54 protein-coding genes are annotated in these 55,992 nt (G+C 59.8%); 30 read left to right on the top strand and 24 right to left on the bottom strand.

The window, feature by feature from the left end:
- Positions 1–38 precede the first annotated feature (38 nt).
- The gene (locus ACQRBV_RS00780) at positions 39–794 is read left to right on the top strand and encodes a spermidine synthase (RefSeq protein WP_411984541.1); all 756 of its coding nucleotides are present in this window, start codon (positions 39–41) and stop codon (positions 792–794) included.
- Positions 795–893: 99 nt separating this feature from the next.
- Here ACQRBV_RS00780 and ACQRBV_RS00775 read toward each other — a convergent pair whose 3' ends face one another.
- The gene (locus ACQRBV_RS00775; RefSeq protein ID WP_411984542.1) at positions 894–1,685 is read right to left on the bottom strand and encodes a crotonase/enoyl-CoA hydratase family protein; all 792 of its coding nucleotides are present in this window, start codon (positions 1,683–1,685) and stop codon (positions 894–896) included.
- A 422-nt stretch (positions 1,686–2,107) separates the two neighbouring features.
- Here ACQRBV_RS00775 and ACQRBV_RS00770 point away from each other — a divergent pair, with 422 nt between their 5' ends.
- Positions 2,108–3,781: a DEAD/DEAH box helicase gene (locus ACQRBV_RS00770; protein WP_016972326.1), complete on the top strand. Its 1,674-nt coding sequence runs from the start codon at positions 2,108–2,110 to the stop codon at positions 3,779–3,781.
- A gap of 70 nt (positions 3,782–3,851) precedes the next feature.
- Here ACQRBV_RS00770 and ACQRBV_RS00765 read toward each other — a convergent pair whose 3' ends face one another.
- Positions 3,852–4,619, bottom strand: coding sequence for a DODA-type extradiol aromatic ring-opening family dioxygenase (locus ACQRBV_RS00765; RefSeq protein ID WP_060753269.1), 768 nt, complete (start codon positions 4,617–4,619; stop codon positions 3,852–3,854).
- Between the two features lie 102 nt (positions 4,620–4,721).
- Between ACQRBV_RS00765 and ACQRBV_RS00760 the strand changes: the two genes are divergently transcribed.
- Entirely contained in the window at positions 4,722–5,378 is a 657-nt protein-coding gene (locus tag ACQRBV_RS00760) for a thiopurine S-methyltransferase (protein ID WP_161548836.1), read from the top strand.
- Between the two features lie 53 nt (positions 5,379–5,431).
- On the opposite strand, the gene htpX is transcribed toward ACQRBV_RS00760, so the two are convergent.
- Together htpX and ACQRBV_RS00750 are read right to left on the bottom strand one after the other, a co-directional pair.
- Complete coding sequence (htpX, locus tag ACQRBV_RS00755) at positions 5,432–6,319, bottom strand: protease HtpX (protein WP_060753271.1); 888 nt, start codon at positions 6,317–6,319, stop codon at positions 5,432–5,434.
- Between the two features lie 304 nt (positions 6,320–6,623).
- Positions 6,624–7,835: a pyridoxal phosphate-dependent aminotransferase gene (locus ACQRBV_RS00750; RefSeq protein ID WP_025857865.1), complete on the bottom strand. Its 1,212-nt coding sequence runs from the start codon at positions 7,833–7,835 to the stop codon at positions 6,624–6,626.
- 187 nt (positions 7,836–8,022) lie between these two features.
- Between ACQRBV_RS00750 and msrB the strand changes: the two genes are divergently transcribed.
- The 3 genes from msrB (at position 8,023) to ACQRBV_RS00735 (ending at position 9,578) form a co-directional block, all read left to right on the top strand.
- A complete protein-coding gene (gene msrB / locus ACQRBV_RS00745) occupies positions 8,023–8,415 on the top strand; it encodes a peptide-methionine (R)-S-oxide reductase MsrB (RefSeq protein WP_060753272.1) in 393 nt (130 codons plus the stop codon).
- 216 nt (positions 8,416–8,631) lie between these two features.
- Complete coding sequence (locus ACQRBV_RS00740) at positions 8,632–9,117, top strand: glutathione peroxidase (protein ID WP_090366011.1); 486 nt, start codon at positions 8,632–8,634, stop codon at positions 9,115–9,117.
- Positions 9,114–9,578, top strand: coding sequence for a MarR family winged helix-turn-helix transcriptional regulator (locus ACQRBV_RS00735; RefSeq protein WP_060753274.1), 465 nt, complete (start codon positions 9,114–9,116; stop codon positions 9,576–9,578). The genes ACQRBV_RS00740 and ACQRBV_RS00735 overlap by 4 nt, the downstream gene beginning before the upstream one ends.
- On the opposite strand, the gene ACQRBV_RS00730 is transcribed toward ACQRBV_RS00735, so the two are convergent.
- On the bottom strand, positions 9,559–11,868 hold the full coding sequence (locus ACQRBV_RS00730; protein ID WP_060753275.1) for a response regulator: 2,310 nt from the start codon (positions 11,866–11,868) through the stop codon (positions 9,559–9,561). The genes ACQRBV_RS00735 and ACQRBV_RS00730 overlap by 20 nt on opposite strands.
- Positions 11,869–12,031: 163 nt before the next feature.
- Between ACQRBV_RS00730 and ACQRBV_RS00725 the strand changes: the two genes are divergently transcribed.
- Together ACQRBV_RS00725 and ACQRBV_RS00720 are read left to right on the top strand one after the other, a co-directional pair.
- Positions 12,032–12,922, top strand: coding sequence for an ATP-binding protein (locus ACQRBV_RS00725; protein ID WP_411984543.1), 891 nt, complete (start codon positions 12,032–12,034; stop codon positions 12,920–12,922).
- Complete coding sequence (locus ACQRBV_RS00720) at positions 12,919–13,401, top strand: GAF domain-containing protein (protein WP_090366007.1); 483 nt, start codon at positions 12,919–12,921, stop codon at positions 13,399–13,401. Before ACQRBV_RS00725 ends, ACQRBV_RS00720 begins: the two co-directional genes overlap by 4 nt.
- A 145-nt stretch (positions 13,402–13,546) precedes the next feature.
- Here ACQRBV_RS00720 and ACQRBV_RS00715 read toward each other — a convergent pair whose 3' ends face one another.
- The 7 genes from ACQRBV_RS00715 to ACQRBV_RS00685 all read right to left on the bottom strand — a co-directional run bounded on the left by ACQRBV_RS00715 (position 13,547) and on the right by ACQRBV_RS00685 (position 21,159).
- Positions 13,547–17,182, bottom strand: coding sequence for a transporter substrate-binding domain-containing protein (locus tag ACQRBV_RS00715; RefSeq protein WP_411984544.1), 3,636 nt, complete (start codon positions 17,180–17,182; stop codon positions 13,547–13,549).
- 8 nt (positions 17,183–17,190) lie between these two features.
- Positions 17,191–17,817, bottom strand: coding sequence for a response regulator transcription factor (locus tag ACQRBV_RS00710; RefSeq protein WP_060753279.1), 627 nt, complete (start codon positions 17,815–17,817; stop codon positions 17,191–17,193).
- A 255-nt stretch (positions 17,818–18,072) separates the two neighbouring features.
- Entirely contained in the window at positions 18,073–18,462 is a 390-nt protein-coding gene (locus tag ACQRBV_RS00705; protein WP_060753280.1) for a response regulator, read from the bottom strand.
- Positions 18,463–18,628: 166 nt separating this feature from the next.
- Complete coding sequence (locus tag ACQRBV_RS00700) at positions 18,629–19,960, bottom strand: deoxyguanosinetriphosphate triphosphohydrolase (protein ID WP_060753281.1); 1,332 nt, start codon at positions 19,958–19,960, stop codon at positions 18,629–18,631.
- A gap of 160 nt (positions 19,961–20,120) precedes the next feature.
- Positions 20,121–20,459 carry a hypothetical protein gene (locus tag ACQRBV_RS00695; protein ID WP_060753282.1) on the bottom strand — a complete coding sequence of 113 codons (339 nt, stop codon included), beginning with the start codon at positions 20,457–20,459 and terminating at the stop codon, positions 20,121–20,123.
- On the bottom strand, positions 20,456–20,842 hold the full coding sequence (locus ACQRBV_RS00690) for a phage holin family protein (RefSeq protein WP_411984545.1): 387 nt from the start codon (positions 20,840–20,842) through the stop codon (positions 20,456–20,458). The genes ACQRBV_RS00695 and ACQRBV_RS00690 overlap by 4 nt, the downstream gene beginning before the upstream one ends.
- A 2-nt stretch (positions 20,843–20,844) precedes the next feature.
- Positions 20,845–21,159 carry a DUF883 family protein gene (locus tag ACQRBV_RS00685; protein ID WP_161548841.1) on the bottom strand — a complete coding sequence of 105 codons (315 nt, stop codon included), beginning with the start codon at positions 21,157–21,159 and terminating at the stop codon, positions 20,845–20,847.
- A gap of 347 nt (positions 21,160–21,506) precedes the next feature.
- Between ACQRBV_RS00685 and ACQRBV_RS00680 the strand changes: the two genes are divergently transcribed.
- Complete coding sequence (locus tag ACQRBV_RS00680) at positions 21,507–22,715, top strand: ammonium transporter (RefSeq protein ID WP_411984546.1); 1,209 nt, start codon at positions 21,507–21,509, stop codon at positions 22,713–22,715.
- Here ACQRBV_RS00680 and ACQRBV_RS00675 read toward each other — a convergent pair.
- The gene (locus tag ACQRBV_RS00675; RefSeq protein ID WP_411984547.1) at positions 22,702–24,420 is read right to left on the bottom strand and encodes a cation:proton antiporter; all 1,719 of its coding nucleotides are present in this window, start codon (positions 24,418–24,420) and stop codon (positions 22,702–22,704) included. The genes ACQRBV_RS00680 and ACQRBV_RS00675 overlap by 14 nt on opposite strands.
- Before the next feature lie 156 nt (positions 24,421–24,576).
- Between ACQRBV_RS00675 and ACQRBV_RS00670 the strand changes: the two genes are divergently transcribed.
- The 3 genes from ACQRBV_RS00670 to ACQRBV_RS00660 all read left to right on the top strand — a co-directional run bounded on the left by ACQRBV_RS00670 (position 24,577) and on the right by ACQRBV_RS00660 (position 26,185).
- Positions 24,577–24,813, top strand: coding sequence for a glutaredoxin family protein (locus ACQRBV_RS00670; protein ID WP_060753287.1), 237 nt, complete (start codon positions 24,577–24,579; stop codon positions 24,811–24,813).
- A 73-nt stretch (positions 24,814–24,886) separates the two neighbouring features.
- Positions 24,887–25,222 (top strand): hypothetical protein, encoded by a 336-nt coding sequence (locus ACQRBV_RS00665; protein WP_060753288.1) that lies wholly within the window; start codon positions 24,887–24,889, stop codon positions 25,220–25,222.
- Positions 25,223–25,294: 72 nt separating this feature from the next.
- Positions 25,295–26,185, top strand: a complete 891-nt coding sequence (locus ACQRBV_RS00660) for a pseudouridine synthase (protein WP_411984548.1) — start codon at positions 25,295–25,297, stop codon at positions 26,183–26,185.
- A gap of 56 nt (positions 26,186–26,241) precedes the next feature.
- Here the strand turns inward: ACQRBV_RS00660 and ACQRBV_RS00655 are convergent, their stop codons facing one another.
- A complete protein-coding gene (locus ACQRBV_RS00655; RefSeq protein ID WP_060753290.1) occupies positions 26,242–26,463 on the bottom strand; it encodes a YgdI/YgdR family lipoprotein in 222 nt (73 codons plus the stop codon).
- Positions 26,464–26,542: 79 nt separating this feature from the next.
- Entirely contained in the window at positions 26,543–27,145 is a 603-nt protein-coding gene (mobA, locus tag ACQRBV_RS00650; protein WP_411984596.1) for a molybdenum cofactor guanylyltransferase MobA, read from the bottom strand.
- Between the two features lie 76 nt (positions 27,146–27,221).
- On the opposite strand from mobA, the gene moaB reads away from it, so the two are divergent.
- Both moaB and ACQRBV_RS00640 read left to right on the top strand, forming a co-directional pair.
- Entirely contained in the window at positions 27,222–27,761 is a 540-nt protein-coding gene (gene moaB / locus ACQRBV_RS00645) for a molybdenum cofactor biosynthesis protein B (protein WP_010211803.1), read from the top strand.
- Positions 27,745–28,971, top strand: a complete 1,227-nt coding sequence (locus tag ACQRBV_RS00640) for a molybdopterin molybdotransferase MoeA (protein ID WP_161548845.1) — start codon at positions 27,745–27,747, stop codon at positions 28,969–28,971. Before moaB ends, ACQRBV_RS00640 begins: the two co-directional genes overlap by 17 nt.
- 341 nt (positions 28,972–29,312) lie before the next feature.
- On the opposite strand, the gene ACQRBV_RS00635 is transcribed toward ACQRBV_RS00640, so the two are convergent.
- Both ACQRBV_RS00635 and ACQRBV_RS00630 read right to left on the bottom strand, forming a co-directional pair.
- A complete protein-coding gene (locus ACQRBV_RS00635) occupies positions 29,313–29,642 on the bottom strand; it encodes an EscU/YscU/HrcU family type III secretion system export apparatus switch protein (protein ID WP_060753292.1) in 330 nt (109 codons plus the stop codon).
- The gene (locus ACQRBV_RS00630) at positions 29,639–31,219 is read right to left on the bottom strand and encodes a flagellar hook-length control protein FliK (protein ID WP_411984549.1); all 1,581 of its coding nucleotides are present in this window, start codon (positions 31,217–31,219) and stop codon (positions 29,639–29,641) included. Before ACQRBV_RS00630 ends, ACQRBV_RS00635 begins: the two co-directional genes overlap by 4 nt.
- A 200-nt stretch (positions 31,220–31,419) precedes the next feature.
- On the opposite strand from ACQRBV_RS00630, the gene ccmA reads away from it, so the two are divergent.
- The 10 genes from ccmA (at position 31,420) to ACQRBV_RS00580 (ending at position 38,783) form a co-directional block, all read left to right on the top strand.
- On the top strand, positions 31,420–32,055 hold the full coding sequence (ccmA, locus tag ACQRBV_RS00625) for a cytochrome c biogenesis heme-transporting ATPase CcmA (protein WP_411984550.1): 636 nt from the start codon (positions 31,420–31,422) through the stop codon (positions 32,053–32,055).
- Complete coding sequence (gene ccmB, locus ACQRBV_RS00620) at positions 32,052–32,720, top strand: heme exporter protein CcmB (protein WP_014717701.1); 669 nt, start codon at positions 32,052–32,054, stop codon at positions 32,718–32,720. Before ccmA ends, ccmB begins: the two co-directional genes overlap by 4 nt.
- An 88-nt stretch (positions 32,721–32,808) precedes the next feature.
- A complete protein-coding gene (ccmC, locus tag ACQRBV_RS00615) occupies positions 32,809–33,564 on the top strand; it encodes a heme ABC transporter permease (RefSeq protein ID WP_060753295.1) in 756 nt (251 codons plus the stop codon).
- Entirely contained in the window at positions 33,561–33,737 is a 177-nt protein-coding gene (gene ccmD / locus ACQRBV_RS00610; protein WP_060753296.1) for a heme exporter protein CcmD, read from the top strand. Before ccmC ends, ccmD begins: the two co-directional genes overlap by 4 nt.
- On the top strand, positions 33,734–34,201 hold the full coding sequence (gene ccmE, locus ACQRBV_RS00605; protein ID WP_090365989.1) for a cytochrome c maturation protein CcmE: 468 nt from the start codon (positions 33,734–33,736) through the stop codon (positions 34,199–34,201). The genes ccmD and ccmE overlap by 4 nt, the downstream gene beginning before the upstream one ends.
- A 3-nt stretch (positions 34,202–34,204) precedes the next feature.
- Positions 34,205–36,193: a heme lyase CcmF/NrfE family subunit gene (locus ACQRBV_RS00600; protein ID WP_090365987.1), complete on the top strand. Its 1,989-nt coding sequence runs from the start codon at positions 34,205–34,207 to the stop codon at positions 36,191–36,193.
- On the top strand, positions 36,190–36,726 hold the full coding sequence (locus tag ACQRBV_RS00595) for a DsbE family thiol:disulfide interchange protein (protein ID WP_008434782.1): 537 nt from the start codon (positions 36,190–36,192) through the stop codon (positions 36,724–36,726). The genes ACQRBV_RS00600 and ACQRBV_RS00595 overlap by 4 nt, the downstream gene beginning before the upstream one ends.
- Positions 36,723–37,196 (top strand): cytochrome c-type biogenesis protein, encoded by a 474-nt coding sequence (locus tag ACQRBV_RS00590; RefSeq protein WP_244698041.1) that lies wholly within the window; start codon positions 36,723–36,725, stop codon positions 37,194–37,196. Before ACQRBV_RS00595 ends, ACQRBV_RS00590 begins: the two co-directional genes overlap by 4 nt.
- Positions 37,189–38,373: a c-type cytochrome biogenesis protein CcmI gene (ccmI, locus tag ACQRBV_RS00585; RefSeq protein ID WP_411984551.1), complete on the top strand. Its 1,185-nt coding sequence runs from the start codon at positions 37,189–37,191 to the stop codon at positions 38,371–38,373. The genes ACQRBV_RS00590 and ccmI overlap by 8 nt, the downstream gene beginning before the upstream one ends.
- A 14-nt stretch (positions 38,374–38,387) precedes the next feature.
- Complete coding sequence (locus ACQRBV_RS00580) at positions 38,388–38,783, top strand: hypothetical protein (RefSeq protein WP_060753302.1); 396 nt, start codon at positions 38,388–38,390, stop codon at positions 38,781–38,783.
- Positions 38,784–39,038: 255 nt separating this feature from the next.
- On the opposite strand, the gene ACQRBV_RS00575 is transcribed toward ACQRBV_RS00580, so the two are convergent.
- Complete coding sequence (locus ACQRBV_RS00575) at positions 39,039–39,317, bottom strand: DUF6124 family protein (protein WP_104995918.1); 279 nt, start codon at positions 39,315–39,317, stop codon at positions 39,039–39,041.
- A 493-nt stretch (positions 39,318–39,810) separates the two neighbouring features.
- Here ACQRBV_RS00575 and phnN point away from each other — a divergent pair, with 493 nt between their 5' ends.
- The 5 genes from phnN (at position 39,811) to ACQRBV_RS00550 (ending at position 47,940) form a co-directional block, all read left to right on the top strand.
- A complete protein-coding gene (phnN, locus tag ACQRBV_RS00570; protein WP_198761528.1) occupies positions 39,811–40,383 on the top strand; it encodes a phosphonate metabolism protein/1,5-bisphosphokinase (PRPP-forming) PhnN in 573 nt (190 codons plus the stop codon).
- 350 nt (positions 40,384–40,733) lie between these two features.
- On the top strand, positions 40,734–42,254 hold the full coding sequence (locus ACQRBV_RS00565; RefSeq protein WP_411984552.1) for a M10 family metallopeptidase C-terminal domain-containing protein: 1,521 nt from the start codon (positions 40,734–40,736) through the stop codon (positions 42,252–42,254).
- Between the two features lie 623 nt (positions 42,255–42,877).
- On the top strand, positions 42,878–43,690 hold the full coding sequence (locus ACQRBV_RS00560; RefSeq protein ID WP_244383972.1) for a M10 family metallopeptidase C-terminal domain-containing protein: 813 nt from the start codon (positions 42,878–42,880) through the stop codon (positions 43,688–43,690).
- A gap of 907 nt (positions 43,691–44,597) precedes the next feature.
- Entirely contained in the window at positions 44,598–46,220 is a 1,623-nt protein-coding gene (locus ACQRBV_RS00555; protein WP_411984553.1) for a M10 family metallopeptidase C-terminal domain-containing protein, read from the top strand.
- Positions 46,221–46,455: 235 nt separating this feature from the next.
- Positions 46,456–47,940, top strand: coding sequence for a M10 family metallopeptidase C-terminal domain-containing protein (locus ACQRBV_RS00550; protein WP_411984554.1), 1,485 nt, complete (start codon positions 46,456–46,458; stop codon positions 47,938–47,940).
- 126 nt (positions 47,941–48,066) lie between these two features.
- Here the strand turns inward: ACQRBV_RS00550 and ACQRBV_RS00545 are convergent, their stop codons facing one another.
- Positions 48,067–49,263 carry an MFS transporter gene (locus ACQRBV_RS00545; RefSeq protein ID WP_411984555.1) on the bottom strand — a complete coding sequence of 399 codons (1,197 nt, stop codon included), beginning with the start codon at positions 49,261–49,263 and terminating at the stop codon, positions 48,067–48,069.
- Between the two features lie 175 nt (positions 49,264–49,438).
- Here ACQRBV_RS00545 and ACQRBV_RS00540 point away from each other — a divergent pair, with 175 nt between their 5' ends.
- Complete coding sequence (locus tag ACQRBV_RS00540) at positions 49,439–50,053, top strand: DUF5666 domain-containing protein (protein WP_060754539.1); 615 nt, start codon at positions 49,439–49,441, stop codon at positions 50,051–50,053.
- Between the two features lie 151 nt (positions 50,054–50,204).
- Here the strand turns inward: ACQRBV_RS00540 and ACQRBV_RS00535 are convergent, their stop codons facing one another.
- From ACQRBV_RS00535 to ACQRBV_RS00515, 5 genes are all read right to left on the bottom strand, one after another.
- Entirely contained in the window at positions 50,205–51,209 is a 1,005-nt protein-coding gene (locus tag ACQRBV_RS00535; protein ID WP_104995921.1) for a sulfate ABC transporter substrate-binding protein, read from the bottom strand.
- Between the two features lie 97 nt (positions 51,210–51,306).
- Positions 51,307–52,128: an ion transporter gene (locus ACQRBV_RS00530; RefSeq protein WP_060754537.1), complete on the bottom strand. Its 822-nt coding sequence runs from the start codon at positions 52,126–52,128 to the stop codon at positions 51,307–51,309.
- Positions 52,129–52,159: 31 nt separating this feature from the next.
- Entirely contained in the window at positions 52,160–53,035 is an 876-nt protein-coding gene (locus tag ACQRBV_RS00525) for an urea transporter (RefSeq protein ID WP_411984556.1), read from the bottom strand.
- A 138-nt stretch (positions 53,036–53,173) separates the two neighbouring features.
- Complete coding sequence (pyk, locus tag ACQRBV_RS00520; RefSeq protein ID WP_104995923.1) at positions 53,174–54,589, bottom strand: pyruvate kinase; 1,416 nt, start codon at positions 54,587–54,589, stop codon at positions 53,174–53,176.
- Positions 54,579–55,859, bottom strand: a complete 1,281-nt coding sequence (locus tag ACQRBV_RS00515) for a glycerate kinase type-2 family protein (RefSeq protein ID WP_104995924.1) — start codon at positions 55,857–55,859, stop codon at positions 54,579–54,581. The genes pyk and ACQRBV_RS00515 overlap by 11 nt, the downstream gene beginning before the upstream one ends.
- Positions 55,860–55,992: the final 133 nt, after the last annotated feature.

The following is a 55,992-nucleotide window of genomic DNA, read 5'->3' as shown; positions in this document are numbered from 1 at the left end:
CGCGCCTTTGCCGAGCGGCAAACCCATTAGGAGTCGTGATGAGCGAGGAGCGTGTCGAGCACCTGTTGGCCGAAGTCCATGATGATTTCGGCATAATCCGCGTGCTCGAAGTGGCCGATTACCGGTTTCTCGAATTTGGTGATGCCATCGAGCAAAGCTGCGTATTCACCGCCGACCCGAGCTGGCTGGAGTACGACTATACCCGTGCCATGCTCATTGGTGCGTTGTGCCATGAACAGCCGGAGAGTGCGCTGTTTCTCGGCCTGGGCGCCGGTACGCTGACCCAGGCGTGCCTCAAGTTCCTGCCGCTGGAAGACGTCGAAGCCATTGAGCTGCGCCCGGATGTGCCGCGCCTGGCGATTGAATACCTGGGGTTGGACGATGACCCGCGGTTGTACATCCGCATTGGCGACGCCCTGCAATTGCTTGGCAGTGCCGAGTCGGCCGACCTGATTTTCGTCGACCTGTACACCGATGTCGGCCCGGGTGTCGGGCACCTGGCCTGGACGTTCCTGGAAGACTGCCAGAAGAAACTCAACCCTGGCGGTTGGCTGGTGATCAACCAATGGGCCACGGACGATGGCAAGCCACTGGGCGCGGCGTTGCTGCGTGGGTTGTACCACCGGCATTACTGGGAGCTGCCGGTAAAGGAGGGCAATGTGATTTTGCTGGTGCCTTCCGAACTGGATCAGGAACTGGACCTGGATGCACTCTCGGCTCGCGCCGAAGCATTGGCGCCGCGCCTGGGTTATTCGTTGCAGTCGCTGATCAAGGTGATTCGGCCGGCGACTTAGTTGGCTGTGCCGGCGCCATCGGGGGCAAGCCCCCTCCCACACTTGGAACTCATTGCAAATGGGGGAGGGGGCTTGCTCCCGATGGCGGGCCCAGCCAATTCAAATACCCTTGAACACACCCGGACGCTTCTCGATCGTCGCCCGGACTCCTTCCTTGGCATCTTCACTGTTGAGCAACTTCTCCACCATGGGTGGCAGCGCGGCGGCCGCGACGGTCTCGCCCTCATTGCGCGCCATGCGTGCCGACATCAACGTGGCCTGCACGCCGAGCGGCGCCTGGCGCGCAATCCGGTTGGCGAGTTCGATGGCGCGCGGTAGCAGGTCTTCGCTGGCCATCACCTCCTGCACCAGCCCCAGGCGCAGGGCTTCATGGGCGTCGAACTCGTCGCCGGTGAGCAGCCAGCGCATCGCATTGCCCCAGCCGGCGACTTGATGAAAGCGTAGTGTCGCGCCGCCAAATGGAAAGATCCCGCGTTGGACCTCCATCTGCGCAAAACGCGTGTTGCTCGCGCACAGATTGATATCCGCCGCGAGCATCAATTCGATCCCGAGGGTCAGGCAGTAGCCCTGGGCCGCGACGATCACCGGTTTGTTCACGCGGGGGCCGGCGAACACTCCCCAGGGATCGCACCCCCCGAGCGGCGGCTGCCAACCGCCGGCCATCACGGCGCTGACATTGGCCAGGTCCAGCCCGGCGGTGAAGTGGTCGCCATGGGCAAATACCACCGCCACCCGTGCGTCATCATTTCGATCAAATTCGCCATACGCCAGGCTCAGCGCATTGAGCAGATCGAGGTCAAAGGCATTGCGTTTGGCCACCCGGTCCAGGCCCAGTAGCAGGACATGGCCCTGGAGTGCACGGCTGACGCGGCTGCTGCTGGCTTGATTCATCGGGGTGCCCTCGGGCGTAGGGAAGGGTTTCAGACCAAAGGGTCTCAATCGGCAGGTGAACCGTTTAAGTGTTTTGACCAACAGGGCCGGGCCTTTGAAAAATAGACCTTGCCGTTCTTCTCTGCAAAGGCTGTGATACAGCACGGTTTATCAGTGCTTTGCGATAAAAAAAGCTCCCTTTTTCAGCTATTTCCGGTATAGTGCGCGCCGGCCTTTAACCGGGCCGCGTTTAGGTAGCGCAATTCCCCGAAGTCAGCTTCGGCTGCACGTCCGCACAGCGGACTCTTCCTTGACGAATCTTTTTCATTCATTCGTTTTCGCAAATCCCCGCCGACAAAGCAGCCAGGGCGACTCTTGAGTCTCAACACGGCATGCGCAGCTTTGGAGCATGGGTCTTTGCGGATGCACTTAGAGGCAGACCCATGACCCAGGAAACCGGCGGCTTCGCCGCTTTTAATCTTAACCCGAATATTCTTGCAGCCGTCGCAGCGACCGGCTACGAAGAGCCTTCGGCGATTCAGCAGCAATCGATCCCGATCATCATGGCCGGCAAAGACATGATTGGCCAGGCGCAAACCGGTACCGGTAAAACCGCTGCCTTCGCCCTGCCTATCCTGCAATGCATCGATCCTGCCAAGCGCGAACCGCAAGCCCTGATCCTGGCGCCAACCCGTGAGTTGGCGCTGCAAGTAGCAACCGCCTTTGAAACCTACGCCAAGCAAATGCCGGGCGTAACCGTTGTGGCCGTTTACGGCGGCGCGCCCATGGGCCCACAACTCAAGGCAATCCGTAATGGCGCACAGATCGTTGTCGCCACTCCGGGCCGTCTGTGCGACCACCTGCGTCGTGACGAAAAAGTCCTGTCGACCGTGAACCACCTGGTTCTCGACGAAGCTGACGAAATGCTGAAGCTGGGCTTCATGGATGACCTGGAAGTCATCTTCAAGGCTCTGCCACCGACCCGTCAGACCGTACTGTTCTCGGCCACCCTGCCACAGTCGATCCGTGCCATTGCCGAACGCCACCTGCGCGACCCTGAGCACGTCAAGATCCAGACCAAGACTCAGACCGTTACCGCGATCGAACAGGCTCACCTGTTGGTTCACGCTGACCAGAAGACCTCGGCTGTATTGAGCCTGCTGGAAGTCGAAGACTTCGATGCCCTGATCATGTTCGTGCGCACCAAGCAAGCGACCCTGGACCTGGCCAGTGCCCTGGAAGCCAAAGGCTACAAGGCCGCTGCGCTGAACGGTGACATCGCCCAGAACCAACGTGAGCGCGTCATCGACTCCCTCAAGGATGGTCGCCTGGACATCGTTGTCGCCACCGACGTGGCGGCTCGTGGTCTCGACGTTCCACGCATCACTCACGTGTTCAACGTTGACATGCCGTACGATCCGGAGTCCTACGTTCACCGTATCGGCCGTACCGGCCGTGCGGGTCGCGAAGGCCGTGCACTGCTGCTGGTGACTCCACGTGAGCGCCGCATGCTGCAAGTCATCGAGCGCGTAACCGGTCAGAAAGTTGCCGAAGTCCGCCTGCCGGATGCCCAGGCAGTTCTGGATGCTCGCATCAAGAAGCTGACCAACAGCCTGTCGCCGCTGGTGGCTGACGCTGAATCGACCCATGGCGACCTGCTGGACCGCCTGACCGCCGATATCGGTTGCACCCCGCGCGCCCTGGCAGCAGCCCTGCTGCGTAAAGCCACCAACGGTCAGGCCCTGACCCTGGCAGCCATCGAGAAAGAACGCCCACTGGTGCCGAACAGCGCGCCACGTGGCGATCGTCCAGAGCGTTCCGGTGACCGTCCAGACCGCGGTGATCGTGAGCGTCGTGCTCCGGTGCCATTGGCTGAAGGCCGTGCTCGTTGCCGTACCGCGCTGGGTGCGCGTGACGGTATCGCTGCCAAGAACCTGCTGGGCGCTATCCTCAACGAGGGTGGCCTGGCACGTGAAGCCATCGGTCGTATCCAGGTGCGTGACAGCTTCTCTCTGGTGGAGCTGCCGGAAGACGGCCTGGAAAAACTGCTGGCCAAGCTGAAAGACACACGCGTTGCCGGCAAGCAGCTCAAACTGCGTCGCTACCGCGAAGATTGATCCGCCCTTGGGCTGATTGATCGCACCTAAAAAATCCCCGACTGGTTCGGGGATTTTTTTTGCCCGGCGGTTAACCGAAGCGATAGATGTCCATGCCCAGTGCTCCCATAGTGAAGCCCTGGTGTGCCACGCTGAATGTCCCTCCGGCGCCGCGCGCAAAGTACAGCGGCAGCAGGTGTTCATCACTGGGATGGCTGCGTACCGCATTGGGTGCCTGGCGACGGTAATCATGCAAGGCCGCTTCATCGTCGGCGGCAAGCTTGTCCACCACCCAGTCACGGAAGTCCCGCGCCCATGGTTCGATGCTCTGCGGCCCCGCATGCCAGTCCAGTTCACCCAGGTTATGGGTGATGCTGCCGGAGCCGATCAGCAAGATGCCCTGTTCACGCAGCTCGGCGAGGGCATGTCCGACCCGGGTTTGCAGGGCAGGGCCCATGCGGCTGGGCAGGGACACCTGGACCACCGGGATATCCGCCGCCGGGTACATCAGCGACAAAGGCACCCAAGTCCCGTGGTCAAAGGGGCGGCGCTCATCAATGCGCGCATCCAGGCCATCGGCATGCAGCAGTTCGACGATCCGGCCAGCCAATTGCGGGTTGCCGGGCGCAGGATACTGCACGGCAAACAGCTCACGTGGGAAACCGCCGAAGTCATGCCAGGTTTGCGGGGCAGCGCTGCCGCTGACCAGCAACTGGTCGCTTTCCCAATGCGCCGACACCACTACAATCGCCTTCGGCCGTGGCAGTTCGGCGGCAAGGCGTTGGAGTGCCGGGCCGCTGGCGCCGGGTTGCAGGGCAAGCATGGGAGATCCATGAGAAATAAACAGGCTAGGGAGCATAAGTCGGGTCCTGAGCGTTAACATGGCTCATCTTCAATCAGATCATTGATCTAAATCTAATATAAGTTTTAACCCCTTTTGATCGAATTTTCAGGGTGATTCATGGAACCCAAATTTTGGCGGGAACGCTGGGCGCGCAATCAGATCGGCTTTCACCTGCCGCAGGTCAACGCTTATCTGCAACGACACTGGCCGCTATTGGCCGTCGCTGAAGGCTCCAAGGTGCTGGTGCCGCTGTGTGGCAAGAGCCTGGACTTGATGTGGCTGGCCAGCCAAGGGTTGCGGGTGTTGGGTGTGGAGCTGTCGGAGCAGGCGGTCGAAGCGTTTTTCAGCGAGCAGAACCTGACCCCGCGAATCAGCGAGCGGGGGGTGTTCAAGGTATATCAGGCGGGTCTGATCGAAATCTGGTGTGGTGATTTTTTTGCCTTGGGCGCTGAGCCGTTGGCTGATTGCACTGCGCTCTATGACCGCGCCGCCTTGATCGCGTTGCCGCCGTTGATGCGTGTGCAGTACGCCGAGCATCTGAACACGCTGCTGCGGCCAGGTTGCCAGGGGCTGTTGATCACTCTGGATTACGAGCAGATGCAAAAAGCCGGGCCGCCGTTTGCGGTGACTGACGAGGAAGTGCACAAGCTATTGGGTGAGCGGTGGACGCTGGAGGTGTTGCAGGAGCAGGACATCCTGGGTGAAAGCTGGAAGTTTGTGCAGGATGGCGTCACTCGCCTTGAAGAGCGCGCTTATCGGTTAACCAGGGTATAAACCACGGTCAAAAAAAAGGGGCGATATAATCGCCCCTTTTGCGTTACCGGGAATCAGCCGCGACGGCGCAATGCGTCGATCCGCTCTTCCAGCGGCGGGTGGCTCATGAACAGGCGAGCCATGCCCTGTTTGATGCCGCCGTTGATACCGAATGCGGTCAGGCTGTCCGGCATGTGTACCGGCAGGCCCTGTTCGGAGCGCAGGTGTTGCAGCGCTGCGATCATTGCCCCGGTGCCGGCCAGGCGGGCACCGGCTTCGTCTGCACGGAATTCCCGTTTGCGCGAGAACCACATGGTGATTGCGCTGGCCAGGAAGCCCAGTACCAGTTCGGCAAAGATGGTCGCCACGTAATAGGCGATACCGCGGCCTTCTTCGTTCTTGAAGATCACCTTGTCGACAAAGTTGCCGATGATTCGCGCAAAGAACATGACGAAGGTGTTCACTACCCCTTGTACCAATGCCAGGGTGACCATGTCACCGTTGGCCACGTGGCCGATCTCGTGGGCCAGCACCGCTTTCACTTCGTCGTACGAGAAGCGTTCCAGCATGCCCTGGCTCACCGCGACGAGCGCGTCGTTCTTGTTCCAGCCGGTGGCGAATGCGTTGGCCTCATAAGCCGGGAAAATGCCTACCTCGGGCATCTTGATGCCGGCGTCACGGGACAGCTGCTCAACGGTCTGCAACAACCATTGCTCATGTCGGGTGCGTGGCTGGGTGATGACCTGGGTGCTGGTGCTCATCTTCGCCATCCACTTGGAGATGAACAGCGAGAACAGCGAGCCGGCGAAACCAAAGACCGCACAGAAAACCAGCAGCTGATTGAGGTTCAGGTCAACCCCGTTGGCCGCCATGAACCCGTTGAAGCCGAACAGGCTCAGGGTGATGCTGGCAATCAGCACGACCGCCAGGTTAGTGGCCAAAAACAGCAGGATGCGCATCATGGTTGTAGAGTTCTCCTCAGGCTTAATATGTCGCGTACTGCGGGGTATATAAGGTGCGGGATGGGGTGATTCAACCGAGCGACTATTTCAAACTGTGTCCTACAGCCTGAACGTAGAGCCTTGAAAGGATTTTCTGACCCACCAAGCTTGCCTCCATCACCCCATTTTTACCCTGCCGTCCCGTAATTATAGGGGGCTTGCCGATTAGTGGGGGCAACCACAGGGAGGACGGAGAAGCAGGGCAGAGAAGTGTTGCCAGATGCTCGCTGTACGACCGAATGAGGGCCGTACAGTGATAGATCCATTACTGGCGATAGGACTTGAGGAAGTTGCCGATGCGACCAATGGCCATGTCCAGGTCATCCACGCGCGGCAGGGTCACTACCCGGAAGTGATCCGGCCATGGCCAGTTGAACGCGGTGCCCTGGACCACCAGCAGCTTTTCCGACAGCAGCAGGTCGAGCACGAACTTCTCGTCGTTGAGGATCGGGCACACTTTCGGGTCGATCCTCGGGAAGGCATACAACGCTCCCATGGGTTTCACGCAACTGACGCCAGGAATCGCGTTGAGCAGCTCCCAGGTACGGTTGCGTTGCTCCAGCAGGCGGCCCTGGGGCAGCACGAGGTCATTGATGCTCTGATACCCGCCAAGGGCGGTCTGGATCGCGTGCTGGCTCGGCACGTTGGCACACAGGCGCATGTTGGCCAGCATGTCGATGCCTTCGATGTAGCTCTGGGCGTTGTGCTTGGGGCCCGAGATGGCGATCCAGCCGGAGCGGAAACCGGCGACGCGGTAGGACTTGGACAAACCGTTGAAAGTCAGGCACAACAGGTCCGGTGCCAGGGAGGCGGTGCACACGTGCACGGCGTCGTCGTAGAGGATCTTGTCGTAGATCTCGTCGGAGAACACCACCAGGTTGTGTTGGCGCGCCAGTTCAAGCATGCCCAGCAGCACTTCCCTGGAATACACGGCACCGGTGGGGTTGTTCGGGTTGATGATCACCAGAGCCTTGGTGTTCGGGGTGATCTTGGCCTTGATGTCGGCCAGGTCCGGGAACCAGTCGGCGCCTTCGTCACACAGATAGTGCACCGGGTGGCCGCCGGCGAGGGTCACGGCGGCGGTCCACAGCGGATAATCCGGGGCCGGCACCAGGACTTCGTCGCCATTGTTGAGCAGGGCCTGCATGGACATCACGATCAGCTCGGACACCCCATTGCCCAGGTAGATGTCTTCGATGCCGACACCTTCGACCTGCTTCTGCTGGTAGTACTGCATCACGGCTTTACGTGCGCTGAACAGGCCCTTGGAGTCACTGTAGCCCTGGGCGGTCGGCAGGTTGCGGATCACATCCTGGAGAATTTCGTCCGGCGCTTCGAAACCAAAGGGCGCCGGGTTGCCGATGTTCAGCTTGAGGATGCGATGGCCTTCCTCTTCCAGGCGCTTGGCGTGCTTGAGCACCGGGCCGCGAATGTCGTAGCAGACGTTGGCGAGCTTGTTCGATTTGCTGACCTGCATGGCGATGTGATCCTGAAAATGAACGATCCAGACGGTGTGGACACTACCGTACTGTGAATCCGATAAATACGTTTGAATGCCGGTAGCGTGGGTGCCAGACTGGCGTTTTGAAGAGGCGCAATCATACGTGCCGCCTGATCCATGGAAAAGACACAGATCAGGGTTTTTCAGTTGCCGAGGTGTACCGATGGAAAAGTTGCAGAAAACCGTTGATGAATGGAAGGCGATGCTCGATCCAGAGCAGTACAACGTGTGCCGTCTCAAGGGCACCGAGCGACCTTTCAGCGGCAAATACAATGGCACCAAGACCGACGGCGTGTACCACTGCGTCTGCTGCAATGAGCCGCTGTTCGACTCCACCACGAAATTTGATTCGGGATGCGGCTGGCCGAGTTTCTACGCGCCGATTGCCGACAGCGCGATGATCGAGATCCGCGATGTCAGCCACGGCATGATCCGTACCGAAGTCACCTGCGCCAAGTGTGATGCCCATCTGGGTCATGTATTCCCGGACGGTCCACCGCCGACCGGCCTGCGTTACTGCATCAATTCGGTGTGCCTGGACCTGGTACCGCGTTAGACCGGCAACGACCTTCAATTGTGTGCGGGCTTGCTCGTGAATAGGGCGTGTCAGTCAGTAGATATGTCAGCTGATAGACCGCTTTCGCGAGCAAGCTCGCTCCCACATTTGGCCTGAGTCGAGGCTGATAACGCGCCATCAATCCCGGTAATTAAATTGCACACAATTGAATTACCCACTATCTTTTTGCTTCTTCCCCTTATCCGAGGCACTGTCATGAGCGACAACTTGCTGAGTATCCCTTGCACCACCATCAAGGGTGAGCAAAAGACCTTGGCCGATTTCGCCGGCAAAGCCATCCTGGTGGTCAATACCGCCAGCAAATGCGGTTTCACGCCGCAGTACAAAGGGTTGGAGCAACTCTGGCAGCAGTACAAGGATCAGGGTCTGGTGGTGCTGGGTTTTCCCTGCAACCAGTTCGGCAAGCAGGAACCTGGCAATGAAGGGGCAATCTCCGAGTTTTGCGAGCTGAACTTCGGCGTCAGTTTCCCGCTGTTCAAGAAGATCGACGTCAATGGCAGCGATGCTCACCCTTTGTTTGTTCAGTTGAAAAAACAGGCACCGGGGCTGCTGGGTTCCAAGGGCATCAAGTGGAACTTCACCAAGTTCCTCGTCGGTCGCAACGGTCAGGTGGTCAAGCGTTTTGCCCCGACCACCAAGCCTGAGGACCTGACCCAAGAGATCGAAGCGCTGCTCAAATGACCGATCTGCCTGGCGTATCCCTCGCCCTGGACAACCAGTTGTGTTTCAAGCTCTACGCCGCCTCACGCGCGGTCACCCGGGCCTATAAGCCGATGCTGGATCAGTTGGGCCTGACCTATCCGCAATACGTGGTGATGCTGGTGTTGTGGGAATGGCACGACGCTGCACCGGCGCAACCCACGGTCAAGGCGTTAGGGGAACGGCTGATGCTGGATTCGGGCACGTTGACGCCGTTGCTCAAGCGGCTTGAGCAGCTTGCACTGGTGAGGCGTCAGCGCAGCGCCAAGGATGAGCGCGAAGTGCACCTGAGCCTGAGCGAGGCCGGCGTGCAATTGCGCGACCGGACTCAGAGTTTGAAGACCCGGTTACTGTGCGACAGTGGCATCGACCTGAATCAGGCTGACGCCCTGCGCAATGGCCTGGACCAGTTGCTGGCGCAGGTCAAAGGGTTGTCGTCTTAGGCACCCAGAGGTCCAGCAACGCATTGAGTTCTTCACGGCGAAATGGCTTGGCCAGATAATCATTCATCCCCGCCGCCCGGCAACGCTCGCGTTCTTCAGACATCGCATTGGCCGTCAACGCGACGATGGGCAGGTCCGGCCAACGCCCGCTGCGACGAATTTGCCGACTCGCCTCGTAGCCGTCCATCACCGGCATGTTGCAGTCCATCAGCACCATGTCGAAGCGCTGGTCTTCAAGCAGCTTGAGCGCTTCGCCACCATGGGCGGCGACGATGACCTTGCACCCCAATTTGTTGAGCATGCCCTTGGCTACCAGTTGATTGACCGGATTGTCCTCCACCAGCAGGATGTACGCGCGGTGGGCAAGGGGGGCGGCTTCTATCTGCACCGGGTCGAGGATCAACGGCGAGTCGCTGTGCAGGTTACGTTGCAAGATCTGGTACAACGCGTTGCGGCTCAACGGGCGTGCCTGTTGCTGCAATGGCGCAAGGGCCGCCACTTCTTCACTGGGCATGAAGTTGCCATAGGCGGTCACCACCAGAATCGGTGCGCTGATCGCCGGGCGCAGGCGGAACAGGCACTCGGGGCAATCCGTGATCAGCAGGTCCGGCGTTTGCCCCCTCAAGTCATCGTCCTGGGAATAGCAGCGCGGTGTCAGCCCCCAATGGGGGAGCAGGGTGGTGAGCAGTTCCGTCAGGCCGCTGCCCGCGTTGGTTATGGCAATGACTTCGCCCGTCAGCGGTGCCACCGGGGCGGCCGGCAAATGCGTAGGCAAAGGCAGATCGGCGCAGAACTGGCTGCCAAACCCGACCTCCGAACTGATCGTCAGCCGGCCCTTCATCGCTTCGCACAAGTTGTAGGTCAGCGCCAGGCCCAGGCCAGTGCCGCCGAACTGACGGGTGATACCGGCACCGGCCTGAGTGAACGGCTGGAAGATCTTCGCCTGCGCTTCCTGGGCGATGCCGATGCCCGTGTCGCACACTTCGATGCTGACCCGGTCGGCTTGAGCGCGCAGGCGTACATCGACCCGGCCGAAGCGGGTGAACTTCAACGCGTTGGAGAGCAGGTTGCTGACGATTTGGCGTACACGGGTCGGGTCGCCAATGACCTGGGCGGGAAACTGTGGGTCGATCAGGCACGTCAGTTCGACACTGGGAGCTGCGTTCTGCGACAGCAGGTTTGCGGTGTCTTCCACCAGTGAACCGAGGTCGAACGGGATGTGCTCAAGCTCCAGCTGACCGGCGTCGAACTTGGACAGGTCGAGGATATCGTTGAGCAATTCCACCAGCACTTTGCCCGAGTCATGGGCGATGGACAGTTGCTGGCGCTGTTCGGCGTTCAATGGGCTGTCCAGTGACAGTGCGATCATCCCCAGCAGGCCGTTCAGCGGCGTGCGGATTTCGTGGCTCATGTTGGCCAGGAATGCCGCCCTTGCCTGGGCCATGCCCAGGGCGGTCATTTTTGCCGCTTCCAGTTCATCATTGGATTGAATCAGGCGCTGGTTACTGGCTTTGAGTTCGAGGGTGCGCGCCGAGACAATATCTTCCAGCTGTCCGAGGTATTCAGTCAGCCGGTCTTCAGCGTGGCGGCGCTGCTGGATTTCGGTCTGCATGTTTTCGAACTGCTGGTTGGCGACGTTGACCAGCACGCCGATTTCGTCGTTTTCGTGCCCCGGCGGGCAGTCCAGATGGGTCTGCTTACTGGTGCTCAAGGCACGGATAATGCGCACCAGCGGCTGGGTCAACATGACGTAGAACAACGCCAGCAGTATTCCGGTCAGCAACAGGCTGCGGGCAAATCCGTTGAGCAGGGTGATTTCGGCACGATGCAGGAAACGGCTGCCGAAGGCGTAGGTGTCTACGTCCAGCCGCAGCACCCCAAGCGAATCATTGGGCATATGGCTGAGGAACAAGCGGTCTTCAAACTGACGGTTGGCGCCGAACAGAAAATCACTGAGGGGCCGGTAGCTGCTTTCCTTGGGCGCACGCACCACGTCTGCCAGGACCACGCCATTGTTGTCGATCAATTGCGCATGAGTGATGGCAGGGGACTGCAGCAGGCCCAGGGTCAACTCCTGGGCGAGTTCAGCATCAATGTTGTAGGCAATACGTGACGCGGGGTTATGGCTGATTTCAATCAGCGAACGTATTTCACGGTTGATGGATGCGTCTTCGCTGGCATAATCAATACCGATTTGGATCAGACTGAGCAGGGTTCCCAAGACGAAACCGACCAGCACAGTCAATCTGGCTTGTTTATAAGACAAGCGGTGGGCGAACTTGATATCCATCGAGTGTTGAACCACTTCACGTTTCCCTTCGCCCGGCAAGCATAGCTGAACATCCACAGGCTCTGGCTTACCCGGCATAAATCGTTTTTTACGCAGCCTCGTGCGGTCTGCCGCAGGGTTGCCAATACGCCATCTTTTGCAGGAACTTTCCAGAGGAATAATCGTGGATTCTCGATTGAGTGCCTTTCTAGAGCGGGCCGATGCGGTGCTCGCACGCCTGGAACCCTTGTTGCCCGCCCCACGCCAAGCTATTGACTGGAACCAGTGCCTGGCGGCCCGCTGGCAGCGCGAAGGCCGCAGCGGCTTCCTGTTGCCGCTGGACGTCAGCCTGGATATGCGCCTGTCCGACCTGATCGGCGTTGACCGGCAGCGTGAGCAACTGGCCCGCAACACCCAGCAATTTATCGAGGGCCTGCCCGCCAACCATGCGTTGCTCTGGGGTTCGCGTGGCACCGGCAAATCGTCCATGGTGCGCGCGCTGCTGGCCCAGCATGCCAAGGCGGGTTTGCGCCTGATCGAAATCGAGCGCGATCACCTGGCCGACCTGCCACGTGTGGTCGAGCAGCTGCTCAAGCTGCCGCAACGCTTCATTCTGTTCTGCGATGACCTGTCGTTCGAAGCCGGTGAAAGTGATTACCGTGTGCTCAAAAGCGTACTTGACGGTTCGCTGGAGCAGGCACCGGACAATGTGTTGCTGTATGCCACGTCGAACCGCCGCCATCTGGTGCCGGAAAACCAGAGTGATAACGACAACTGGAAACGCGTGGACGGTGAGTTGCACCCCAGCGAGGCCGTCGAGGACAAGATTGCCTTGTCTGACCGTTTTGGCTTGTGGCTGTCGTTTTACCCCTTCACCCAAGAGCACTTTCTGGATGTGGTGGAGCACTGGATCGGCGAGCTGGCCAATAGAGCCGGTTTGCAGTGGCAACGCGATGAGGCCCTCGATATCCTCGCCGTGCGCTGGGCTACCGGTCGCGGCAACCGCAACGGCCGGTGTGCCTATCAATTCGCCCGTTATTGGGTGGGTCTCAAATTGCTGGAACGTCAACCATGATCGATTTACAACAGGCCGGTACCGGCCTTGATGGCTACGCCATGCTTTGCGCGCAGTTGGAGTCGCTGTTGGCGGATGAGCGTGATTTCATCGCCAACAGTGCGCAGTTTTCCGCGTTCCTGTTCAACCAGCTGGATGATCTGAACTGGGCGGGTTTCTACCTCAACCGTAACGAAGAGCTGGTGCTCGGACCATTTCAGGGGCAGATCGCCTGTGTGCGGATTCCGTTCGGCCGTGGCGTGTGTGGTGCGGCTGCGGCTTCGCGGCAAACCCAGCGGGTGGAGGATGTGCATGCGTTCCCTGGGCACATTGCGTGCGATAGCGCTTCCAACAGCGAGTTGGTGGTGCCGTTGGTCAAGGACAACCGGTTGATTGGTGTCCTCGACCTCGACAGCCCCTCGCTGGCGCGCTTTACGCCCGAGGACCAGGTCGGGATTGAACAGCTGGCGGCGATTTTCCTACGTTTGACGGATTGCTGAACAAAGATGCCAGGGTAAGGCTTTGTGTAGGAGCGAGCTTGCTCGCGAAAAACTCACAGGCGCCGCGTTGATCCAGGAAAAACGCGTTATCGTTGACGTTTTTCGCGAGCAAGCTCGCTCCTACCGCTTGACTCAACCCTGCCTCTTATTGGCGATCCAGGTCATGCAGTTGCGTTTGCAGCATTCTTTCCAATTCCAGCATCAGCTTTTCCAGGGCTTTGATGCCGGCGTCGATCACGGGACGATCTTCGCTGCGAGAGCAGGCTTGTTCCAGTGTTTCGCATTGCCCCGCCAATGAGTGGGCTTGGACGATGCGGGCGGCTCCTTTGATTTTGTGGGCTTGCTCGATGATGTCCTGGTGCGGGGCTTGTCGAGCCAGCATGCCCATGAGTTCCTGGCGGTCGTGCCGGCTGCTATTTAGCAGTTCCTCCAGCAAGCGCCGACTCAATTGCGTATCGCCGCCGGTCAGGGCCTCCAGGCACGCCAGGTCCAGGCACGGGCTCGCCGGTTGTGGGGCGATGTGTGCCAGTTGTCGCTCCAACACCGTGAGGCTGATGGGTTTGAACAGGCAGTCGTTCATACCGGCCTGCACGCACCGTTGCCGTTCCTCGGGTTGTGCATTGGCGGTAAAGCCCAATACCACGCAGGGCGGCCGTTGTTCGCGTTGCTCGTATTCACGGATCGAGCGGCTCAACTCGTAGCCGTTCATGATGGGCATGTTGCAGTCGGCGATCACCAGGTCGAAATGCTCCTGGCGCCACGCCTGGAAACCGGCCGCACCGTGCTCGGCCGCGGTGAACTGGTGGCCCAGGTAGCCCAGCTGCTGACACATCAGCAAGCGATTGGCCGGGTGGTCGTCCACCACCAGCACATTGAGCACCGGGGTCGGGGCGGCCGCCACCGGTACCAGTTCACCGACCTGGTTCTGCGTGTGCAGACGCGGCATCTTCAGGTTGACGTGCACTTGGGTGCCGACCATGGGCACGCTGCTCAGGCTTAGCTGGCCGCCCATCATCGCGCACAAGCTGCGACAGATCACCAGCCCCAGCCCTGCGCCGCTCCTGGCCAGGTGTCCGGAGTTGTCCGCTTGGGCGAAGGGTTCGAACAAACGCAACTGGTCGTCCCTGCTGATCCCGATGCCGGTGTCTTCCACCACCAGTTTGAGCTCGATTTGTTCCAGTGCTTGAGTCGGCAACACCTCAACTTTGATCTTCACCTGCCCACGCTCGGTAAACTTGATCGCATTGCTCACCAGGTTGGACAGCACTTGCTTGAAGCGCAGTGGGTCAATCTGAACCTCGATATCGTTCAGGTCGGGTTTGAACTCCAGCAACAGGCTGAGGGTTTTCTGGCGCGCAAGCCCATCGAATACGCGTACGACGGACTCGATCACTTCCCGCAGGTTGACGCGTTCCGGGGCGAGGCTGAGGCGCCCGGATTCAATACGTGCGATGTCCAGAATATCGCCGATCAGTTCCAGCAGGTCCTTGGCCGAGTTGTAGGCCACTTCAATGGCCGGTCGATCAAGATGCCCTTGATCGGCGCGCTTGAGTGTCAGTTCGAGCATACCGATCACGGCATTCATCGGTGTGCGGATCTCATGGCTCATGGTGGCAAGGAACGTGCTTTTGGCACGGTTGGCTTCGTCGGCGCGCTCCTTGGCAGCGCGCAACTCATCAAACAGTTGGCGCCTTTCACTGATGTCGATCCAGCCACCGATGATGCCTTGGACTTCGCCGGTGGAATCGCGGTACGGCAGGATCCAGTGGTAGATGGTCAGTTTCTTGTCGTGGATGTGCAGGGTGCGGTCCAGGATCAGCGGGTTACCTTCGGCCACGACGCGTTGATAATCGGCGTGATACTGCGCCGCCTCCGACTCAAGGGCCATGCTCATCTGGACCGCGCTTTTGCCGATGACGTCTTCGCGTTTGACGTCGAACACCTGCAGGTAACTGTCGTTGCAGGTCTGCAACAAACCGTTGCGATCACGTACGTAGATCGGGTGTGGGGTTTCATTGACCAGCGCACGCATGAACTCGAACTGGTCATTGAGGGCGCGCTCGGCCATTTGCCGATGCTTGATCTGGCGACGCATATAGGCGTTCCAGGTCAAGGAGATCAACAGCAGCAGCCCGGTGCCGATAACGATCCGGGCAATCAATTGATGGTAGTTGCGCCAATAGCTGTCGGACGCGGCGGTATAGCCACGCCAGCGGCTGTTGATCACGCCCATTTCATCCGGGGCGATACTGAGCAGTGCCTTGTCGAGGATCGAACTCAGTTCGGTCGCATGGCGTGATGTGGCCAGGGCAAACGTGGCGGGGACCGTCCCGATAGTGCTGCTGATCTGCAGTTTGTCCTGGAAGACCTGCGAGGAGAGGAAGTAGTTGGCGATGACCAGCGAGTTCACGGCGCCGTCCACATGGCCTTGTGCAAGCAGTTCCGAAGCCTTGAACGTGTCGCTGGTCTCCACCAGGTGAATCTGTGGGAAGTCCTTGCCCAAGGTACCGGCCAGTGGGTTGCCCTGGGTGATGGCCAGGCGTTTTCCGGCCATCTGCTCCAGGCTCAGCGGAGCACCGGGCTCCTTGCGTGTCAGCAGTACGTAGGAGTTTTCCAGGTAGGGCCGACTGAAGTTGAGCTGCGCTTCCCTTTCGTTGCTCGGAACGATGGCGCCGATCATATCCACTTTGCCGGTGGCGACCTGCTCGATCATGTCGTTGACGTCGCGGCCGTTCTGGATCACGAAACGCAGGCCGGTGCGCAGGCGAATCAACTCCAGGAGGTCGGCAGTGATGCCGCGGAAGTTGCCGTCTGCATCGAAGAACGTGAGCGGTGCAAAGGTTTCGTTCACGATGACCTTTACCACGGGGTGCTGTTTCAGCCAGCGCTCTTCACGTTGGGTCAGTTGCAGTTTTTTGTCGGTCAGCAGGATGTCGCTACCGGCACTCCAGCGCTTGGCTATGTTGTCCCGTTCGTTGGTAGGCACGGCGGCCAGTACCGAGTCGATAATGCTCAACAGGATGTGTTGGTCCTGGCGCAGTGCAAAGCTGAAACCAAAGGCCTCATGTTTGCCGAAGTTAGCCATGTGGATATTTTTCAGATAGCCCTTGTTGATCATGTAATGGGTGGAAATGGTGTCGCCCAGAAACACATCCGCCTGGTCGAAGGCCACCGCATTCAAGGCATTTTGATAAGAGGGATAGGCGCGAATGATCGCGTTGGGGTACAGCTTTTCCACTTCACTCAGGGGCAGGTAATGATAGACAAGGCTCAGGCGAAGCCCCGCCAAGCCATCGTTGAGGCTGCGGGTTTCACCCTCACGGGTGACCAGCACCGGCTGGTCCACGGCGTAGGGTGCGGACAGGATCAGCTTTGGGTTCGCGGCTTCAAAGCCGTTGGAGGAGCCCAGTAGATCAATGTCACCCGCCTCCAGGGCTTGAATGGATGCCTTGCGGGAAGGGTAGCGCACGACCCTGACCGGCAAGGCGAGTGCCTTGGCCAGCAGCCCCGCATAATCGGCGGTGAGGCCTTCATAGTCATGGCCGCTGGAAGTGAGGTCGAAGGGCGGGTAGTCGGGTGCGGAAGTGCCCAGTACCAGCTCGCGTTTGTTCTGTAGCCACTGGCGTTGTGCTCTGTCCAATTGAATGTCCAGTTGAACGCTTCCTGCACGACTTAATAAGGTGAAATGTTCCGGGTCGGGTTGATATTGTGCGAGCGCAACGGTGCTGAAGCACAAGCCGGCACATAATACAATCAGATAGTCCTTTATACGGCTGGGCATCCGCTTTCTCACACTAGCGCGTTTCGTTTTGCCATCTCGATGAGTTCTACCAAGGATTTGGCTTTGAGCTTCTGCATGAGTCGCTTTTTATAAGTACTGACGGTTTTATTGCTCAGGAACATGCCTTTGGCTATTTCTTTATTGGTGCGTCCTTGTGCAAAAAGTTGTAATACCATCAACTCCCGGTCGTTGACTGTTTTGAATAATTCCAACTCCTCCACCTCAACGCCTTCGCTGCCGTTGCCATTCAGTGCCTGGCTGGGGAAATAGTTGTAACCGGAGAGTACTGCACGGATCGCGCTCAGCAGCTCGCTGAGGTCACCTTCCTTGCACACATAGCCTTCAGCGCCCGAGCGCATGCAGCGTGTTGCAAACAAGGTAGGGCACTGGGCCGTGAGCACCAGGGTTTTCATCGAAGTATTCATGGCGTTGAATCGGCAGAGTACTTCGAGGCCATCAAGTTTGGGGATGCTGATATCGAGAATTACCAGATCCGGGAGGCATTCGCGGACCATTTGGATGGCATCGCAGCCATTGTCTGTTTCGCCAACGACTTTGTAACCTTCATGTTCAAGTAACATTCTAATGGCCAATCGTATAACCGGATGGTCGTCGATAATAAAAACTGTATTCATGGTCACGCTCCGCGCCGATGCAAATAAAGCGGGCACATTAGCTCAGAAGATGAGTGAGGAGGATCGACGCCGACGGCCTAGACATAAAACAAGAAAAGTCCTACATAAAAAAAGGCATATGCCTACCAGCTACAGGGTAGTTGTGAAATGAAACGGACAGAGTTTTGGGCGCGAAAGCGGTGACGGGAAGTGGCCGGGAATTTACGATGCGCTTAGAGTCGCTTTTCATCAGTCGAGATGTTTAATGTCCTACATTTATCGATTGGATGTTATTAGCTTTTCAAGTTCTTCTTTATTTAACGGCTTGGGTAAATATCCCCACAGTGGCAGGCTTCGCTGCGCAGCTTGTAGAGCGAGGTTGATCAATTCGGTGGCAGGTAACCCGCTGAGCAGAATCGCAGCACTGATAAAACGGCCGCGGCTGGCTATTTCTATCAATTCGAGGCCGGGTAAGTCAGGCAGGCATTGGTCACACAGCATCAGGTCGAAAGGTCGTTCGGACTGGGTCATTGTGCGGATGGCCTGTTCGGCGTTTTCTACGGGTGTGAGTTGATCGAAACCGAAGCTTCTGAGCAGGCATTGGGTGGCCAGGAGTTGAAAGGGATGATCTTCCACCACAAGAATACGAAGAGAGTGTCTGGGCATAGAGAGCACACAGTGGGTCAAGCGTCGGTGGGATGTAGGAATTGTTTGCGACGCCCGCGAGGAGCGTGCGTGATTATTCTTCGGGTGCCTGTACGAATTCGATCAGGCCGCTCTGTTCCCTTTGTAGGTTAATTCTGTTCAGGGAACAGGCTGCGGGATCCGAGGGTTATTGGGGGCTGGAGCGGCCGGTCATCTCTCGTGCCATTTCGGTGGCGTAGCTGTCAGTCATGCCGGCGATAAAGTCGATCATGCGCAGGAACGAGGCATGCAACGGCCAGGCGGGGTCCGGTGCGCTATTGCCCAGCAAGTCGAGAATGCGTCGGTTCTTGAACGATGGTGTGCGCCCGCCATGTTGTTCCAAGGCTGCACCGCAAAACGCATTCAACAGGATTTCCAGGGTGGTGTAGGCGCCGATTTCATGCAGGGTCTTGCGCTTGTCCTGGAAAATTTTCTTGCGCGCCATGTCTTTGGCATCCAGTACACAACGCTTGGCAGGCCCATGCATATGCTCCACCAGGTCGCCGGGCAGGGTGCCGGCCAGCAAGGCGTCCTGCTGTTCGACAAATGCCTGTGCCGCCGCGTTGGTCAGGTGCTCGATCGCCTTGCCGCGCAAGATGGCCAATTTGCGCCGGCGCGAGTCCAGCGGGCCCAATTGGCGATACGTCTGCGGCAGGTCATCGCCGACCAGGTTGAGCAGCAGCGATTCGACCTCGGCGTATTCCAGCAGCTCCATCTCCAGCCCGTCTTCCAGGTCGATCAGCGCGTAGCAGATGTCGTCCGCGGCTTCCATCAGGTAAACCAACGGATGACGCGCCCAGCGTTGTTCTTCCAGTTGGGGCAGCCCGAGTTTGTGGGCGATCTGCTCCAGAATCGGCAGTTCGCTCTGGTAACAGCCGAACTTGTGTTTCTTGTAGCCCAGGGAGTCGGCGTGACGCGCGGTCCAGGGATATTTCAGGTAGGTGCCCAAGGTGGCGTATGTCAGCCGCGTGCCACCGTCGAACTGGTGGTACTCCAGTTGGGTCAGCACTCGAAAACCCTGGGCGTTGCCTTCGAAATTGAGGAAGTCATTACGTTCGGCAGGGCTCATGCCATCCAGCCAGCCACGGCCCGCAGCCTGCTGAAACCAATGGCGAATGGCATCTTCACCGGAATGCCCGAAGGGCGGGTTACCGATGTCATGGGCCAGGCAAGCCGATTGCACCACCATGCCCAGGTCGCTCGGGTCGCACCAGTCGGGCAGGGCGCTGCGCAGGGTCTCGCCGACGCGCATGCCGAGGGAGCGGCCAACGCAACTGACTTCCAGGGAATGCGTCAGGCGCGTATGGATATGGTCGTTGCTCGACACCGGATGCACTTGGGTCTTGCGGCCCAGGCGCCGGAAAGCACCCGAGAAGATAATGCGGTCGTGATCTTTGTGAAATGGGCTACGGCCCAGTTCTTCCGGGCTGTGCAGGGGTTTTCCGAGGCGTTCGCGAGTCAGCAGGGTAGGCCAATCCAAGGCGGGTACTCTCCGTTGGTGAAGGATGCGCCCAGCTTCCCGGTTCGGCGTGGCCTGGGCAAGCGAAAATCTACCGGCAGATGCGCGGGCGAAAAAAGGCCCGGCCCTGTTCTGATAAGGGCCAGGCCGGTTCTGTCGAGGCAACAGGCAGCGTATGGGTTCAGCCTTTGCGCGCGCCTTGCATGGCCAGCTTGATCAGTGGGATCAAGCCGGCGCCCAAGCGCACCAGGCGCGTCACACTGCTGATACTGCCGCCCTTGGCCCCTTTGCCGGTAAAAAAGCCCAGCAACGTAACCGCCGCAACTCCCCATAGCGGCGCATGCTTGATTCCTAGGCTGTCTTGCCAGTTATGGCGCATGTCGCGCATTTTGTGCAGGGGCGCCATGAGTTGTTGCGACTCGTGGCGGATCTCCTGGCGGTGCATCTCCATGCGCAGGCGAATCAACGCCTTGCGCATTTCCCTGCGTGAGGTGGATGGCGGGATTTCAGTCAGGCTCATGGCAGCAGGCGCTCCCGGTCATTGGCCAGCTCTTCCAGGGTCGCGTGGAAGGGCGTGGACTCGTCGAATATCGCCGCTTTCAAGCGCAACCCGCAGAATGCCGCGGCCAGGATGTAAAACCCGCAGAGGCTGATGATCCCGGTGATACGGTAGGTGTCCCATACCAGAATCATCACCAGTGCCGACAACCCCACCAATAACAGCAAGGCAAACACCAGCGAGAGCCCGGCAAACAGCAATAGGCTGACGGTGCGCGACTTCTGTTCCTGCAGTTCGATGCCAAACAGCTCGACGTGGCTGTGCAGCAAGCCCAGAACGGCCGCGCCCAGGCGTCGAGAGGTTGAGCTTGCGCCCTTGCACGACTCGGTTTCGCCGATAGACATGATTAGCGCCTTGTGGCCAGCAGGCCGATCAGAAAGCCCACGCCAGCGGCGATGCCGACTGACTGCCAAGGGTTGGCCTGTACGTAATCCTCGGTGGCGGCAACCGCTGCCTGGCCACGCTCACGCAGGGAGTCTTCGGTCAGTTGCAGGGTTTCGCGAGCCTTGAGCAGGCTCTCATGGATCTTGGTACGCAGCTCGTCGGCCTGGTCACCGGCCAGCACGGCGGTGTCGTCCAGCAACTTTTCGGTGTCACTGACCAGGGTTTGAAAATCCGCCATCAGTATTTCTTGAGCAGTCTTTGCAGTACGTCTGGCCATGGGTATCTCCGTGATTGGCTGATCGGTGTGTGTGGTTTCGAGTCACCGCGTTCGGTGAAGGTTCAGTGCAATTGTGTGGTACAGCTTTTGCTTTGCCTTGGTGCGCATGCCCAACGGGCTGCGCTGAATCCGGGCGGTCGGGCCTAAAGCCTTGAAAAACCTTACCCTAAATAACTGAAACTCGCGGAAAAACCCTGTCGGTTACGGCCTGTTGTGTTGATCACTGCGCTAAAGCGGTTCACGCCTCCAATAGAGGGGTGGGACCGGTGGTGCCAATTTAGTGCGTGAAACCCTGGCCTGAACCGGTTTGGTGCTTTTTTGCCTTTGATGCAGGCCTGCCAACGTCCATGGAAAATGTGCAAAGCGCAGTAGACACCTTAGTCCACAGCTCCAACACCCTGTTTATCCTGATCGGTGCAGTCATGGTCCTGGCCATGCACGCCGGCTTCGCGTTCCTTGAAGTCGGGACGGTGCGCCAGAAAAACCAGGTCAATGCCCTGTCGAAGATCCTCAGCGACTTCGCCATTTCCACCCTGGCCTATTTCTTTATAGGCTATTGGATCTCCTACGGCGTGAGCTTCCTGCAACCGGCAGTGGTGATCAGCGCCGATCACGGCTACGGCCTGGTGAAGTTCTTCTTTCTGCTGACGTTTGCCGCAGCGATCCCGGCGATCATTTCCGGCGGTATTGCCGAGCGGGCGAAGTTCGCACCTCAGCTGTGTGCCACCGCCTTGATCGTGGCGTTTATCTATCCGTTTTTCGAAGGCATGGTGTGGAACGGCAATTTCGGCGTGCAGGCCTGGCTGCTGGCAACCTTTGGGGCCAGCTTCCATGATTTCGCCGGGTCCGTGGTGGTACACGCCATGGGAGGGTGGTTGGCGCTGGCGGCAGTTTTGCTGCTGGGGCCACGTAATGGGCGATACAGGGAGGGAAGGCTGGTCGCCTTTGCGCCGTCGAGCATTCCGTTTCTGGCGTTGGGCTCGTGGATTCTGATTGTCGGCTGGTTCGGCTTCAACGTGATGAGTGCGCAAACCCTCAACGGCGTCAGCGGCCTTGTCGCCGTCAACTCGCTGATGGCAATGGTCGGTGGCACGGTCGCGGCCCTGATCATTGGTCGCAATGACCCAGGCTTCCTGCATAACGGCCCGCTGGCTGGGCTGGTGGCGGTGTGCGCGGGTTCCGACCTGATGCACCCGGTGGGCGCGCTGGTCACCGGTGCGGTCGCCGGCGGGTTGTTTGTGTGGTTCTTCATTGCGGCCCAGGATCGCTGGAAGATCGACGACGTGCTGGGCGTGTGGCCGCTGCATGGCCTGTGCGGCGTCTGGGGCGGTATCGCCTGCGGTATCTTCGGGCAGACGGCCCTCGGCGGCCTGGGCGGTGTCAGCCTGATCAGCCAACTGATCGGTACGGCCCTGGGTGTCGCGGTGGCGTTGGTCGGCGGCCTGTTGGTGTATGGCCTGATCAAGCGCGTGCATGGGCTGCGGCTGAGCCAGGAAGAGGAGTATTACGGCGCCGACCTGTCGATCCACAAAATCGGCGCGGTCAGTCAGGACTGATCGGCGGTTCTGCCTGCGGGTAGAAGCCGTGCAGCAGGCGATAACGGTTATGTCGCACTTCATCCACCCGCGCCTGCACCTGTTGGTCCGGCAGGCCCAACAGGATCAAGGCGTGGGAGGCGAGCATCAGGCTGGACTCCAGCAGTTCGGGCACCACTTCGCTGGCGCCCGCAGCTTTCAGTTCGGCCAGTTGGCTGTCATCGCGGGTACGCACCAGGATCGGCACTTCAGGGTTGATCCGCCGAGCTTCCTTGAGCACCACCAGTGCGACGTCCGTGTCGTCCACCGCGATCACCACCAATCGCGCCCGTTCCAACCCAACCGCACTCAGCAAGGCGCCACGGCGACAGTCACCGTAGTGCACGCTGCTGTCTTCAGTGGCGGCTTCCTGCACCCGTTCCGGGTCGTCATCCAGTGCGATAAACGCCTGCTGTTCGCGGCGCAGAAAACGACCGATGGATTGCCCGACCCGGCCATATCCGCAAATCACCGCATGGCCGCGTAACTGGGCGTTGAGCGCAGTGATTTGCTCCAATTGCACTTGCAGGTTGGGCTTGCGGTGCAGGCGCTGGGCGATCGACGGCGCGGCGCGCAGCAGCAGTGGGGTGAACAGCATCGAGCAGAACGTGGCAGCGAGGAGCAGGCCATTGAACTCATCGGGAATCAGCCGGCTTTGTTGCATCTGCGCCATCAGCGCAAAACAGAATTCGCCACCCTGGGCCAAGGCCAGTCCGCTGCGCCAGGCGGTTTCACTGTCGCTGCCACGCCACTTGACCAGCCCCGCCACCACACAACCTTTGACCAGCATCAGGGTGAGGGTCAGGCCAAGGATCAGCAGGCTATGGCTGACGAATAGTTGCAGGTCGATGAGCATGCCGATGCTGACGAAAAACAAGCCCAGCAAAATGTCGCGAAACGGGCGGATATCCGCTTCGATCTGATGCCGGTAATGGCTTTCCCCCAGCAGCATGCCGGCCAGGAATGCACCGAGGGCCGGCGAGAGTCCGAGCAGGTGCGTCAGCCAGGCGGTCAACAGGACGATCACCAGCGCCAGCAACACAAACAGCTCCGCCGAATGGGACGCAGCGACTTCATGGAACAACCGCGGTAATAGCCAGCGACTGGCCCCTAGCAAGCCGATGAACAGCACCACGGTTTTGCCCAGTGTCAGTGGCAGCGCCCAGTACCAGGCTTGGGTGCTGCTGCCGGCAAACACCGGCACCAGCGTCAGCAGCAACACGGCGACCACATCCTGAAACAGCAGCACGCCAATCGCATTCTGGCCATGGCTGCTGAAGATTTCCCCGAGGCTGCCCAGCTCCCTGCTGACGATAGCGGTGGAGGACAATGCCAGCCCAGCGCCCAATAGCAGCGCCACACCGGGCGACAGGCCCAAGCCCATCAACAAACCACCCAGCAGCACGCCGCACCCCAGCACCTGCAGGCTGCCCAGGCCAAACACCACCCGCCGCAGGGCGAGCATTTTGCTCAGGGAAAACTCCAGGCCCAGGGAGAACAAGAGGAATACCACGCCGAGCTCGGCGAGGTCCGGCAGTTCTTCGCTGTCATTCACCCAATCCAGCGCAGTGGGGCCTACGGCCAGGCCGACGCACAGATAGCCCAGCACCGGAGGCAATTGCAGGCGGCGAAAAAGCGCAATCACCACCAGGGATGAGGCCAGAATGATCAACAGGTTGGCAAACACGGACAGCTTCCTTGCAGGTTGGGCGGGCAAAAAGCCGCGAGAATCGCTGAATCATTTATACGCCATGCTGATCTGGGTCAGGTTTTTTGTGGTGGTGGGCTTCATGCAGTCACCGGGCTTAGAATAGGTGACTGTTTTCTGATCGGGCCATTCATCATGCCTCCTGAATGCCAGTTGTTCGGCACCCTGGGTTGCCATCTTTGTGAAGTTGCCGAAGCCGAAATCATGCCGCTCGTCGAACGTGGCTTGCTGGTGGAACTGGTCGATATCACCGACCCCGACGACCTGACCGAAGCCTACGGCCTGCGGATTCCGGTGCTTCGCCGGGTAGACACCGGAGCTGAGCTGGATTGGCCGTTCGATACGGAACAGGTCGTGACGTTCTTGCTCTAGCTTTATGCGATGGCAGGTTTCCAAATATTAAGTTACTGTATGTTTGTACAGCGATTGAATAGAGGGAACGCCCGTGGTGAATGTTGAACAATTGAAAAGCAGCGTCAATCGCATGTCCGTCGATGTCGTGCGTGATGCGGTGAACGAGCTGCGCCTCGACGGCCTGGTCACGGAAGGCAAGACGCCGTTTAACAAAGTGCATTTCAACACTTGCTTTGCCGAGATCGAGGCGTTGTTCCAGCGCGCCGGTTATCACAAGCAATTGGATGTGGTGGGTTACCAGGGTTTGTTGTACGCGCTGTACGATCCCGGCCGGTGGGATGCGGTCGATGTGCTGCGCTGGCTCAAGGAGTTCACCGAGGCCGCGAGTGCTTCGCCCATCCTGCGAACCCAATTGGCCAAAGCTTGAGATCGACCCTAGGCCCAATCCCGCTCCTTGCGGGATAATACCGCTGTGTTTTTCCAGGTTTCGAGCCTCTTCATGTCCACTTCCGGTTTTTCCGCGTCCCAGTATCAAGCCAGCACTCTGTATCTGCCTCCGGGGCCTTGGGCGACGGTGCTCGATTGCCTGTGCGAACACTTCCCGGCCATCAGTCGCGAGCATTGGCTGGACCGTATTGCGCGGGGGCGAGTGCTGGATCTCAATGGCCAGCCGATCAGCCAGGGCCTGGCTTACAAGGAGGGCCTGTGCATCTACTACTTCCGGGAAGTGCCCAATGAGAAGGTCATCGCGGTGCAGGAAACCATCCTGTATGCCGACGAGCACCTGGTGGTGGCTGACAAACCGCATTTCCTGCCGGTGACGCCAGCCGGCGAATACGTCGAACAGACCTTGCTGCGGCGCCTGATCCGCCGCCTGGACAACCCCTCGCTGGTGCCCCTGCATCGTATCGACCGCCACACGGCGGGGCTGGTGTTGTTCTCGGCCAACCCACAAAGCCGTTCGGCCTATCAACAACTGTTTCCCACGCGGCGTATCGACAAATTCTACGAAGCCATCGCGCCGGCGTTGCCCAACCTGACCTTCCCCCTGGTGCATAAAAGCCGCCTGGTGGATGGCGAACCATTCTTTCGCATGCAGGAGGGGCCCGGTGCCAGCAACACTGAAACGGCGGTTGAGGTCCGGGAACAGCACGGCGATCTGTGGCGATATGGCCTGTTTCCCGTGACCGGCAAGAAGCACCAGTTGCGCGTGCACATGACCGCGCTCGGTGCGAGTATCTGCAACGATCCGTTCTACCCGGATGTGATCAAGGACGCCGTGGATGACTACGCCAACCCGCTCAAACTGCTGGCCCAGGGCGTACGTTTTATTGACCCGATCACCGGGCTGGAGCGCAGTTTCCGCAGCCGGATCACCCTCGACTGGTGACCCCCGGAAACGACAAGGCCCGCACGAGGCGGGCCTTGGGCGGCAAGCGTTAAGACTTACAGGTCTTTAACGGTGCGAACCTGATCTTTATTGATACGGGTTTCCTTGCCATCAAGCTGTTTGAACTCGTAGAAGCCCGATGCCTTGTCGTAAGTCGGGGTGTCGACGGCCTGGATTTCGCGACCGTCATTCAGGGTGATCACTGTTGGCGAGGCGCAACCGGCGAGGGTAGCCAGGCCCAGTGCAAGCATGAGAGCGGCGATGGTCCGTTGAGTCATGAGTTTGTCTCCGAGAAAATACTTTTGAATGACTGAGCTTGTGACGCGCAAGGCGTCGTCAAAGTTCCTTGTTCGCCCATCATTCTGACACGCCAGTCCCAGGGTGCAACAGTTCGGGTGTATTAAGGTTGGCCAGGCGCGGATCATTGTCCGGGCAATCCAGTGCGACGCCACCCAGTTGCAGCAGGATCTTGCGCGGGCTGCGTTCGCCTGCGGCCCAGGCACATTCCACTGGGTTTTTAAGGGCGGTGGGGATGATGCACAGCAAGGGTTCCCAGAACTCACCTTGTCGGACCATGACCGGCACGCAGGGATGGCTACGCGATGTCTCCCACAGGTCGGCGAGCAATCGTGCATCAATGTTCGGCACATCACACGGCAGGATCAGCAGGTGCTGATGACGTGCGGCGAGCAAGCCTGCACGGATGCCGGCGAGCGGGCCGGGGAAGTCCTGGCTGTCGTCGCTCACCAGTTGGTCGGCATAGGGGGCGTAGAGGTCATGGTTGCGGTTGCACGAGATGATCAGGTCATCTGTCAGCGGCCTGGTCAGGTCCTGCAAGTGCGCGATCAACGGCCGGCCGCGCCATTGCAGCAAGCCTTTATCCTGGCCGCCCATGCGTTGGCCGCGGCCACCGGCCAGCAGCAGGATCGAACAGGGCAGGGGTGAGTCATCGAGGGACATGGCGGTTTCGCTGCGGCAGGTCAATAAGGCCCTGTGATATAACATCGGGCTGTTCCTTCGACAACCGGACCGAGCCATGAAAGCCAAGGCTGATGCGCCCTTCGTACCCCTGAACATCGCTGTATTGACCGTCAGTGACACCCGCACCCTGGACACCGACACCTCGGGCCAGGTCTTCGTCGATCGCCTGACCGCCGCTGGCCACCACCTGGCCGAGCGCGTGTTGCTCAAGGATGACCTCTATAAAATCCGCGCCCAAGTGGCCCACTGGATCGCTGAAGACGTCGTGCAGGTGGTGCTGATTACCGGCGGCACCGGTTTCACCGGCCGTGACAGCACGCCCGAAGCGGTGAGTTGCCTGCTGGACAAGCAGGTCGACGGTTTCGGCGAGCTGTTCCGCCAGATATCCGTGGCGGATATCGGCACCTCCACCGTGCAGTCCCGCGCCCTGGCCGGCCTGGCCAACGGCACGCTGGTGTGCTGCCTGCCGGGCTCCACCAACGCCGTGCGCACGGGCTGGGACGGTATCCTCGCCGAGCAGTTGGACAACCGTCACCGCCCGTGCAATTTCGTGCCTCATTTGAAGCAGGCCGAGCCCTGTGAATCCCGTGGATAAGCCCGGCAAGACCGGCGCCCTGATGCCGGTGGAAGAAGCGCTGCAGCGCCTGCTGGACATGGCCGAAGCCACGCCGATCCGCGAGCAGGACGTGTTGCCCCTGGCTGACCTCGATGGGCGCGTGCTGGCGCAAGACCTGATCTCCACCCTCGACCTGCCGCCATGGCCCAACAGTGCCATGGACGGTTATGCCCTGCGGCTGTCGGACTGGAAGGGTGAGCCGCTGCCGGTCAGCCAGCGCATCTTCGCCGGCCAGGCGCCGCAGCCATTGGCCGCCGGGACGTGCGCACGAATCTTTACCGGCGCGCCGGTGCCCGAAGGCGCTGATTGTGTAGAAATGCAGGAAAATGCCGTGCTTCACGCCGACGAGCGTGTGAGCTTCAGCGAGCCGTTGCAGGCGGGCCAGAACATCCGCCCACGCGGCCAGGAAACCACGGTCGGTGAGCGGGTGTTGACCGCCGGCACGCGCCTGGGCCCGATCGAACTGGGCCTGGCCGCCTCCCTTGGCCGTGACCGCCTGAGCGTGGTGCGCCGGGTGCGGGTGGCGGTGTTGTCCACCGGCGATGAGTTGATCGAGCCTGGCCTGCCGCTGGGGCCTGGCCAGATCTACAACAGCAATCGCCGCGTACTGTGCAGTTGGCTTGCGCGTATGGGGTGCGAAGTGATCGATGGCGGTATCCTGCCGGATGATCTGGAGCAGACCCGTGCGCGTCTGGCAGGGTTGGGTGATGTCGACCTGATCCTGTCCACTGGCGGTGTGTCGGTGGGCGAAGCGGATTTCCTCGGCATCGCCTTGCGCGAAGAGGGCGAACTGGCCCTGTGGAAGTTGGCGATCAAACCGGGCAAACCGCTGACGTTCGGTCACTTTCGCAGTGTGCCGGTGATTGGTTTGCCGGGTAACCCGGCTTCGACCCTGGTGACGTTTGCCCTGTTGGCGCGCCCGTATCTACTGCGCCGCCAGGGCGTACACGAAGTGACGCCGCTGCGTTTCGAAGTGCCGGTGGGGTTCGTGTGGCCCAAACCGGGTAACCGCCGCGAATACCTGCGCGGGCGCATCGAACAGGGCAAGGCGATCATCTACCGCAACCAGAGCTCCGGCGTGCTGCGCAGCGCGGCGTGGGCGGAGGGGTTTGTGGAGGTATTGGAAGGCACGACGCTGGCGGTGGGTGATCGAGTCAATTTCATCCCGTTGAGTGAAGTCCTGAACTGACCCAGAGCCCACTTGTAGTGAGCGGGCTTGCCCCGCGCTGGGTGGCGCAGCCGCCCTAAACCCAGGCATCTCGGTCTTGCTGAAACACCGCGGCGGTCTTGTTGGGGCGGCTGCGCCGCCCAGCGCGGGGCTTGCTCTAATGCCAGTCAGTTAAGGATTAATGCGGTCACTGTGGGAGGGGGCTTGCTCCCGATAGGCCGCGCAGCGGCCTCAAAAATGGGCCTGCTACGCAGTCCATCGGGAGCAAGTCGAATCGTCGCACCGCCCCTCCCACAATTTATTCATCGCCCGCTTTATCGCTTAACTGACTGGCATTAGGGCAAGCCCGCTCACTACGAGGGTTAATAGTCGTCGCCACGTTCTGTGACGTCTCGTTCCGGCGGCTGCGCATGGGGGTCGTAGCCCACCGGGAACTTGCCCTTGAGCGTCCAGGCAAACGCAATGATTTCGGCCACCGTGCGGTACAGCTCCTCAGGAATACTGTCGCCCAGTTCCATGCGCGCCAGCAGCTTTACCAACTCGGCGTTTTCATAGATCGGTACTTCATTCTCCTGCGCCAATTTCAGGATCGCTTCAGCCAGTGCGTCATCGCCTTTGGCCGTCAGCGTCGGGGCCTGCTGGCCGTCGTACTTGAGGGCAATCGCCTGGCGCGGCGGGTTAGCGTTCTTCATGCGGTTTCATCCACCCAGCGTTGTTCCAGCCCGGTTCGCGGCCCGCGTGGCGGGGTGCCGAGGTGGCAATCCAGGTCACCGACGTTGAGCCCCGAGGTCACCAGACGCTCGCGCAGGCTGCCCAAATGGCTTTCGATCAGGCTGGCGGTGAAGGGCCGGCTCGCCCATAACTGGCTGGACAGTTTGCCCTGGCTGAGCTGGGCCTGGACCTGCAATGGCCCCAGCGGCTCCATGTCGAACGCCAGCTCGACGCGCCAGAGCATCTGCTTGGGGTCTTTTTTGTCTTTGCGTTCGGTTTGCTCCTTGTCCGGCGTTGGCTCTTCACGCTGGAACTTGACTTGCAACGGCACGATGTCCTGCAGGGTGCGCAGGGGGATCTCCAACTGCCAGGTGGTGGTTTGCAGGCGGCCATCGGCGGTGGTGCCGGTCTGCTCCAGGCTCGACAGCTGATGGCTCTGCAACCGCGAGATCGCCGCAGCCGCCAGGCGCAGCAGGTTTTCCAGGTCGCCTTCACCTTCCAGGCGCTGCATCAGCCGGTCCGGTAACGGAAAGCCCGCAGGCGCTTGACGGGCACCGATCTGGCCAAGGGTGTTCAGCGGGTTGCGTACGAAGTTCGGCAGCACCTGGGCCAGGGTGTTGGCGGCAAGCACCGCGTTCAGGTTGGTCGGGGTGGGCAGGGCCGGCAGCAAGTCGGCGACCAGGCGCAGCAGCGCGCCCTTCATATCCAGCGGCGGTATCTGCGGGTTTTGCCCGGCCAACAATTTGGCTTCGAGAAAGGCGCCGCTGTTCTGCACCAGTTGCGCCAGCACCTTGGGGTTACTGGCTTGTGCCAGGTCGGGCAGGGCCGCGAGCAAGCGGTCGGCGGCGGCGCGCAGGTCGGCGGACGTGCTGCTGCTGGCGGGCAGGTTCTGCAACGCGGTGAACAGCACATCCAGCGAGCCCTGACGGCTTTGCTGGGTGGAGAGTTGCTGCGCGATGGCCAGTTGATCCTTGAGCCCGCTCAAGGGCACGAAATTCAGGGTTTGCGCATTCTGCACCACGGCGCTGAGCAAGCTGCCGACCCGCAGCGGCTGCGGGCTCTCCACCGTGAGGGTGGTGCCTGCCAGGGCGTTATTGAGCACGCTCACCAGCGAGCGATAGATTGCCGGCTGCGTGGCGCCCTGAGGCAACATCTGGGTAGTCAGCACCTTGGCCTGCAACAGCGTGCCTTCGGGCATTTGCGTGGTATCGATGCGGGTGAGGGCGGCGACATTGGCGCTCATGGCTTGCTGCAGGGAGAGGGTCAGGTTGCCTGTCGGCGTTTGGCTTACCGCCACGTTGCTGCCCAGTGGCAGCGGTTGCGCACTGCTGGCTTGCACCAACGTCTGGCGCCCGCCATCCAGGGTCAGCTTGAGCAGCAGTTGAAACGAGTCGCCGCCTTGTTTGAGTGCGAGCACTTCGGCGTTTGCGGTTTTTCCAGGGTCGATCAGCCCCGCCTGCGGCTCCAGCAATTTGAGCAACTCACCGGTCGCCGGCAGTGGAGCAGGCCCGGGCGCCGGGGTGGGAGGCAGCGGAGGAAGGTTGATCTCACCGGTCATCGTGCGCGTCGTCTCTGGGGAAATTGCCCTCTTTAGAGTAGGGCATCACATGTATAATGCCGCCCGTCTGCAAAGAGAGCGGTAAAAACCTCACAACTATTTGATCCAGCTCTCTAAAATCGGTCGCCAAAGCCGTTATTGTGCATCTCTCTATAACGGCCGCTGCACCGCCGACTTGAACCGTAAAGGCCCGCGATCTCTTGACCAGCCCTCTTCTTGAAGCCGTAGCGCTTGCCTGTGAACGCGACCTGCGCCTGCTGTTCGAACACCTCGAACTGCGGCTGACGGGCGGCGACATGGTGCAAATCAGCGGCCCCAATGGCAGTGGCAAGACCAGTTTACTGCGGCTGCTGGCCGGCTTGATGCAGCCGACGGCCGGCGAGGTCCGTCTCAACGGCAAGCCCCTCAACGAACAACGCAGCACGCTTGCGCGCAACCTCGTGTGGATTGGCCACGCCGCCGGTATCAAGGATGTGCTCAGCGCTGAAGAAAACCTCAGCTGGCTCAGTGCCCTGCATCACCCGGCCTCCCGCGACGCCATCTGGCAGGCCTTGGCGGCGGTCGGCCTCAAGGGTTTTGAAGACGTGCCTTGCCACACCCTGTCTGCCGGCCAGCAGCGCCGCGTGGCCCTGGCGCGTTTATATCTGCCTGGCCCGCCGCTGTGGATTCTCGATGAACCCTTCACCGCCCTCGACAAACAAGGCGTCGCCCAACTCGAAGAGCACCTGGCCCGGCACTGTGAGCAGGGCGGTTTGGTCGTGCTGACCACGCATCACACCCTGGCCCGCCTGCCGGCTGGTTATCGTGAGCTGGATTTGGCGCGGTGGTCGCTATGAGCGTGTTCGCCCTGTTGGTTGCGCGTGAAGCCCGGCTGCTGTGCCGTCGCCCAGCCGAACTGGCCAACCCGCTGGTGTTCTTCGCCATCGTGATTGCCTTGTTCCCGCTGGCGGTCGGCCCCGAGACTAAACTGTTGCAAACCTTGTCTCCGGGCCTGGTGTGGGTGGCTGCGCTTTTGTCCGTCCTGCTCTCGCTGGACGGGCTGTTTCGCAGTGATTTCGAAGACGGTTCCCTGGAACAGTGGGTCCTTTCGTCGCACCCCCTGCCACTTCTGGTACTGGCCAAGGTGCTGGCACACTGGGTTTTTTCCGGCCTGGCGCTGGTCTTGCTCTCCCCGTTGCTGGCGATGATGCTCGGGCTGCCCGTGGAGTGCCTGCCGGTATTGCTTCTATCCTTGTTGCTCGGTACGCCGGTGCTCAGCCTGTTGGGGGCGGTGGGCGCAGCGTTGACTGTCGGTTTGAAGCGGGGTGGCCTGTTGCTGGCCCTGTTGATTCTGCCTTTGTATATCCCGGTGTTGATCCTGGGCAGCGGCGCTCTGCAAGCCGCGCTCATGGGGATGCCGGCGACCGGTTACCTTCTGTGGCTGGGGAGCCTGACCGCCCTGGCGGTAACCCTGACACCCTTTGCTATAGCCGCCGGCCTGAAGATCAGCGTCGGCGAATAATGAGGTCTGGTTGAGCGCGTCATACCCTTGACCAGTAAAGACCCTGAGCGTCCCGCTACGACGGGAAGCCACCGTGATGGAAACAGCAATGAACTGGACCTGGTTTCACAAGCTCGGCTCGCCCAAATGGTTTTATGGCATCAGCGGCAAGCTGCTGCCGTGGTTGAGCATCGCCGCCCTCTTGCTGATCGGCGTCGGCCTGGTCTGGGGCCTGGCTTTCGCGCCGCCGGACTACCAGCAAGGCAACAGCTTTCGCATCATCTATATCCATGTACCCGCTGCGATGCTGGCCCAGTCCTGCTACGTGATGCTGGCGGTGTGCGGCATCGTCGGCCTGGTGTGGAAGATGAAACTGGCGGACGTCGCCCTGCAATGTGCTGCGCCCATCGGCGCATGGATGACCGCCGTGGCGCTGGTCACGGGCGCGATCTGGGGCAAACCGACCTGGGGCTCGTGGTGGGTGTGGGATGCGCGACTAACGTCCATGTTGATCCTGCTGTTCCTGTACTTCGGTCTGATTGCGCTGGGCAATGCGATCAGCAATCGTGACAGCGCCGCCAAGGCCTGTGCGGTGCTGGCGATTGTCGGTGTGATCAACATCCCCATCATCAAGTACTCGGTCGAGTGGTGGAACACCCTGCACCAGGGCGCCACGTTCACCCTCACCGAAAAGCCGGCGATGCCCGTGGAAATGTGGGCGCCGTTGCTGCTGATGGTGCTGGGGTTTTACTGTTTCTTCGGTGCCGTGCTCTTGATGCGCATGCGCCTTGAAGTGCTCAAGCGTGAGGCCCGCGCCAGTTGGGTCAAGGCCGAAGTGCAAGCCTGCCTGGGAGCGCGTGGATGAGCTTTGCTTCTTTCAGTGATTTTCTCGCCATGGGCCACCATGGCCTGTATGTCTGGACGGCCTACGGCATCTGCCTGGCGGTGCTGGCCCTCAACGTTGCCGCGCCAGTCCTGGCCCGCAAGCGTTACCTGCAACAAGAGGCGCGTCGTCTGCGCCGGGAGACCGATAAGTGAATCCGCTGCGTAGAAAACGTCTGTTGATCATCCTTGCCATCCTGGCCGGCGTCGGCATCGCCGTGGCCCTGGCCTTGAGCGCCCTGCAGCAGAACATCAACCTGTTCTACACCCCGACCCAGATCGCCAATGGCGAAGCGCCGCAGGACACGCGTATCCGCGCCGGCGGCATGGTGGAAAAAGGCTCGCTGAAACGCTCTGCCGACTCCCTCGACGTGACCTTCGTGGTCACCGACTTCAACAAGGCCGTGACCATTACCTACCGCGGCATCCTTCCGGACCTGTTCCGCGAAGGCCAGGGCATTGTCGCCCTGGGCAAACTCAACGCCGACGGCGTGGTGGTGGCCGATGAAGTGCTGGCCAAGCACGATGAGAAATACATGCCGCCGGAAGTGACCAAGGCCTTGAAAGACAGCGGCCAATCCGCCCCAAGCGCTAATTCACAGCCTGCCAAGGAGGGATAAATAATGACGTCCGCACTGTTTATTCCGGAGCTGGGCCAGTTGTCGATGATCCTCGCCCTGTGCTTTGCCATCGTGCAGGCCGTGGTGCCGTTGCTCGGTGCCTGGCGCGGCGACCGCCTGTGGATGAGCCTGGCGCAGCCGGCCGCCTGGGGCCAGTTTGCCTTCCTGGTGTTTGCGTTTGGCTGCCTGACCTACGCCTTTATGACCGACGATTTTTCCGTCGCCTATGTGGCCAATAACTCCAACAGCGCTCTGCCCTGGTACTACAAGTTCAGTGCCGTATGGGGCGCCCACGAAGGTTCGCTGCTGCTGTGGGCATTGATCCTCGGCGGCTGGACGTTCGCCGTGTCGGTGTTCTCGCGCCAACTGCCGCAAGTGATGCTGGCCCGCGTGCTGGCGGTGATGGGCATGATCAGCGTGGGTTTCCTGCTGTTCCTGATCATGACTTCCAACCCATTCAGCCGCATCCTGCCGCAGATCCCGGTGGACGGTCGCGACCTCAACCCACTGCTGCAGGACATCGGCCTGATCGTGCACCCGCCGATGCTTTATATGGGTTATGTCGGCTTCTCGGTGGCGTTCGCGTTTGCCATCGCCGCCTTGCTCGGCGGGCGCCTCGATGCCGCCTGGGCGCGCTGGTCGCGGCCATGGACCATTGTGGCGTGGGCCTTCCTCGGGATCGGCATCACCCTCGGTTCATGGTGGGCCTACTACGAACTCGGCTGGGGCGGCTGGTGGTTCTGGGACCCGGTGGAAAACGCCTCCTTCATGCCCTGGCTGGTGGGCACTGCGCTGATTCACTCCCTGGCCGTCACTGAAAAACGCGGCGTGTTCAAAAGCTGGACCGTGCTGCTGGCGATCGCCGCATTTTCCCTCAGCCTGCTCGGTACTTTCCTCGTGCGTTCGGGCGTGCTGACTTCGGTGCATGCGTTTGCGTCCGACCCAGCGCGCGGCGTATTCATCCTGATCTTCCTGCTGTTCGTGGTCGGTGGTTCACTCACGCTGTTCGCCCTGCGCGCGCCAGTGGTCAAGAGCCAGGTGGGTTTCAACCTGTGGTCGCGCGAAACCCTGCTGCTGGGCAATAACCTGGTGTTGGTGGTGGCCGCCTCGATGATCCTGCTCGGCACGCTGTACCCGTTGGTGCTGGATGCCTTGAGCGGCGCCAAGCTGTCCGTCGGCCCGCCGTATTTCAATGCGTTGTTTATCCCGCTGATGGGCCTGCTGATGGTGGTGATGGCGGTTGGCGTGCTGGTGCGCTGGAAGGACACGCCCGTCAAATGGCTGGCCGGCATGCTGATGCCGGTGCTGCTGGGCAGTGTGGCCCTGGCGGTGATCGCCGGTATCGCCTATGGCGACTTCAACTGGGCGGTGCTCGCCACCTTCCTGCTGGCGGCCTGGGTGTTGCTGGCGGGTGTGCGGGATATCTTCGACAAGACCCGCCACAAAGGTTTGATCAAAGGCTTGCCGACGCTGACCCGCAGCTACTGGGGCATGCAGATCGCCCACATCGGCATCGCCGTGTGCGCCCTGGGCGTGGTGTTGTCCAGCCAGAACAGCGCCGAGCGCGACCTGCGCCTGGCGCCGGGCGAGGCCATGGACCTGGCCGGTTACCACTTTATTTTCGAGGGCGCCAAGCACTTCGAAGGCCCGAACTTCACCTCGGATAAAGGCACCGTGCGCGTCGTGCGCAACGGCCGCGAAGTGGCTGTGCTGCACCCGGAAAAACGTTTGTATACCGTGCAGTCATCGATGATGACTGAAGCGGGTATCGACGCTGGTTTCACCCGCGACCTCTATGTGGCGCTGGGTGAACCCCTGGGTGAGGGTGCCTGGGCGGTGCGCGTGCATGTGAAGCCGTTTGTGCGCTGGATCTGGTTTGGCGGTTTGCTCACCGGATTCGGTGGTTTGCTTGCCGCGCTGGACCGGCGCTATCGGGTCAAGGTCAAGAGCCGGGTGCGCGAAGCCCTCGGCCTGCAGGGAGCGGCGGTATGAAGCGTTGGTTGATGGTGTTGCCGCTGGCGGCATTTCTGGTGGTGGCGGTGTTCCTGTATCGCGGCTTGTACCTGGACCCGGCCGAGCTGCCCTCGGCGATGATCGGCAAGCCGTTCCCGGCGTTCAGCTTGCCGACGGTGCAGGGCGACAAGACCCTGACCCAGGCCGACCTGCTGGGCAAGCCGGCGCTGGTCAACGTGTGGGGTACCTGGTGCATCTCCTGCCGCGTTGAACACCCGGTGCTGAACAAGCTGGCCGAGAAGGGCGTGGTGATCTACGGCATCAATTACAAGGACGACAATGCGGCGGCCTTGAAGTGGCTGGCGGAGTTCCACAACCCGTACCAGCTGGATATTCGCGACGAAGACGGCAACCTCGGCCTCAACCTCGGCGTGTATGGCGCCCCGGAAACCTTCTTCATCGATGCCAAGGGCGTGATCCGCGACAAATACGTCGGCGTGATCGACGAAGTCGTGTGGCGTGAGCAACTGGCCGCCAAGTACCAGGCCCTGGTCGATGAGGCCAAGCCATGAAGCGCTGGTTGACCGCCGCTGTGCTGGCACTCGGGCTGGCAGGTGTGGCCCATGCCGCCATCGATACCTACGAGTTTGCCAATGATGCCGAGCGCGAGCGTTTCCGCGACCTGACCAAGGAACTGCGCTGCCCCAAGTGCCAGAACCAGGACATCGCCGATTCCAATGCACCGATCGCCGCCGACCTGCGTAAAGAAATTTTCCGCATGCTGGGGGAGGGCAAGGACAACCAGCAGATCGTCGACTTCATGGTCGATCGCTACGGTGATTTTGTGCGTTACAAACCGGCCCTCACCGGCAAGACCGCACTGCTCTGGTTCGGCCCCGCCGGGCTGTTGCTGGCCGGTGTGGTCGTCATGGCGGTGATTGTGCGCCGTCGCCGCGCCGCGCCGATTGATGGCAGCGACGCACTGTCGCCTGAAGAGCGTAAACGTCTCGACCAATTGCTGGACACCAAGACTGATGATTGATTTCTGGCTCGCAGCCGGCTTGCTGCTTCTGATTGCCCTGAGTTTCCTGTTGATCCCTGTGTTGCGCGGCCGCCGTGCCCAGCGTGAGGAGGATCGCACCGCGTTGAATGTGGCGTTGTACCAGGAGCGTGTTGCCGAACTGCAAGTGCAGCAGGCCGAAGGCGTGCTCAATGCCGCGCAACTCGATGCCGGCCGTGCGGAGGCGGCCCGTGAATTGCTGGCTGACACCGAAGGCGCGGAAAAAACCCGTGAGTCGCGCCTGGGCAAGCCACTGCCATTACTCGCCGCGCTTCTGGTCCCGGTGCTGGGCATCAGCCTCTACCTGCACTTCGGTGCCAGCGACAAGGTCGAATTGACCCGCGAATTCTCCCAGCCGCCGGTGTCCATGGAAGACATGACCCAGCGCCTGGAGCGCGCCGCGGCGGCCCAGCCGGACTCGGCCGAAGGCCTGTACTTCCTCGGTCGCGCCTACATGGCGCAGGATCGCTCCGCCGATGCCGCGAAAGTCTTCGAGCGCACCGTGGCCCTGGCCGGTCGCCAGCCCGAACTGCTCGGCCAGTGGGCGCAGGCGCAGTACTTTGCCGACAACAAACAGTGGTCGCCCAAGGTTCAAGCCCTGACCGACGAAGCGTTGAAGCAAGATCCCAAGGAGGTCACCAGCCTGGGCCTGTTGGGTATCGCAGCCTTTGAAGGCCAGCGTTATCAGGAGGCTATCGACTACTGGAGCCGCCTGCTGGCGCAACTACCGGCGCAAGACAACTCTCGCGCCGCGCTGCAAGGCGGGATTGACCGTGCTGCCGAAAAGCTGAAAGAAAGCGGTAGCGCCGTCGCACCCAAGGCGGTGATGAGAGTGCGTGTGGATGTGTCGCCCGAGGTGAAGGCCAAGTCCCTGCCTACCGACAGCGTGTTCATCTTCGCCCGCGCCGTCTCCGGCCCGCCGGCGCCCTTGGCGGCCAAACGCGTTACCGTGGCTGAGCTGCCGATTACCGTCGAACTGGGCGACGCCGATGCGATGATGCCGCAGTTGAAACTGTCGAACTTCCCCGAAGTCCAACTGGTTGCGCGCATATCCCGGGCGGGTGTTGCCACCGCCGGTGAGTGGATCGGCCGCAGCCAACCCTTGGCCAGCAGCACCACTGCGCTGCAGCAACTGACCATCGACAGTCCGAACCCGTAATTCGAGGAAACGCCATGACCGCATTTGCACGCATCACCTTGCTCAGCCTGGTACTCGGCCTGAGCGCCTGTGCGGTCCACCGGCCCCCTCCAGCGCCCACCGGCCCGACCATCCCACCGTCAGGCCCATCGACCCAACCGAGCACCAAGCCGTCCGGCCCAGTCACTCCGGCCCCCAAACCACAGCCCAGCAAATCGCCGACGTTCGCCCCGCCACCGGGCGCCGCCAGCCACTGGGACGGCAAGATGCAGGTCTACGTGCTCGACGACCAGCCCGACACCTTCTATCGCCAGCGCACCTACTACCGCTGGAGCAACGGTTGGAGTCGTTCGATCAGCCCGAACGGCCCCTGGGAAGAAACCGACGTGCACGGCGTGCCGCCAGGCTTGAGCAAGCAGTACGCGCAATGACAAAAGGCGACCTTCGGGTCGCCTTTTTCATGGGTTTGAAATCCACTTTGCCTGTCACCGCAGGGCAACTCTGGTAGAGGCAGGCCCTAAGTCACCGTCTGTAGGAGCGAGCTTGCTCGCGAAAAACGTCAACGATAACGCGGGGTGCCTGAATAAACGCGGCGCCTGTGAGTTTTTCGCGAGCAAGCTCGCTCCTACAAAATGTCTTAACTGCATGGCGTTAGGGCAAGCCTCTTCCCACAGGAGACCACTGGGCTAGCGTGCCACGGGGCACTCCCGGCTCAGTGCGTCATCCACCAGCAACTGCGCAATCTCAATCATCTGTACCACCGCCAATACCTGCTTGCGGTTTGATCCATCCAGATGCTCGGCACAGTCGTACGCACACGCCGTAGCCGATTCCAGCATCTCGCTGGCATTGCTCAAGGCCGCTTCGGTACTCAGGCCGGGGCGAACGGTGAAGATGATGTCGGGTGGGGGTTGTTTGGCGTCATCCGAGTCGGATGGCGGGGGATTGGGTGTGACTTTTTTCATACGATAGCTCCTGGAGTTAAGGGAGCCGCCACAATCACTTCCACATGATGGGTGGCGACTGTACGCAGGTGTGGAAGACCGGACTCCAGGACCCCGGCGCACTCGAAAGTGCCCCGCGCACAGCCGCCATAACACTTTATAGCGGGCGTGAAAAAAACGCCCGCTAGAGGCTATGGGCGCTTATACGCCTGGAGAGTTCGGGCTTCCACACCCGTTCGCTGATTTTGCAGCGACCGGCGAAGGTTAGCGGCGAGGTTCATCGGACGCAACCCGAAATCTGTGTAGGGCGGATCTTCACATCCCTCTGCCTGGCGTTGTGACAACGGGGGCTTGGTATCGGCTTATTCGCGCCCCGGAGGTCGGTATGGTCCTAGTGCGTGGCAAGCCGCACTCGGGTAATGTGGCCGCCGCCGGCCTGGCGGCCGGGGGATTGCTGGGTATACTTTCCAGCGACTACCAGGCCAATCTGGCGACAAGCGAAGAGGGTGTTTTGATGGCGGGCAGGTTGATCTATCTCATCGGGCCGTCGGGTTCGGGCAAGGACAGCTTGTTGGAGGCCGCACGCCCACGGTTGCTCGAACGCGGCTGCCGCATTGTGCGCCGCGTGATCACGCGTTCGGCGGAGGCGGTGGGCGAGGCGGCGCAGGGCGTGAGCCCGCAGCAGTTTGCCGCGATGCAGGACGAGGGGGCGTTTGCCCTGAGTTGGCAGGCCAATGGGTTGTCTTATGGTATCCCGAGGGAAATCGACGTCTGGCTGGCGGCGGGGGAGGATGTGCTGGTCAATGGCTCCCGAGCGCATCTGGCGCAGACGCGTGAGCGCTATCCGACCTCGTTGGTGTTGCTGTTGACCGTGGATCAAGCGGTGTTGCGTGAGCGCCTGATTGCACGCGGGCGTGAGTCGCTGGCGGACATTGAAGAGCGCCTGGCGCGCAACGCGCGGTTCACCGCCGAGCTGATTGCCGGCAATGGCGCGGGATTATTCGTGCTGGATAACTCCGGCCCCCTTGAGCATACCGTCGAGCGCCTGTTGTGCTGCCTGGATCACGGGGACGCGGCATGTGCCTGACGTCCGCGTTCATTGCGTAATGTAGGCGTCAGACGTGTTGAAAGTGAGACAGGGGTAACGAGAGTGCTCCACTAGTTACCGGTGTGTTTGGGTGGGTTTCTTGATGTTTTCACCTCAATAGATTGCTCGCTTGTTGCGAAGTATTTTTTCTTTGTAAAACAGCTTGTTGACGGTTTGTAATAGAACAGTCAAGGCAGCTTGTTGTTCGGCGGTTTTCAGGCAGTGGTCTTGCAATAAAGTCTGGGTGGCTGGCGCTTTTTATCTATGGGACTTTTATCGGGCTGGCGACGGATTGGTCAGCATCGAAAATTCATTATGGATTGTGCTCAACGCCCAAGAGTATTCATGGCATGCAGATCCCTGTCAGACATCCTTTCCTGTCACACCCCGATTCTTTGCCGTCCGAACCACCGTGCTCGAATAAAATTGATGTTTTAAAGTGGGTCGGTACACAGCGCTCCTTTAATACGGATCAAGCGGCAAAACATATAACACGCGAAGGTTGCAAGTTTTATGATCGCAATGGTGATAATAAAATCGTTGTTGGTTTTAACCTGGTTGGAGGATTTACCGAGCCTCAGAAGGTGCGTATCAGGGAAGCCTTGCAATACTGGGCGGATGTTACAAACATCAACTTTGTTGAAAATGGCTCGAACACCGATGGCCATATCACGGTCAATGGCGTGGCGGGTTCTTGGTCTGGTCACGCGTATATGCCTAACCAGTCTCAATCTCGGGTCACCGCCAATATAGGCACCGGGGGTGGCGGGGGTAAGCCGGCGATAGGCAGCGCGTTCCTGGGTTTGGCGATCCATGAACTGGGACATACCCTGGGGCTCAGCCATCCGGGCGACTACGACGGCATGGGCCACAGCTACAGCAGTTCTGCGGCCTACAAACAGGACACCAAAGCGCGCAGCGTCATGAGTTACTGGGCGGAAACCAACCAACCCGGGCACAACTTCGCCAACCAAAGCCCCTGTGCGCCCATGATGGATGATATTGCGGCGGTTCAAAGGCTTTATGGAAAGAACACCAAGACCCGAGATACCGATACCACGTATGGCTTCAACTCCAACGCCGGTCGTGAGGTTTATAGCCTCAAGCGTGCAACTGAAAAGCCGGTCTTCACGGTCTGGGACGGCGCGGGCAACGATACGCTGGATTTTTCCGGGTTTGCCCATAACCAGAACATCAACCTCGATGCCGAGGCGTTCTCGGATGTGGGTGGGCTGCGGGGAAACGTCTCCATTGCCAAAGGGGTGGTTATCGAAAATGCCATCGGCGGATACGGTGACGATACGTTGAAAGGGAACGACGGCGACAATCGCCTCAAAGGCGGCAAGGGCAGCGATAAGCTGCGTGGGGGGGTTGGATCGGACACTTTCATTTATGAGCGCATCAGTGACTCTACCCCACAAAAGCCTGACACCCTTGAGGACTTCACTAGTGGTGTCGACCGGATCGACGTTTCCGGTGTGCTTCGAGCAGCAGGCCTCAAGGACCTGAACTTCTCCGAGCGGTTCAGCGGCCAGGCGGGCGACGCCATACTCAGTCATGATTCGAATACAGGCCGTTACCGCCTGGCTGTGGATACGACAGGGAGCGGCGAGGCTGATCTGCTGATCCTCAGTCGTGGCCAGATCAAGCAGACGGATGTGATCTGGAGCGCCCCTGGGCCGACGGTCGCACCAAATGTGGAACCCGCTCCTGAACCAGAACCAACCATTGAGCCTGAGCCTGAGCCGATTCCGGACTCGGCTCCGGCCCCGCTCACTTTCGGCTTGGCTGGGGTCGTCAAAAGAACGGTGAATAAACTCTCCACGACGGCCATCGGCTGGGTAAGCCGAATATTTTCATGGTTCAAATAATGCCAAGCCAGTTTGTACCCTGTGCGGGTGAGTACCTAGTGTTTAAAGACAGCGCGTTACAGGATTTGAGGTTATTTTAAAAGCGGTTGGCCTGTTGTCTTTAGTTTTAAAGGGGGGGTTGGAAGGTTTTTGTCAAAGTTTGCATTGGTGTTTTTGTATTGCTCTTCTTGTCAGCATGGGTGAGTGTTTTAGTCTGAAATAAATAAGCTGTTGTCGCGCTTTTTTTGTCGTGAGAATTTAGAGCTGCTTTGATCGGATGCTCATTTATTTCCTATGTGTATTTGATTCCGGCAATGGGTTTTAATTATTTGTATTCGAAATATTTTCTGGATGGAGAGTGTTGGCTTATGACGGTTCATGGCTCTAATATCAGTTTTCAAACGTATAGTTCATCGCGCTTTGCGGAGCAGTCTACTTTGAGTGGTCGGCCTGATGATACGATGATGTCCAGTACTTCTCGCCTGCACAACTACCACACCCGTAGTCATTTTTCGTCCACGGTAAATGTCCTGGCACCCAACGTACTCGACAGGGGATGGGCGGGCCCGGGGAACGCAAACCTATCGTCCGCCTCCGGCGGCAATCAGCAGATTATGGCGGGGTTTCCAGGGGGGAGCGAAGTGATGAGCCTGTTCGCCAGGGCCTATATGGAATTCCAGCAGGCTTTTACCCGATACGCGCCATGGGGGAGTGCGCATCCGCGCCCGGCATCTGAACCCAAGCCTGGTCCGAAGGCTGTCTTGGCGGCATGCCCAGCCCCTGTGCTGGAGCCAAGTCCGAAGCCTGAGCCGCGTCCGGCGCAACATTTTCCGGGCGATACCCGGTATGGGTTCAATTCGAATACCGGGAATACTCAAACTTCCCTGGTATCTACCTATGACAGACCATGGTTCAGCGTCAAGGATGCAGGGGGCAACGATACCTTGGATTTTTCCGGGTTCAAGCAGCATCAGGTTATCAATCTGGGGGCGGGTACTTACTCCAGTGTCGGTGGGATGGCTAACAATGTTTATATCAGCCGCGAGTCGAAGATTGAAAATGCTGTGGGGGGGGCAGGCAACGATCGGATAATCGGTAACTCATCTGATAATGTCCTGCTTGGGGGGGAGGGCGCAGACACATTGAGTGGCGGCGGCGGGAGTAATGTCTTCAAATATAATGCGGCAGCTGACTCCACTTACGAGAATGCCGACCTGCTCACGGATTTCAAGACAGGTTGGGACAAGATTGATTTGTGCGGCATGGCAAATGCGGCTGGCGTCAGGCTGAACCTGGTGCACAGCTTCACGGGGCGACCCGGTGACACAATCATTAAATACAATGCAAACAGCGGGCGCTATTTTATGGCGGTCGACATGTCGGGTAATCGCCACAGTGACTTCCTGATAAAGAGTACTCGGCCTTTCGGCCCGGAGGATGTCATCGGATTGTCCTGAACACATGAGCCGTGCGCTCGACTGATGTGCACGGAAACATTGCGTTGATCCCCTCGCTGTAACTATCAGCCTCATATTTATCTATTTACAGGCTTGAAACGCGCCCTGGCTTCGCGTTCAAGCCTGCTTTCTGATTCAGCATGGCAGCCTGAAGGCTCCGTGTCGGCGCTATCAACCCCTCCTGGCATGATCCTTCCCCCTACTTAGCTTTGCTGAGGCAAATGTGTGCACTTGGCCGTCTTGTCGACCTGGTTGACGCATTCGCCTGCATTTTACTTTTTTCGCTCCGAAGGTTTGATTTGTCAGGCAGGAATAATGCTGTAGGCATTAATTTACCGACGCGAGACAGAGAATAATCTATTTTTTTGAAATGTTGAGTTTTTCACTCAAGCCAGATTCTTAGATCCTTGTCTTGAATGGATAGTTATGTGGTCATAGTAAGAGAGGGGGTGTTTAACTTTGAGTTTTTGATGAGGTTGGTGTTATCTGATTGTGAGCAATGCGATGAAATTATTCTGATTTTTAGTGTGCTTTATAATTTGTTTTTTCTGCAAAGTCAGTGGCTTATGAGGGTTCTACGTGTGTGTCTGAGGTGGGTGTGGTTTCAGGGTTTTGCGTGGTTAAGGAAAAGTGTGATCAGGATTTAGAATGTGTCAGGGTGAATTAATTAGTGCCTGGAATGCCAAGCGGCTCTGTGCGAACTTAAGGGTGTGCCGACAACTAGTGCCGCTCTTGATGAGCGGGGATTCGGTATCTCGAGTTTGACAATTGTTTACCCCGAGTTTGATTGAAATGAGGACTATGGTTTATGAGAGTACCCGGACCGCCCGCTACTGCCGTTAGTGTAAATAAGGCGTCTAATCCCTGGAGCAGTATCAGCCCTGGGCAGCCTATCAAGACGTACACCTTGGGCAGTAAGAAGGCCGTATTAACAACAGAGCAGGCTGGGAAGAAAATTACCCGAGGTGGCTACCGGTTTCATGACCGCGATGGCGACAAGAAAATTGACTTGTCGTATCGGATCGCCAAGGGCTTCACTCCGCAGCAGGCGGATCAGGCCAGGCAAGCACTGCAATCTTGGCAGGATGTCGCCAATGTGACGTTTACTGAAAACGCGCAAAAAGCCGACGGCCATGTCGATATCAATGATATGGCTGGAACACCTTCTGGCGTGGCCTCGCTCCCCAATAAGTCAATGAATCGAACATTCGCAAATATTGGGACCCTGGGTGTGGGGGCAGACCCGAAGATCGGCAGTTTTTTCCGTGAGGTGCTCATCCACGAAATCGGCCATTCCATCGGGCTGGAACACCCAGGTGGTTATGATGGTTTTGGCGACTATGGGCTTCACGCGGAGTATGCGGGGGATACCCGGGCGCGCTCGGTGATGAGCTACTTCTCGGAAAAGAATCAGCCCGGGCACGATTTCAAGTCGCTGAACCCCTCTGCGCCGATGATGGATGACATTGCGGCTATTCAGAAACTCTACGGCGCGAACAACAAAACCCGTAATACCGATACCACATACGGGTTCAACTCCAATACGAACCGTGAAGCCCTTAGTTTGAAGGCGGACAGCGACAATCCTATTTTCTGTGTGTGGGACGGTGGTGGGAACGATACATTGGATTTTTCCGGGTTTTCACAGAATCAGAAGATCAACCTTAATGCTGAGTCGTTTTCAGACGTAGGAGCGTTAAAGGGCAATGTCTCCATCGCCAAGGGTGTCGTGGTGGAAAATGCCCTGGGCGGGAAGGGAAATGACACGCTGCTGGGCAATCAGGTGGCTAACCGCCTCAAAGGCGGTGGCGGCGCAGATCGTCTGCAAGGCGGTGGTGGGGGCGACACTTTTGTCTATGACCGGGCAAGTGACTCCACCCCGGACAACCCCGATGTCATTCTGGATTTTGAAAGTGGCGCAGATACGATTGATCTCTCTGCGGTCCTGAAAGCTACAGGTATCAAAGCGGTCAAGTTCGTCGATCATTTAACCGGTCAACCGGGTCAAGTCGTGCTCAGGTACGACGCGGGTAGTCGCGAGGGAAGCCTGGCATTGGACCTGACGGGCAACGGCAAGGCGGATCTGTTGATAAATAGCATTGGCCAGATGAAGGCGGGGGATGTCCAGGCGAATGGCGAAAATCCGGCACCCTCGCCCGTGCCGAAGGAGCCCAGGCCGGAGCCACGTCCTGTGCCGCAGGAGCCCAGGCCGGAGCCACGTCCTGTGCCGAAGGAACCCAGGCCGGAGCCATGCCCTGTGCCGAAGGAGCCCAGGCCGGAGCCATGCCCTGTGCCGAAGGAGCCCAAGCCAGCCCCACGTCCGGATGTCTGCGAGCCGAAGACAGACCCGCGTCCACGACCTCCAGCGGATCTTTGCGGGCCGCAGGTGGGTCCTGGGGGCCTGAATGATGCACATAGATTCCATGCCAAATCTGTGGAGCATCGATCGACACTGATGTCGGCCTTTGATAGCGCTGCATTTACGGCGCGGGCATGGCAAGTCGATCCATTAAATAATAAAAGTGCGTGAAATATATTTAAGTAAGTTGTGTTGCTTGAATAGTTGATCCTCTCACTGATCGCTTGATCAGTCTAAATACAGTTTGATGAAAATGGTCTTTTGTCAGCGCTCAGAAAATTAAGGTGGTGCATTAATCGCCTTGGTGTGTGAGCTATGGCTCGAAACTAACTATTTAAGAATTCGTAAGTTCTACTGTTGCGAAGTGTTGGGCCGTTGTTTTTTTAACTTAAAGAGAAAAGTAATTATGATTAATATGAATGCACCCGTTGTAAATTTCCATGCATCCACCAATGTGGCTCCTCAGCTGCTACCCATTGTACGTAACCCATACGAGCACTCGGTTATTGAAAAACAGACCTCTACGGGGTCTCCGTTGCTTAGTTTGTCTATGTCGGTGACAAATGGGCTTTCCAGTCTTCAACGCCTTTATGGATCAAACCCGAATGTCGGTGTGCCCTCCAAGTTATTGCAGCCTGGAGAAACAGCCTTGAGCAACTTATCTTTCTCGGCCATCATCGGTTTCAGCGGTAACGTAACGACTGCCAGCTGTGAGCCTATGCCTCAGGGAGATGAACCTTGGCCAACTCCAGAACCCAAGCCTCAGGGTGAAACGAAACCTGCTGATGCGAAGCCTAAAGGTGAACCCAAGCCCGTCGGTGATGCGAAGCCTAAAGGTGAACCCAAGCCCGTCGGTGATGCGAAGCCTAAAGGTGAACCCGAGCCCGTCGGTGATGCGAAGCCTAAAGGTGAACCCGAGCCCGTCGGTGATGCGAAGCCTAAAGGTGAACCCAAGCCCGTCGGTGATGTGAAGCCTAAAGATGAAACCAAACCTGCCGGTGACGCGAAGCCTAAAGATGAAACCAAACCTGCCGGTGACGCGAAGCCTAAAGGCGAAACCAAACCCGCTGGTGATGTGAAGCCTAAAGGCGAAACCAAACCTGCCGGTGACGCGAAGCCTAAAGATGAAACCAAACCTGCCGGTGATGTGAAGCCTAAAGGCGAAACCAAACCCGCTGGTGATGCGAAGCCTAAAGGCGAAACCAAACCCACCGATGACGCGAAACCTGGAGTTAAAACCCTGTCGGATGACACCATCTACGGTTTCAACTCCAACACGGGTAAACCGGAAATGACCCTCACGTCCGCCTCCGACAAACCAGACTTCACCGTCTGGGACGACCGAGGAGTGGATACATTTGATTTTTCCGGTTTCGAGCAGGATCAGTCGATCGACTTGCGGGGCGGTTCACGGTCCAACGTGGGGGGATTGAGGGAAAACGTCAGGATCGCTGAGAACACGGTGATCGAAAATGCCATTGGGGGCCGTGGTAACGACCGGATCGTGGGGAATGGTGCGGACAACGTGCTGACCGGGGGCGCGGGAGCGGACACCTTGGTCGGCGGGGGCGGGTGGAACACCTTCAAGTTCAATGCCTTCGCGGACTCGACACGCACCCAAGCCGATTTATTGCTGGACTTCAACACCGGCCAGGACAAGATCGATCTGTCGCAGATGGCCATCGACGGCAAGGTTGCCTTTAACTTCGTGAATGCCTACACCGGTCAAGCGGGTGACACCCTCATCAAGTTCAATCCGCAATCGGGGCGCTACCTGCTGGCAATAGACCTGGATGGTGACGGCAAGACGGACTTCCTGATCAAAAGCACACGAATGATCAGCCCGGAAGATGTCATTGGGCTGAATATCAAGGAGGATGGCTATCTCTAAGGGGCATGCGGCGTATTTTCAATGATCGCCGTGGCATTCGTTAAAGCTGGGCAGGACTGATCGGTGATTGATCAAGTCCTGCCCTTTTGTGCATTTGAAACAATATTCCGACGGATAGAAGATCGATCAGGCGGTGGCCACCGAGACGCCACGTGCCGCACTCAGGAACCGCAACAACGCCACCAGCGGGAAGGCACTGCCTACCAGCATCACCCCCAACCAACCGCCCTGTTCATACACACTGCTGGCAATCGCCGAGCCGAAGGCGCCGCCGATGAAGATGCTGGTCATGTACAGCGCGTTGAGGCGGCTGCGGCTTTTGGCGTCGAGGGCGTAGATGGCGCGTTGGCCGAGCACCATGTTCATCTGCACGCAGAAGTCCAGGACCACGCCGGTGACGGCCAGGCCGATGACGCTGTACAGCGGGTGTACGAAGGCCGGCAGGAAGCTCAGCGCCGCGAACAACATCGCCAGCAACGAGGCGCGGTGGGTGTGGCCGGCATCGGCCAGGCGACCGGCGATGGGCGCGGCAACAGCGCCCAGGGCGCCCACCAGGGCAAACAGCGCGATTTCGCTTTGGCTCAGGCCGTGGTTGCGCGCCAGTTCCAATGGGGCGGCGGTCCAGAACAGGCTGAAGGTGGCGAACAGGCAGGCCTGATAGAACGCGCGCTGGCGCAGCAGCGGTTGCTCACGCACCAGGGTGCCGAGGGAGCGCAACAACTGAGCATAACTGGCACTGTGGTCGGGTTGGCGCTTGGGGATGGTCAGCAGCAGCACCGCACTGATAAACGCCATCAGCGCGGCGGCGGCCATGAACATCGCACGCCAGCCGAAATGGTCGGCCACCACACTGGACACCGGGCGTGACAGCAGGATACCGAGCAACAGGCCACCCATGATGCTGCCGACCACACGTCCACGGGACTCGGCGGGCGCCAGGTGCGCGGCCAGCGGGATCAGGATCTGCACCGAAACCGAACTGAAACCGATCAGCAACGACACCAGCAGGAACAGGTTCGGCTGTTCGGTAAACGCTGCGCCCAGCAGGCTGGCGATGGCCACGACGGTCGTGGTGATCATCAGCTTGCGGTTTTCCAGCAGATCGCCCAGCGGTACGAGGAAGAACAGGCCGAGGGCGTAGCCGATCTGCGTCAGGGACACGATCAGGCTGGCCATCGCCGGGGTCAGGCCGATATCCGGTGCAATCAGCTCGATGATCGGTTGTGCGTAGTAGATGTTGGCAACGATGGCGCCGCAGCAAAATGCGAACAGCATCACCATGCTCCGGGTCATCGTGCTCGCAGTGTGGGAAGTAGCGTTCATGGTGTTCTCATAAAAGCGTAGGAAAGTGGCGCAAGCCTAAAGGCAACACCGCCGCCGGGGTAGGCCGCTGGCAGTGATATCACTCATGCGCGGCATTGATGACTGAATCGTTAATTTTCTGCGCCGAGGGTGATGATACATTCAGGCACAAAGGCTGAAACAGGAAACGCTTGCGATGAAGATCACGTTGAACAAGATGCTCATGGCTTCGACCCTCGCCGCCGCCATGGCCGTGGGCTTGGCCCACGCTGCCGAGGCTCCGCGTGTCGGGGTTCGCGGCGAGATTACGGCGGTCGACGGTGACGCGCTGCAGGTCAAGGCCAACAGCGGTGAAGAGGTCACCGTCAACCTCACCCAAGCCACCCAGGTGCGCGCCGTCACGCTGGCCAGGATCGATGAAATCAAGCCCGGCAGCTATATCGGCTCGGCCGCAATGCCGAATGCCGACGGCACCCTCACGGCGCTCGAAGTGCATGTGTTCCCACCGGCCATGGCCGGCACCGGCGACGGGCACCGTGCATTTGACTTGAAGGAAGGCAGCAGCATGACCAACGGCACCGTCGGTGATCTGGTGGTCAGCAACGGTCGCACCCTGACCGTCAAATACAAGGGGGGCGAGCAGAAGATCGTAGTGCCGGAGGGTGTGCCCATCGTCAACCTGGAGCCGGGGGATCGCAGTCTGCTCAAGGCCGGGGTGAAGGTGGTGCTGTTTGCGGCGAAAGGGCCGGATGGAACGATCACCGCTCAAGCCATCTCAGCCGGCAAGGACGGCGTAACGCCGCCCATGTAACAGCCAATCACATGAACCCCAAGTGGGAGGGGGCTTGCTCCCGATAGCGGTGTATCAGTCAACTCATTCATTGACTGACACTCTGCTATCGGGAGCAAGTCGAATCGTCGCACCGCCCCTCCCACACTTTTACCAGGTTTATCTGAGAGGGTTATTGGCCAGAGTAGATCTGGTCAAACACGCCACCATCATTGAAGTGGGTCTTCTGCACCGTGCGCCAGTCACCAAAGGTCTTTTCCACCGACAGGAAGTCGACCTTCGGGAAACGGTCGGTGTACTTGGCCAGCACCTGCGGATCACGCGGGCGCAGGTAGTTGTTGGCGGCGATTTCCTGGCCTTGCGGCGACCATAGGTATTTCAGGTAGTCCTCGGCGGCCGCGCGGGTGCCTTTCTTTTCGACCACCTTGTCGACCACCGACACGGGTGGTTCGGCTTCGGCGGAGACGCTCGGGTAGATCACTTCGAATTGATCACGCCCGAATTCACGGGCGATCATTTCCGCTTCGTTCTCAAAGGTCACCAGCACGTCGCCGATCTGGTTGGTCATGAACGTGGTGGTGGCGGCGCGGCCACCGGTATCCAGTACCGGCGCTTGTTTGAACAGCTTGCCGACAAACGCCTTGGCCTTGTTTTCGTCGCCGCCGTTCTTGAGCACATACCCCCAGGCCGACAGGTAGGTATAGCGCCCGTTACCCGAGGTTTTCGGGTTGGGCACGATCACCTGCACGCCATCCTTGAGCAGGTCCGGCCAGTCTTTCAGGGCCTTGGGGTTGCCTTTGCGCACGATAAACACCGTGGCCGAGGTAAACGGTGCGCTGTTGTTCGGCAGGCGGGTGACCCAGTTGTCGGGCACCAGTTGGCCGTTGTCGACCAGGGCATTGATGTCGGTGGCCATGTTCATGGTGATCACGTCAGCCGGCAGGCCGTCGATGACCGAGCGCGCCTGTTTGCTCGACCCACCGAAGGACATCTGCAAGGTGAGCTTGTCGTTCGGGTGCTCGGCTTCCCAGTGCTTCTGGAAGGCCGCGTTGTAGTCCTTGTAGAAATCACGCATCACGTCGTAGGAGACGTTGAGCAGGGTGACCGGTGCGGCTTGGACGGCACCGGCCAGGGCCAGGCCGGCGGCCAGTAGAGACGCGCTGAGGATTTTTTTCACTGCTCATTCCTTGTTGTTCGGGAGAAGAGGGGGCGGCAATTTGCCAGCGACTATAGCCGGGGGCGCATAGTCGCTTAAAGATTAAAACGAACTTTGCTTATTCCACTTTCTTAAACAGTGCATTACCGCATCGGGAGCAAAATGCGGCGTTGGCTTCGTGGCTGTTTTTCTTGCACACCGGGCAGTCAGTGTGCAGTTGCTCGCCACGCATGGCGTTGGCCAGTTCCGCGGTGAAGATCCCGGTCGGCACGGCGATGATCGAGTAACCGGTGATCATCACCAGCGACGAAATCACCTGGCCCAACGGGGTCTTGGGCACGATATCGCCAAAGCCGACGGTGGTCAGGGTCACGATCGCCCAGTAAATGCCCTTGGGAATACTGGTAAACCCGTGCTCCGGGCCTTCGATCACATACATCAGGGTGCCGAACACCGTGACCAGGGTGCACACGCTGACCAGGAACACCACGATTTTCTGCTTGCTACCCCGCAGCGCCGACATCAGGTAGTTGGCCTGCTTGAGGTAGGGGCCCAGCTTGAGCACCCGGAAGATACGCAGCATGCGGATAATGCGGATGATCAGCAGGTATTGGGCGTCGCTGTAGTACAGCGCCAGGATGCCCGGCACGATGGCCAGCAAGTCGACTAGCCCGTAGAAGCTGAAGGCATAGCGCAACGGCTTGGGCGAGCAATACAGGCGCAGCCCGTACTCGATGGCGAAGATGATGGTGAAGCCCCATTCGATGTAGGCCAGCAGGTCGGCATAGTTATCGTGCACCGCCTGGATACTGTCGAGGATCACGATCACCAGGCTGGCAAGGATGATCAAGAGCAGGGTGCTGTCGAAGCGTCGCCCGGCCGCGGTGTCGCTCTGAAACACCATTACATACAGCCGTTGACGCCAGTTGTTGCTGTCCATGGAAGTCGCCTGAATCGAATATCGCGCCAGCCTAGGAGGATTCGAAGGGGCTGTCCATGCGGGTTTTCTGCAGTACCCGGCAGCTGGCGCGCACCAGCCAGCACGCGAGGATAAACGGCGCGGTCAGCGCCGGCAGGTGCAGCGCGGCAAAACCCGGTGTGAGTGCAATCGCCAGCAGGATGCCGAGCAACGGCAGCCAGGGGCGCCGATGGGCCTGGCTCAGCGCCAGGGCCGCGAGTGCCGGGTTGTAGCTGTACAGGCCGAGCAGGGCGCCGGTGGGGTCATCCAGCAGCCAGCCGACCCAAACGCCGCTACCGGCGCCGATCACCGCCCATAACGCGGCGCTGCGGTTGGCCAGCAGCAGGCCCAGGGCAATCAACGCGCCGGTCAGCGGTTGATCGAGCAACAGGACTTGCGCGAGCCCCGTAAAGGGGGCGGTGAGCAAGGCCACTGCATCGGGTTCGCTCAGGGCAGTGGGGCTATCAGGCACCGTGCCCAGCAGCAACCAGCCAAGGCCGACAAACGGCGCGGTGTAGGCGGGCAAGGCTTGCGCATGGGTGGCATGTTGCAGCCATTGCCGTGTGAGGATCGCACTCAAGCCGCCGCACGCCAGGATCAGTGGCGGCAGTAACGCCGACCAGGCGCAGTGCTGGCTGATCAACAACCCCAGCAGCACGCCGTTATAGCTATAGAGGCCGGCCTGCCGCTCAGCCTTCGGATACCCTCGGCGCTGGGCGGTCAGCAATCCCGCCACACCGCCCAGCAGCGCCCCGCCGAACAGCGCCGGAGCGCCGATCAGGATGGCCAGCAGGCACAGCAGGCCGCACAGCGGGTGGCGTTGCAGGAAGATCTGGCTGAAACCGTTGAGCAGGGCTTCGGCCCAGTCGGGGCAGGTTGGGTTATGCATGGTGGTCAGTCAGTTGGATTGGGTTGCCCCCAATCGGGAGCAAGCCCCCTCCCACACTTGATGGTGTTCACAGCTTAAAATTTGTGAACGCATTCAGTTGTGGGAGGGGGCTTGCTCCCGATGAGGCCCTGACAGGCGCTAAATCAACGTCTCAATCCGCAAGGAATTGGTCGACCCCAACTGCCCGAACGGCACCCCCGCTGTAATGACCAACGTATCCCCACGCTGCGCCATTCCTTGGGCCTGGGCGATCTCCAATGCCGTGGAGCACACCTCATCCACCTGCCGCAGCCGGTCATTGACCACTGAATGCACGCCCCACGCCACGCTCAAGCGCCGCGCCGTGGACAGGTTCGGCGTGAGGTTGAGAATCGGCGCCACCGGGCGTTCCCGCGCCGCACGCAGGCTGGAGTTGCCCGACTCGCTGTAGTTCACCAGCACCGCCACCGGCAGGATGCTGCTGATGCGCCGGATGGCGCAGCTGATCGCGTCGGACACCGTGGCCTGCGCCTTGGGTCGGTTGACGTCCAGTTGCGTCTGGTAGTCCGGGCCGTTTTCCACCTGGCGGATGATCTTGCTCATCATCTGCACGGCCTCCAGCGGGTAATCGCCCGAGGCGGTTTCCGCCGACAGCATCACCGCATCCGCCCCTTCAGCCACCGCATTGGCTACGTCCGTGACTTCGGCGCGCGTCGGCGCAGGCGAGAAGCGCATGGATTCGAGCATCTGCGTGGCCACCACCACCGGTTTACCCAACTGGCGGCAGGTACGGATGATGTCTTTCTGAATGTGCGGCACGCTCTCGGCCGGCACTTCCACCCCCAGGTCGCCCCTGGCCACCATGATCGCGTCGCTCAATTCGGCGATTTCCGCCAGGCGCTGCACGGCCGACGGTTTTTCGATCTTGGCCATCAGGAACGCCTTGTCGCCGATCAGCTCGCGGGCTTCGCGGATGTCTTCCGGGCGTTGCACGAAGGACAGCGCCACCCAGTCCACGCCCAGCTCCAGGCCGAAGCTCAGGTCGCGGCGATCCTTGGCGGTCAGCGGGCTGAGTTCCAGCAAGGCTTGTGGGACATTCACGCCTTTGCGGTCGGACAACTCACCACCATTGAGCACGGTCGTGTCGATGGCGTCGGCATGCCGGGTGATGACTCGCAGGCGCAGCTTGCCGTCGTCCAGCAGCAGATCCATGCCCGGCTCCAGCGCTGCGATGATTTCCGGGTGAGGCAGGTTGACCCGGCATTGGTCACCCGGCGTCGGGTCCAGGTCCAGGCGCAGGGCCTGGCCGCGCACCAGTTGCACCTTGCCCTCGGCAAAACGTCCGACCCGCAACTTTGGCCCCTGCAGGTCCATGAGAATGCCCAGCGGGTAATTCAACTGGCGCTCCACTTGGCGAATCCACTGGTAGCGCTGGGCATGATCGGCGTGCTCACCGTGGCTGAAGTTGAGGCGGAAGATGTTCACTCCGGCTTCCACCAGTTCGCGGATATCGTCGATACCGTCGGTGGCCGGCCCCAGGGTGGCGAGGATTTTGACCTTCTTGTCAGGCGTCATGGTGGGCAGTCTCAAGGATCAGGATGGCGCGCAAGTCATTGACGTTGGTACGGGTCGGCTCGGTGACGAGCAGACCGTCGAGCGCGGCGAAATAGCCGTAGCCATTGTTGTTGTCCAGCTCGTCGCTGGCCGACAGGCCCAGGGCTTCGGCGCGGGCGTAGCTGGTGGGGGTCATGATCGCGCCGGCATTGTCTTCCGAGCCGTCGATGCCATCTGTGTCGCCGGCCAGGGCGTACACGCCGGGCAGGCCCTTGAGACTGTCGGTGAGGCTCAGCAGGAATTCGGCATTGCGCCCGCCACGGCCATTGCCGCGCACGGTGACGGTGGTTTCACCGCCGGACAGGATCACGCACGGCGCGGCCAACGGCTGGCCATGTTGCACGATCTGCCGGGCGATACCGGCGTGTACCTTGGCCACGTCCCGAGCTTCGCCTTCCAGGTCACCGAGGATCAGCGGGCTGAACCCCGCTTGGCGAACTTTGACCGCCACGGCTTCGAGGGATTGCTGGGGGCGTGCGATCAATTGGAAGTGGCTGCGCGCGAGCACCGGGTCGCCGGGTTTGACGGTTTCCGAGGCCGGGTCCTGCAACCAGCTGCGCACCGAGGCGGGGGCGTCGATGCCGTAGCGCTTGAGGATCGCCAGGGCCTGTTGCGACGTGCTGGGGTCACCCACCGTGGGGCCGGAGGCGATCACCGTGGCCTGGTCACCGGGCACATCGGAAATGGCATAGGTGTAGACCGTCGCGGGCCAGGCCGCTTTCGCCAATCGGCCGCCCTTGATGGCTGAGAGGTGCTTGCGTACGCAATTCATCTCGCCAATGGTGGCGCCGGATTTGAGCAGGGCTTTGTTGATGGCTTGTTTGTCGGCCAGGGTGATGCCTTCGGCGGGCAGGGCGAGCAAGGCAGAGCCGCCGCCGGAGAGCAGGAAGATCACCCGGTCGTCTTCGCCCAGGTCGCTGATCAGCCCCAGCACACGCTGTGCCACGGCCAGGCCCGCTGCATCGGGCACGGGGTGGGCGGCTTCGACCACTTCGATTTTCTTGCACGGCGCGCCGTGGCCGTAGCGGGTGACCACAAGGCCGGTGACTTCGCCCTGCCAGCAGTTCTCGACGACCAAGGCCATGGCCGCCGCGGCTTTGCCGGCGCCGATCACGATCACCCGGCCGCTGCGGTCGGCGGGCAGATAAGGTTCCAGGACTTGCCGGGGGTGGGCGGCGTCGATGGCTGTGGCAAACAGCTCGCGAAGCAGGTGTTGCGGATCGACCGACATAAGCGGGCTCCCGGGAATTTTTGTTATTAGAGGTGCAACCATTCCAAGCTTGAAATGCGATCAAACTGTGGGAGGGGGCTTGCTCCCGATAGCGGTGTGTCATTCACCGCTTTGCTGACTGATCCACCGCTAT

It is taken from the genome of Pseudomonas sp. R11F, from assembly GCF_050312575.1.
In the GTDB taxonomy this organism is placed as follows: Bacteria; Pseudomonadota; Gammaproteobacteria; order Pseudomonadales; family Pseudomonadaceae; genus Aquipseudomonas; species Aquipseudomonas palleroniana.
The sequence above is the reverse complement of the archived record's forward strand: the minus strand, read 5'-3'. Positions and strand labels throughout refer to the sequence as shown.

Bases quoted from the DNA above. Each gene is read 5' to 3' on its own strand.
- ACQRBV_RS00735 (WP_060753274.1), top strand. From the start codon at position 9,114: ATGACCGATCTGCCTGGCGTATCCCTCGCCCTGGACAACCAGTTGTGT.
- htpX (WP_060753271.1), bottom strand. From the start codon at position 6,319: ATGATGCGCATCCTGCTGTTTTTGGCCACTAACCTGGCGGTCGTGCTG.
- ACQRBV_RS00545 (WP_411984555.1), bottom strand. From the start codon at position 49,263: ATGAACGCTACTTCCCACACTGCGAGCACGATGACCCGGAGCATGGTG.
- ACQRBV_RS00760 (WP_161548836.1), top strand. From the start codon at position 4,722: ATGGAACCCAAATTTTGGCGGGAACGCTGGGCGCGCAATCAGATCGGC.
- ACQRBV_RS00705 (WP_060753280.1), bottom strand. From the start codon at position 18,462: ATGCCCAGACACTCTCTTCGTATTCTTGTGGTGGAAGATCATCCCTTT.
- ccmC (WP_060753295.1), top strand. From the start codon at position 32,809: ATGAACTGGACCTGGTTTCACAAGCTCGGCTCGCCCAAATGGTTTTAT.
- ACQRBV_RS00595 (WP_008434782.1), top strand. From the start codon at position 36,190: ATGAAGCGTTGGTTGATGGTGTTGCCGCTGGCGGCATTTCTGGTGGTG.
- ACQRBV_RS00710 (WP_060753279.1), bottom strand. From the start codon at position 17,817: ATGAATACAGTTTTTATTATCGACGACCATCCGGTTATACGATTGGCC.
- mobA (WP_411984596.1), bottom strand. From the start codon at position 27,145: ATGTCCCTCGATGACTCACCCCTGCCCTGTTCGATCCTGCTGCTGGCC.
- ACQRBV_RS00660 (WP_411984548.1), top strand. From the start codon at position 25,295: ATGTCCACTTCCGGTTTTTCCGCGTCCCAGTATCAAGCCAGCACTCTG.
- ACQRBV_RS00715 (WP_411984544.1), bottom strand. From the start codon at position 17,182: ATGCCCAGCCGTATAAAGGACTATCTGATTGTATTATGTGCCGGCTTG.
- ccmB (WP_014717701.1), top strand. From the start codon at position 32,052: ATGAGCGTGTTCGCCCTGTTGGTTGCGCGTGAAGCCCGGCTGCTGTGC.
- ccmI (WP_411984551.1), top strand. From the start codon at position 37,189: ATGATTGATTTCTGGCTCGCAGCCGGCTTGCTGCTTCTGATTGCCCTG.
- ACQRBV_RS00690 (WP_411984545.1), bottom strand. From the start codon at position 20,842: ATGTCTATCGGCGAAACCGAGTCGTGCAAGGGCGCAAGCTCAACCTCT.
- ACQRBV_RS00685 (WP_161548841.1), bottom strand. From the start codon at position 21,159: ATGGCCAGACGTACTGCAAAGACTGCTCAAGAAATACTGATGGCGGAT.
- ACQRBV_RS00580 (WP_060753302.1), top strand. From the start codon at position 38,388: ATGACCGCATTTGCACGCATCACCTTGCTCAGCCTGGTACTCGGCCTG.
- moaB (WP_010211803.1), top strand. From the start codon at position 27,222: ATGAAAGCCAAGGCTGATGCGCCCTTCGTACCCCTGAACATCGCTGTA.
- ACQRBV_RS00540 (WP_060754539.1), top strand. From the start codon at position 49,439: ATGAAGATCACGTTGAACAAGATGCTCATGGCTTCGACCCTCGCCGCC.
- ACQRBV_RS00515 (WP_104995924.1), bottom strand. From the start codon at position 55,859: ATGTCGGTCGATCCGCAACACCTGCTTCGCGAGCTGTTTGCCACAGCC.
- ACQRBV_RS00670 (WP_060753287.1), top strand. From the start codon at position 24,577: ATGCCTCCTGAATGCCAGTTGTTCGGCACCCTGGGTTGCCATCTTTGT.
- pyk (WP_104995923.1), bottom strand. From the start codon at position 54,589: ATGACGCCTGACAAGAAGGTCAAAATCCTCGCCACCCTGGGGCCGGCC.
- ACQRBV_RS00635 (WP_060753292.1), bottom strand. From the start codon at position 29,642: ATGAAGAACGCTAACCCGCCGCGCCAGGCGATTGCCCTCAAGTACGAC.
- ACQRBV_RS00680 (WP_411984546.1), top strand. From the start codon at position 21,507: ATGGAAAATGTGCAAAGCGCAGTAGACACCTTAGTCCACAGCTCCAAC.
- ACQRBV_RS00630 (WP_411984549.1), bottom strand. From the start codon at position 31,219: ATGACCGGTGAGATCAACCTTCCTCCGCTGCCTCCCACCCCGGCGCCC.
- ACQRBV_RS00600 (WP_090365987.1), top strand. From the start codon at position 34,205: ATGACGTCCGCACTGTTTATTCCGGAGCTGGGCCAGTTGTCGATGATC.
- ACQRBV_RS00655 (WP_060753290.1), bottom strand. From the start codon at position 26,463: ATGACTCAACGGACCATCGCCGCTCTCATGCTTGCACTGGGCCTGGCT.
- ACQRBV_RS00775 (WP_411984542.1), bottom strand. From the start codon at position 1,685: ATGAATCAAGCCAGCAGCAGCCGCGTCAGCCGTGCACTCCAGGGCCAT.
- ACQRBV_RS00565 (WP_411984552.1), top strand. From the start codon at position 40,734: ATGCAGATCCCTGTCAGACATCCTTTCCTGTCACACCCCGATTCTTTG.
- msrB (WP_060753272.1), top strand. From the start codon at position 8,023: ATGGAAAAGTTGCAGAAAACCGTTGATGAATGGAAGGCGATGCTCGAT.
- ACQRBV_RS00575 (WP_104995918.1), bottom strand. From the start codon at position 39,317: ATGAAAAAAGTCACACCCAATCCCCCGCCATCCGACTCGGATGACGCC.
- ACQRBV_RS00750 (WP_025857865.1), bottom strand. From the start codon at position 7,835: ATGCAGGTCAGCAAATCGAACAAGCTCGCCAACGTCTGCTACGACATT.
- ACQRBV_RS00550 (WP_411984554.1), top strand. From the start codon at position 46,456: ATGATTAATATGAATGCACCCGTTGTAAATTTCCATGCATCCACCAAT.
- ccmD (WP_060753296.1), top strand. From the start codon at position 33,561: ATGAGCTTTGCTTCTTTCAGTGATTTTCTCGCCATGGGCCACCATGGC.
- ACQRBV_RS00740 (WP_090366011.1), top strand. From the start codon at position 8,632: ATGAGCGACAACTTGCTGAGTATCCCTTGCACCACCATCAAGGGTGAG.
- phnN (WP_198761528.1), top strand. From the start codon at position 39,811: ATGGCGGGCAGGTTGATCTATCTCATCGGGCCGTCGGGTTCGGGCAAG.
- ACQRBV_RS00765 (WP_060753269.1), bottom strand. From the start codon at position 4,619: ATGCTCCCTAGCCTGTTTATTTCTCATGGATCTCCCATGCTTGCCCTG.
- ACQRBV_RS00720 (WP_090366007.1), top strand. From the start codon at position 12,919: ATGATCGATTTACAACAGGCCGGTACCGGCCTTGATGGCTACGCCATG.
- ACQRBV_RS00530 (WP_060754537.1), bottom strand. From the start codon at position 52,128: ATGGACAGCAACAACTGGCGTCAACGGCTGTATGTAATGGTGTTTCAG.
- ACQRBV_RS00695 (WP_060753282.1), bottom strand. From the start codon at position 20,459: ATGAGCCTGACTGAAATCCCGCCATCCACCTCACGCAGGGAAATGCGC.
- ACQRBV_RS00560 (WP_244383972.1), top strand. From the start codon at position 42,878: ATGAGCCTGTTCGCCAGGGCCTATATGGAATTCCAGCAGGCTTTTACC.
- ACQRBV_RS00770 (WP_016972326.1), top strand. From the start codon at position 2,108: ATGACCCAGGAAACCGGCGGCTTCGCCGCTTTTAATCTTAACCCGAAT.
- ACQRBV_RS00730 (WP_060753275.1), bottom strand. From the start codon at position 11,868: ATGGATATCAAGTTCGCCCACCGCTTGTCTTATAAACAAGCCAGATTG.
- ACQRBV_RS00525 (WP_411984556.1), bottom strand. From the start codon at position 53,035: ATGCATAACCCAACCTGCCCCGACTGGGCCGAAGCCCTGCTCAACGGT.
- ACQRBV_RS00780 (WP_411984541.1), top strand. From the start codon at position 39: ATGAGCGAGGAGCGTGTCGAGCACCTGTTGGCCGAAGTCCATGATGAT.
- ACQRBV_RS00590 (WP_244698041.1), top strand. From the start codon at position 36,723: ATGAAGCGCTGGTTGACCGCCGCTGTGCTGGCACTCGGGCTGGCAGGT.